The following is a 41,063-nucleotide window of genomic DNA, read 5'->3' on the forward strand; positions in this document are numbered from 1 at the left end:
GACATGACTTCAGCTGACATCCAGGACTACATCCCCGAAGATCAGTGGCCGCCCGTCTCGGCAATGCTGGAAGGCTTCGGCGACCAGACCCTGCCCGCCTCCCCCGCCCTGGCCGGCACCACATTGAGCCTCCTGAACGAGAACGGCGCCGAGGCCGGGTACGTTTTCGACGATGAATCCTCCCTGGCGTGGACACTGAGGCGCGGTGAGGTCTTGACCAGTGGAACGGCGGGCTACAAGGCCATTGAAGCCCGGCCCGGCATCTTCATCATCGACTTCATCCGAGGCGAAGGTCCGGCCGCAGAAAACGTCACCATCATTGCGGACCGCAACACGGGGGCCACAACAACCGGCGTTTCCCGGTTCGCCACTGGGGACGGCAGGACGCGGAGCACCACCGATTTCAGCCAGGCCAACACCGGGGGTTCCCCCATACGACACGAGCGCTCCACAGCACTGGTCGGTAAGCGGATCTACTACCGCTACAGCGACGTGGAAACCTACGAGCACATTTACCTCAACGCGGGCACCTTCACCTGGAACTGCGTCCGCGGCGGCGAGGCAGGGCTGGCCGACACTGACCGCTGCATGACCTGGGAAGTGGCAGATGACCTCTTCATCTTCTTCTGGACCGAAAAGGTGATGTGCGTCGAAGCCGTGCTGCTGGTGGACCTGCGCGAGCAGCGCTCCATCGGCCGGATGTTCGGCTGGGATGATCCCGCGGGAGAACCCGTCATCCTGCCCTTTAACTCCCGGCTCAGCGTCCTGAACACCACTGAATACCCGCAGGACTTTCAGAAGCATTAGTCCCGTTTGCTCGAAGAGGAGTAAAGAATGAAAACGTACGAATCATTGCTTGACGAGGTCACCGCTTTCTCGGGTAAGACCCGCATCATCCTTGACCCTGCTACCGGTGAGATGGTGGGTGAGGCGCCCGTTCATGACTTGGAGTACCTTGAGCAGGCAGTTGCCGGCGCGCAGGCTGCCCAGCCGGCGTGGGCTGCGTCGGGCCACGACGCCCGGTCCGCAGCGCTCCTCAAGGCGGCCGACGCCGTCGAACGCTCCGCCGAAGAGCTCGCCCGACTGCTCTCCCGCGAACAGGGCAAACCCCTCAACGGCCCGAATGCCCGGTTCGAGGTAGGTGCCTGCGCAGCATGGCTGCGCGCCGCGGCCACCATCCGGTTGGCGCCCGAAATGATTGTTGATGACGGAGAGACCCGGGCGGAGCTGCACTATAAGCCCATCGGCGTCGTGGGCGCGATCGGCCCTTGGAACTGGCCCATGATGATCACCATCTGGCAGATCGCCCCCGCCCTGCGGATGGGCAACGCCGTCGTCGTCAAGCCCTCCGGGAACACCCCGCTCTCCGTCCTGGCCCTGGTCAAGGTCCTGAACCAGGAACTCCCCGAAGGCATCCTGACGGTGGTCTCCTGCGGCCGGGAAGTGGGCGCCCGCCTCACCAATCACCCGGCCATCGGCAAAATCATGTTCACAGGATCCACCGCCGCCGGCCGCGCCATCATCAAATCCTCCGCCGACACGGTCAAGCGCCTCACCCTGGAATTGGGCGGGAACGACGCCGGCATCGTCCTGCCCGACGCCGACCCGAAGGCGATCGCCGAAGACCTCTTCTGGGGCGCCTTCATCAACACCGGCCAGACCTGCGCCGCCCTCAAGCGGCTCTACGTCCACGAGGACATCTACGATGCCGTCTGCGAAGAACTCACCAAGGTCGCCGCTGCCATGCCGATGGGCAACGGTCTGAACGAGAGCAACGTGCTGGGACCGCTGCAGAACAAGGCCCAGTACGACGTCGTTGCGAACCTCGTGGAGGCGGCCAGGGCTTCCGGGGCCCGGATCCTGCTCGGCGGCAACCCTGACACCAGCCAGCCGGGCTACTTCTACCCCACTACCCTGGTGGGGGATATTGACAACGACAATCCCCTGGTGACTGAAGAACAGTTCGGCCCCGCCCTGCCCATCATCCGCTACAGCACCATCGACGAAGCGGTGGAAAAAGCCAACGGACTCGACGTCGGACTGGGCGCCTCGGTCTGGTCCTGCGACCGTGACGCCGCCCGCGAAGTCGCAGCACGCCTCCAGGCCGGCACCGTCTGGATCAACAAGCACGGGGCCGTGGACCCGCGAATCCCCTTCGGCGGCGCCAAGCAGTCCGGCTACGGCCTTGAATTCGGCGTCGAAGGCCTCAAGGCACTCGGCGTACCGCAGGTCATCAACGGCTGAGGACTTCCACCGTCCCTAACAACGAGGCCGCTGCTGCTGTTCCTTGCCCGGACGGCAGCGGCGGCCCCTGGCCCTCCGAGTGCCCCGCAGCGAACGCCCATCCCTCGGGCTCATCTCGGAGCGAACATTTCGCAAGCCCTGGGCGTCCAGCGCTAACGAGCGGCGACCTACAGTGGCTGCTCATGCGGAAGTCCGGATCCCGGGCAGAATTTGTGGTATCGGAAAACGTTCCCTAGGGTGCAGAACAATGCTAAGTACGCTTAGTATTTCGGTCATCGGCCGAGGACTGCCAGTTTTGCCCATCCTGAGGAGAAATATTCGTGCCAGAAAAGAGCAGCATCAACATCCCCGGCGTCCCGGCAAGCGAACCTGCCAGCCTGGACGAACCCACAACCCCGCGGGAGCCTCTGCCGCCCAAGCCGGACCAGCGGGGACCTGAGGCGGTCTCCCCCACCGGAAGCCCAACAGGGGCACCGGCCACATCACGCGCACAGTCCGGCCAGTACCTGACCACCGCCCAAGGGCTTCGCCTTCGCGATACCGACCACTCCCTGAAGGCCGGTTCGCGCGGGCCCATCCTGCTGCAGGACCACCACCTGCGGGAAAAGATCACGCACTTTGACCACGAGCGCATTCCGGAGCGCGTAGTCCACGCCCGCGGCGCCGGAGCCCACGGCGTGTTCCGCTCCTACGGCACTGCGGCCAACATCACCCGCGCGGGTTTCCTGGCCAAAGATGTTGAGACTCCGGTCTTCGTCCGCTTTTCCACCGTACTGGGCTCCCGCGGCTCTGCCGATACTGTCCGTGATACCCGCGGGTTCTCGACGAAGTTCTATACCGACGAAGGCACCTACGACCTGGTGGGCAACAACATCCCGGTCTTCTTCGTACAGGATGGCATCAAGTTCCCGGACATCGTGCACGCCGCGAAACCGCATCCGGACCGGGAAATTCCCCAGGCACAGAGCGCCCATGACACATTCTGGGACTTCGTCTCCCTCCACACCGAGGCCCAGGCGCACACGATGTGGAACATGTCCGACCGGGGAATCCCGCGTTCCTACCGGACCATGGAAGGCTTCGGGGTCCATACCTTCCGGTTCGTCAACGCGGAAGGCCGCACCACCCTGGTGAAGTTCCACTGGAAGCCAAAGCAGGGCGTCCACTCGCTGGTATGGGAAGAAGCGCAGATCATCAACGGCATGGATCCGGACTTCCACCGCCGGGACCTGGCCGACGCCATCGAAGCCGGCGCCTACCCGGAGTGGGAGCTCGGGGTCCAGACGTTCCCGGACACCGAAGACCAGATGTTTGAAGGTATCGACCTGCTCGATCCCACCAAGTTCGTACCGGAGGAACTGGCTCCGGTCCAGCCCATTGGCCTCATGACCCTCAACGCCAATCCCACCAACTTCTTCGCCGAAACAGAACAGGTGGCGTTCCACCCCGGCCACCTGGTTCCCGGGATCGACGTCACCAACGATCCACTGCTGCAGGTACGCCTCTTTTCGTACCTGGACACCCAGATCTCCCGCCTGGGCGGCCCCAACTTCGGTCAGATCCCCATCAACCGTCCGCAGGCTCCGGTGAACGACATGCTGCGGGACGGGATGCACCAGCAGGCAGTCCACGGCGGAGTCGCTCCCTACCGGCCCAACTCGCTCGACGGCGGCTGCCCGTTCCTCGCCGGACAGGACATGGGGTCATTTATTGATGTGCCGGAGGAGCTGGCTGCCTCCATCAAGGAGCGCAGGAACCCGGCGTCCTTTGACGACCATTACAGCCAGGTGGGCCTCTTCTTCCGCAGCTTGAGCCCTGTGGAACAGGACCATGTGATCCAGGCTTACACATTCGAGCTGGGCAAATGCTACGAAAAGTCCATCCGGGAACGGCAGCTCGCAGCTCTGGCCAACGTGGACGCCGGACTGTGCGCCGCAGTAGCCAAGGGCCTTGGCCTGCCCGCCCCCGCAGCAACAGAACAGGTTCCGGAGTCCGAGCCCAGCCCTGCCCTGTCACAGGTGGGCAAGACCTGGCCTGTTGCCGGCCGGATCGTAGGGATCCTGGCCGATGAGGGCAGCGACCTTGCTGCCGTGAACGCGGCACGAAAGGCTTTGGACGCGGAGGGCATCGTCCCGCTGGTCATCGCTCCGGCGGCGGGCTTCCTGGGATCAGAGAACGACGGCGGGGTCCCCGTGCAGCGTACCTATCTCACCGCGCGCTCAACAGAGTTTGACGCGGTCATCGTTGCCGCGGCTGCCGCTCCGGCTCCCGACGCCGCACCTGGGCTTGACGCCAAGGCTGGCGCCCCCGGGGGTGCTTTGGATCCGCGGGCAGTGCTGCTGTTGACAGAGGCGTTCAGGCACGCAAAGGCTATAGCCTCGCTGGACAGCAGCGCGGCGGCTTTGAAAGCGGCAGGCATACCGCAGGATGCTCCCGGCATTGTGTCCGGCAAGGAGGTGGAAGCCTTGATAACGGAATTGACGGGCCTGCTGGAAGCCCACCGGGTGTGGGAACGGTTCCCGGCAGCGTCGGCCTAGGAATCTTCCGGCCCATGTGCTTGGGCAGCCGGAGTGACGCCCTCCCCATCGGCTCAGCCGACGGGGAGGGCTTCACCAGCCGAAAGAGTTTGGTGAAAGGTTGGTGACCGGCGGCCGGTGGGGGTCGGCACTCCTGCTGTTTTGTGGTCCTTTGCCGGGATGAAGCCGATTCAGGTCGGCCTGATGGCCGACCCCGCTGCGCCCACGGAGATCGCGCAACAGCTCAGCGACCTCGGGCCGCCGGGCGGCGGGGACCGCGAAGCGTGGGACATCGAGATCGTGAGCGAGCCATTCAGCATGGATTGCGAGGACGTCGACACTGCACTGGCACGGCTTCGGGATCACGCCCGTCAGCATGAATGGGACGTGGTTATCGGGCTGACCGAGCTTCCGTTTCGTGACGAGGATGAGGGCCGCTACCTGCTGGCCGAGACCGACCCGCAGCGACGCGCGGCCGTGCTGTCGCTACCGGCGCTCGGGGGGATCGGCATGCAGCCGCGGGCCCGGCATGCGGTGCGTGCGCTCGTGAGCGGCATGGCCGCGACTGCGCGTGACGCGGACAGCGAGCCGCTCCCCCGTTTCACCAGCCGCTGGCGGCTGCTGGTGGGCATGGTACTTGCGAACCGGCCCTGGCTCCTCGTGCCCGGGCTCAAGTCCGCGCTCGTGGCAGCGCTGACAACGGGCGCGGTCGCCACGATCAACTCCACCGTTTGGCTGCTGGCTGGCTCCCTGTCGTCGTGGCGCCTCATAGTCGCAACCATCGCCTCCATTGCCCTGATTGTTGCCTGGCTCATCATCGATGGCGGACTTGGGACCGCCCCGACGACAATTCCGCCGATGCCAAGGAAAGATCCCGTCTCTACAACACCTCCACGCTGGTGACCCTGACCATCGGAGTGATCCTCTGCTATCTGGCGCTTTATGTTGTGAACCTGGCCTGGGCACTGTTTGTCCTCGATCCCGCCGTGATGGGCGGCTACCTCAACAAACCACTTGGGTATGGCGACCTGTTCACACTGACCTGGTTTGTGGCCTCGGCTGCGACCGTCGGCGGCGCCCTTGGCAGCGGGCTGGAGTCGGAGGAAGCAATCCGCGCGGCCGCGTACTCCAAGCGCGAGGAGGAGCGCCGCAACCGCCTCGCAGCCGGGCGGACCTAGACCCCGTCCGGCGGCAAAACCCCCAACGCTGTACCGCCTCAACATTTTTCAGATGACCCCTCGACACACTTACTAAGGTTGCTTAGCATTAAGGCTCGACAGTTTCTCTTTTGCGTACAGACCGGCCAGGCGGGACCTCCCAGGGCCGCCGGCCGGCCTGAAAACCCTTGGCCTCCCGAGCCCCGAGGTGGACTCAGAGGCCACGATCCTTGTCTCCCCCCTTCCCATGCCAGCTCCAATACGGTAACGGGTGAACTCCGCCCTTTTTCCGCTCCGCCGTCCTGCTGACCGCAGCTTTACAGCGCGCCCGGAAGCTACCACTACTGGGCCCGCTCGGGATGGGATATAAGAAAAGAGCGGAAAAGTGAAGGCAGTAGTTTACAAAGGACCGAACGACGTCAGCGTTGAGGACGTGCCTGACGCCAAAATCGAGCACCCGACGGACGTGCTGGTGCGGATCACGGCTGCGAACATCTGTGGGTCGGACCTGCACATGTATGAGGGCCGCACCAGCTTCGAACCCGGACGCACCTTTGGGCACGAGAACCTGGGCGAGGTGGTTGAGACGGGTCCGGCAGTCAGCAAAGTAAAAGTGGGCGAGCGGGTGGTGCTGCCATTCAACATCGCCTGCGGATTCTGTAAGAACTGTGACCGGGGTTTCACCAATTACTGCCTGACCATGCAACCGGATCCCAAGCTCGCGGGCGCGGCGTACGGGTTCGCGGACATGGGCCCGTACCAGGGCGGACAGGCCGAGTACTTGCGCGTGCCGTATGGGGACTTCAACTGCCTGCGCCTGGGCGAGGACTCCGTGGAGAAAGAGCTCGATTACGTCATGCTCGCGGACATTTTCCCCACCGGCTGGCACGCCACCGAACTGGCCGGGGTGTATCCGGGAGACTCCGTGGTCATTTATGGTGCCGGGCCTGTCGGCCTGATGGCAGCTTACTCGGCCATTATCAAAGGCGCTGGCAAAGTCATGGTGGTGGACCGCCAAAAGGACCGCCTGAAGCTGGCTGAACAGATCGGTGCCATCCCAGTGGATGATTCGGCAGTGGACCCCGTCGAGTTCGTCAAGGACCAGACCATGGGATTCGGGGCCGACCGGGGTTGCGAATGCGTCGGCTACCAGGCACACGACCCGGCCGGAAACGAACATCCCAACCAGACCCTGAACCGGCTCGTAGACTCCGTCCGGTTCGTCGGCGGCCTGGGCGTTGTGGGCGTGTTCCTGCCCCAGGATCCTGGCGCCCCCGACAAACTCGCCAAGCAGGGGCAGGTGGCTTTCGACTACGGAAACTACTGGTTCAAGGGACAGACGATGGGATCGGGCCAGTGCCCGGTCAAGAAATACAACCGGGCCCTGCGCGACCTCATCGCCGGCGGAAAGGCCAGCCCGTCCTTCATCGTCAGCCACGAACTGCCGCTGGATCAGGCCCCCCAGGGCTACAAAAATTTTGACAGCCGCGAAGACGGCTGGACCAAAGTTGTCCTCCACCCGGCCCACGCCTGAGAAAGCCCAGACAGGAGATTTGAGATGTCAGAACAAACTACCTTCCGGAGGCGGTACTGATGAAGTCAATGGTTTATCGAGGCCCGTACAAAGTCCGGGTCGAAGAAAAGGACATTCCCAAGATTGAGCATCCTAATGATGCGATCGTGCGGGTGACGAGGGCTGCTATTTGCGGTTCCGACCTGCACCTTTACCACGGCATGATGCCCGATACCCGGGTGGGAATGACGTTCGGGCACGAGTTCATCGGCGTGGTGCACGAGGTGGGCTCCTCGGTGCAGAACCTGGCCGCCGGGGACCGGGTGATGGTGCCGTTTAACATCTACTGCGGGTCCTGTTACTTCTGTGCCCGCGGGCTGTATTCGAACTGCCACAACGTGAACCCGAACGCGACCGCGGTAGGCGGCATCTACGGCTACTCCCACACCTGCGGAGGTTACGACGGCGGCCAGTCCGAGTTTGTGCGCGTGCCGTTCGCCGACGTGGGTCCCGGCAAGATTCCCGACTGGATGGACGAAGAGGACGCAGTCCTGCTCACCGACGCCCTTCCCACCGGCTACTTCGGCGCCCAACTGGGCGACATCGTTGAAGGTGACACGGTGGTGGTGTTCGGCGCCGGGCCGGTAGGCCTGTTCGCGGCAAAGTCCGCGTGGCTGATGGGCGCCGGCCGGGTGATCGTCATCGACCACCTGGAGTACCGGCTCGAGAAGGCCCGCACCTTCGCGCACGCCGAAACGTACAACTTCGCCGAGTACGACGACATCGTGGTGCACCTGAAGAAAGAAACCGACTACCTGGGCGCCGACGTCGTCATTGACGCGGTGGGCGCCGAGGCGGACGGCAACTTCCTCCAACACGTGACGGCGTCGAAGCTGAAGCTGCAGGGCGGCTCCCCCATCGCCCTGAACTGGGCCATCGACTCGGTCCGCAAGGGCGGCACCGTGTCCGTGGTGGGCGCCTACGGCCCGATCTTCAGCGCCGTGAAGTTCGGCGACGCCATGAACAAGGGCCTGACGCTGCGAATGAACCAGTGCCCGGTGAAACGGCAATGGCCAAGGTTGTTCGAACACATCCGGAACGGATACCTCAAGCCCAGCGACATCGTCACCCACCGCATCCCGCTGGAACACATCGCCGAGGGATACCACATCTTCTCCGCGAAACTTGATAACTGCATCAAGCCCCTCGTCGTTCCCACGGCCGCCTAACCCGGCCTGAAAGGAAACAGCATCATGGCTCAGATACCTGCCGCGTACATCGCCGACAAGCCGGTCCTGAAGGAGTCCGTGGAAGAGCTGCGGGCCCGCATCCCGGGATGGGGTGCGGATCTCGACCCGGCCGACAGGCCCTCCTACCCCCGCGAACAACCCGGGATTGAAACCGGCGCGCACTGGGACTTCCCCCAACGGCAACCCGAGAAATGGCCCCGGGAACGGTCCGTCGAACACGCATTCCTTCCCCCCGTTTTCGGCACCTCGACCCCACCCAAGGGCGTCTCCGGCGCCATCCGAAAATACGCCTACAAATACAGCGAAGGCCGGGCAGCGCACTGGCTCCTGCTTATCGCCGCAGACCGCGTGGACGCCACGGAACATCACGTGAAGTCCCTGGCGACCCTGCGCCCGGACAACCCCGTCACCGAAACCGGCGTGCTCAGCGAGTTCCGCCGGGGCGGTCTAAGCTCACGCTTCGGACAAAAGCGGGCCGACACCAACCACCAGTGGATCGACCCGATCATCGTGGCCGGCCCTTGGGTGCTGGCGGCTGTAGGGCTCGCGGCGGCCTATAAGAGCTTGCGAACGGAGCGCACAGAGCCTGACACTCGTTCCGCCACGCAGACGGAAAGCCGGCTTTAACAGCACCAACGTGCGCCGCAACTCCTGCCGCGGTGCCCCATCCAAAGTGGGCACCGCGGCTGGAGTCCCTTTGGCCGGGCATAGCCCTGCAGACCTGCACGGATCAAGGGCGCCGACTCGGGTCAAGGGCACAGAGATTCAGGAGCAGCCCGAACACGTCGCCAACGGCACCATCGCTACGAAACGCAGGCCCGGACCCACGCAATGGCAAGTAGTAGTCAGCGCATACGACAAACAATCAGATCTCCCGGTTCTCCGTGGATACAACGCAATCCGTAGGTCCTGTGATATCTCGTGATCTTGAAATCCGCTCCGACCGAAACAGCGGACCCTCCGCCAGTCACGGTCAATCTAATCTGGAGGGCAGCTTCTGCAATGTCACACATTGACCGCAAGGCTCTGGTTTCGGCCATCATCGGTCTCGTAATCGCACTCGTTCCGGCGCTGCTCGGTGCTCCCGAACTCGCGCCCTTGATCGGATGGGCTGTCGCCGGCTGCGTCTTCCTGACCTGGGCGTGGACCAAGGCGTGGCCCGCTGGTCCGGAGGCAACGGGCGAACTCGCCCGCCATGAAGGCCGATCTCGAAGACTCGTCGACACCCTCATCATCAGCGCGACGTTCGTCAGTCTCGTCGCGGTCGTCTTTGCATTGATCCGCAGCCAGCAGAAGGACCCCATCGGCGTGGCCGCGGCGCTCCTGGCAGCTCTCGGCGTGGTGCTCGCATGGGCTCTCGTCAACACTGTCTTCGCGTTCAAGTACGCCCGGATGTACTACCACGACGACAACCACCGCTTCCGCTTCAACCAAGACGAGGACCCCTCCTACAGCGACTTCGCCTACGCAGCATTCTCAATCGGCATGTCCTACAACGCGAGCAATGTGAACGAGTCATCCACTCCCTCCCGCAGGATCGCCCTGGGGCACGCCCTGCTCTCCTACTTCTACGCAACCTTCGTCGTCGCAGTGGCGATCAACCTCGTCGTCAGCCTCGGCCAGTCCAGTTGAACTACACTCAAACCTGACGTCGGGCCGTCTGGCCAGGGAGGATTCGCCTGTCGGCGACTTTGGTCTTTTTCTCAGACACTTGCCGCTCTGCAATCGGTGGCATCGCCAGCTTCTGCCCCAAGCGATTTCCATCGAGTCCCGATTCTTCTGTCAGGGTGGCATCTAAGAGCATCATGATCCACTGTCAACAAGACGGAATTTCGGCGCTATTCTGCCACCAACCAAGAGACCGTCGTGTCGAATTTGACGTGTTCGATGAGGGCAGCTACGGCGGGACCACCTCCAGGAAAACTTGACTGGTGCGGCACGTAGCGGATCGTCCCGCGGTTTCTGCTACTTGACCAAATATCCGTCATCGGCATTCCAAGTAGGCGGCAACGAAGCGGCATCATTGGGGCCGCCGGCGTAGCCCGCAGCCTCGATGATCAGCGGGTAGGGCTTACTTTTCCGCTCCCGCTCCGCCCGTTCGGTCAAGCGCCAGGGTTCAGCGACTCCCGCAGTTGTTGCAGCGCGACACCCACGACGGTCTCGGATCGGTGAATCTCCCTTACATTCATTCCGGTAAATTCTTTGACTGCACGGCGCATGCTTTGCACATTGGTGAATCCGCACGACGCCGCAATTTCTGAGTAGGAGATCCTTTTGATATCGGCCGCAAGGAGGAGCTCGAGCGCTTTCCGCGTTCTCAAGGCACGTATGCGCTCCCCCAAACGGAGTTCTTCATTCTCGAAAAAGTAGAACAAAGAGCGACGGGAGAGGCTGAACCTTTCGGCGACCATGGCCACGTCCAGATCCGGGTTGTCATAGCTGGCATCAAGGTATTTTTTTATAGCCCGGCTTAGTGCGGGTCTCTGCGCCTCATCGTCGACTGCCGTTTCGAGCAGGGAAGCCACAAGGGTTGCCATCACGGATTGAAGGATTTCTGCGGTTCCCGGTGCTTCGCGGTCGATGCCCGGCCGCTTCCAGCTCATCAAAGTGGGGATGACGAAAGTGCCCACAATTGGATGTTTTGCGAGGTCAGGCAGACTAAGCAGGGAGTGCAGCGCGGCCTCACTCACATTCAGGCTGCTGCGGTCAATGTTGAGCTGCAAAGCGTGAAATCCTTCGGGGGCATCGAAACTTCCACCACGCGAGGCATCGATGAATCTAACGGAACCTGCTGGTACTGGCTCAGGCGCGCCGTTGTGAGCGAGGGTTAGGCCGGGCGCTTTGCGGAAGTAGGCCAAGCGGAGATCCCTGTTGTCGGGATTAGGCGCCCATAAGCCGCGTGCAGGGGCGTTGTGTATTTCTATAAGGCTGAAGCCCGGCCCGGCAAGATTAATGGCTGTGGGATTGAAGGACACCGGAGTCTTAGGTGTCGACTTCTCCAACCGCATTGGGGTTTCGACGGCACTGCCGTACCACACGCGCCAATGCTCGAATCTTTGTTCAGGATTGAGCCCCTCCGGCACTTTATAGAGTCGCAGGCGGCCGCTGTTCTCGTTATCAGACTGAGGCATGCCATCCTCCTGGACCACCTGATCTCTACGGCGGCCTTGAGAGTCGCCAGGAGATTGCGGTGGCTCATAAGACCGGCCGGAAAAGAGTTCAGCTGTCAGAACCATTTTACCCGCGTCCAGCTCTGGTGTGGCGGTGCTCACAGAAAGACCCAGTCCGCCGTTTTACACCACTTTCTGCAGATCATGGGTATTTTCATGTCCGGCGGAATGCAGCGTGCGCGAGGTCATTGACCCGGTGAGGGGCGAGGGCATATTCGACGGCCAAGATGCTTGCACCAATCACTCCAGCTTCAGGCCCGGTTTCGGACTGGGTGATATTCAGGTGCTGGGTCGCCAATGGTGTTGAGCGTGCATAGACCGTTTCACGTATTCCAGCGATCAGATGTTCTCCGGAATGTGACAGCGATCCGCCCACCACAATGAGCGCCGGGTTGATGAAGCTCACGCACATGTTGAGCATTTCCCCGATGTCGCGTCCGGCCTGTCTGACCGCTTGAATAGCAGCCATATCGCCGGAACGAACGAGCGAGACCACGTCATTTCCGGTGATTGCCTCGAGCCCGTTCCCGCGGAGCTGCGCGGCGATGGCGGGGGTGCCTGCGATGGCCTCCAGGCAGCCACTCTTGCCGCAGCGGCAGAGAATTCCTGCTCCCCTGGAAACGGCGATATGACCGACGTCTCCAGCCACCCCTGCCGCACCCCGCTGCAACATTCCCCCACTTACTACCCCGGAGCCGATACCGGTGGCGACCTTAAGGAAGATCATGTTGTCCTCATCAGGCCAGCGCGCGGCCCGTTCTCCGAGGGCCATGAGGTTGACATCGTTATCGACCAGGACGGGAACGTCAAAGGTCTGCCGCACGTAGGCGGGGACATCGAATCCATCCCAGCCCGGCATTATCGGCGGGCTGGTCGGCTTTCCGGTGGAGTGTTCAACGGGACCGGGCAGCCCGATACCGACAGCGATGATATCCGCTGTTGAACACTCCATCACGTGCAAATGACCCTTCAGCGTCATCAGCAGCCAGTCCAGAACAGCTTCCGGCCCGCACGAAATTTCAAGTTGTTCGGTGGCTTCCACCAAAACCCTTCCCGACAAGTCGGTGAGTGCAACAGTGGCGTGTGTGGCGCCGACATCAGCGGCAGCGGCATACTTTGCCGCCGGGTTGAAGGCTAGCCGCGCCGAAGGACGGCCTCCGGTGGAAGGGGCATCGGATACGGGAACAACCAGTCCGAGTTTTAGGAGCGGCTCCAGGCGGGAATTGATGGCAGCCCGACCCAAGCCGGTTATCCCGGCCAGCTCTGCCCTGGTTCGTGGACGTCCGTCCCGAAGGATATGTAAAAGTTCGCCGGGACCGCCGTTGTCCATGTTTCTCCGTTTCGGGGCTCAATGATGATGTGGACGGTGAGGCTGAGGCCGTGACAACAGGCTCACAGGACCCCGAGAGGGGCCGCATCCCACCCAGTGTCAAGCGGTCCGCTTGTGTCCGTCCACTCATCGACACGCGCAGCATCAAAAAGTGCAACTTTGCCGCGCATTCCAACTCCCTAAGCGTCAAAAGGTGCAGACTTTTGCTGATGCCCTGACTAAAGACAAGTGCTGCATGTCACTGTTTTGGCCATGGAAAACAACCGAACCACGACAACCACCTCCCCATTGCGGGCCGGGTTCGTCGGCGCCGGGTTCATGGCTGAGGTGCACAGCAGGGCCGCTCGTGCTTCAGGGGCGGAGATCGCCGCCGTCGCATCCTCGAGTCCTGCCAGTGCCGCCCGCGCCAAAGACCGCTTGGGGGTCGAACAGGCATACGCATCCGTCCAGGACCTCCTCCGGGACGACACGATCGACGTCATCCACGTCTGCACCCCGAACTCAACGCATCATGCGCTGGCCGAGGCCGCGCTCAAAGCAGGCAAGCACGTTGTCTGTGAGAAGCCCCTGGCGACCAACGTGCAGGATGCCGCCGAACTCGTGGAGCTGGCTGATACGGCCGGAATGGTTGCAACCGTTCCCTTCATCTACCGGTTTCACCCGATGGTCCGGGAAGCCCGGGAACGCATTGCATCCGGCCAAACGGGGCAAATCTTCACCATTCAGGGTTCCTATCTTCAGGATTGGCTTCTGAGCCGGGAGGACGATAACTGGCGGGTGGACGCCGGTCTTGGCGGCCCTTCACGGGCCTTCGCCGACATCGGGTCCCACTTGTGCGACCTCCTCGAATTCGTGAGCGGTGAACGGATATCACGGGTCGGGGCCTTGAGCCGCACAGTTTTCTCCGGCCGGGCAAACAATAGGGACGTCCAGACCGAGGACTTGGTTGCGGCCGTCTTCACCACTGAGGGCGGCACGGTGGGAAACCTCCTGGTCAGCCAGGTTGCGCCTGGACGGAAGAACCGCCTGATGTTCGAGATTTCGGGTGCGGAGAGCACCGTTCAGTTCGACCAGGAAGCCCCGGAGACGTTGTGGCTTGGCAAACGGGCCGGTTCCCAGTTGCTTGTCCGCGACCCGGACGCCCTCAGCCCCGAAGCGGCACGGCTCAGTGTCCTGCCGGCAGGGCATCCGCAGGGTTATCAGGATGCTTTCAATGCATTTGTTGCCGACACCTACGCCACCATCCATGGGGACATCCGCGACGGCTTGCCCACCTTCCGGGACGGCCTCAGGTCAGCCGTCCTCACCGAAAGCATCATCGAATCCAGCAAGGGCGGCGAATGGGTCGACGTCCCATACGTGAAAGAACTAGAAGGAGTGCAGTAATGAAAATCATCCAGGTAGGCCTCGGCGCGTGGGGCGCTTCATGGCTGAACGTTATTCACCAAAGCAAAACCTGGGAGCTGGCCGGCGTTGTCGACGTCAACCCCGAGGCTGTACGGGCCGCAGGTGAACAGTACGGAATCCCCGCTTACGGCACTATCCAGGAAGCGCTGAAGCACAAGGAAACGTTCGACGCTGTCCTGGTCATCGTTCCGCCCGAGTACCATGCAGCCGTGGCCATCCCGGCCCTTGAGGCCGGCGTGCACACACTGATAGAGAAGCCCCTCGCCCACAACCTTGAAGACGGCATCCGCATCATCGAAGCGGCAGAAAAATCCGGCAAACAGGCTATGGTGTCGCAGAACTACCGTTTCAAGCGCGCCGCGCGCACTGTTCAGCGCCTCATCCGCGAAGGGGTCATTGGAGACCTCGAGCACGTCTTCGTCGACTACAAGAAGAACCCGCCGTTCGAAGGGTTCCGGCTCGAAATGGACGAACCCCTCATCGTGGACGCCATGATCCACCACCTTGACCAGCTCCGTGGCATCGTCGGTATTGAACCCACCACTGTCCGGGCGCGCTCCTGGAACACTGGCACTTCCAGGTTCAAGGGCAACGCCTCCGCGGTGGTGCAATTCGACTGCCGCAACGGTGCCCGCGTCGTATACACCGGTTCATGGAGCTCCTACGGCCCGCAAACCAGCTGGGACGGCGACTGGGAAATCCAAGGCAGCAAGGGCGCCATCACCTGGAAGAACAACGAAGTCACCATCAACTTCGCCTCACTGTTCGACACCGTTTTCCTCGCCGGGGCGGTGGAACGCTCCGGCGTCATGCACGTCGACCTGGACCCGTTGCCGGTCGAGGAACGCCTGGGGACCCTCGCCGCGTTCCGCGACGCCATCGAAACGGGGCAAAAGGCTGAGACGGACGTCACCGACAACATCCAGAGCCTGCAGCTCGTCATGGCCACGGCCGACTCCGCCCGCCAGGATGGTGCGGCCATTTCCTTGAAGACCAACGCCGAACTCTTCGGCAACCACTAGCACTTTCCGACCCGAGGAAGTGTCGAATTGACTGGAGATACAACCATGCAGCCACAAACAGCCACCGGCCCCGCCGGTCCGGTTTCCGGGAAGGCTGGCCCCGGAAAATCCCAAGACAACCCGCGTTCACGGCTATCCGTTGTTGGTGACTTCATCGGTGCGCAGGGCCTGCTCGTCGTCGTCGTGCTCTTCGGTGTACTGCTGACGTTCCTCAGCCCGGTATTCCTGACCACTGTTAACCTGGTAAACCTGCTCTACCAGTGCACGATCCTCGGTGTGTTCGCCATCGGCATGACCTTCGTGATCCTTACCGGCGGCATCGACGTCTCGGTGGGCTCAACCGCTGCCCTGTCGTCCGTGCTGTCCATGGGCGTGATCGTGAACATGAACATGCCACCGGCAATCGGACTACTGACCGGCCTCGTGGTTGGCGCCGGAGTCGGATGCCTCAACGGGCTGATGGTCACCAAGCTGGGCATATCCCCGCTCATCGCGACGCTGGCAACACTTTCCGCCGGGTCGGGCATCGCCTTCGCCTACTCCGATGGCGGCAACATCACTCCCGTACCGAAGATGCTCACCGGCCTCGTCAGCGCGAAAATCGCAGGGATCCCCCTGCTCATCCCGGCCGTTCTGGTACTGGCTTTGCTGGCCCACCTGGCCCTGACCCGCACCACCTACGGACGGTCGATCTACGCCGTCGGCGGCAACAAGGAAGCAGCCCTGCTTGCAGGGATCCGCGTCGACCGCGTGACGATGAATGCCTACATCATCGCCGGTCTCTCCGCGGGGATGGCCGGGCTCCTGCTAACCGGCCGGCTGGCCTCCGGAAGCCCCCGCGCCGGCGACGGTATTGAACTAACCGTGATCGCCGCCGTGGTCATCGGCGGAACCAGCCTCTTCGGCGGCCAGGGAAACATCAAGGGCACCTTGCTCGGTGTGCTGTTGATCGCCATGGTCTCCAACGCCGTGAACCTGCTCGGCATCCCCTCGTCCTACGACCGGATTGTCCAAGGCGTCGTCATCTTCGCGGCCGCTGCCCTGGACGTGTACCGCTACAAGTACGTCCAAAAGAACCTGTCACGGAAACGCAAGATCGGGCCGCCGCCGGCGACAGACCCCAAGACGACCGGCACCACAGCCGGCGGCCCCGTCGCAGCTCGCACCGGTACACCGGCCTGACACGTCACCTCACACCCCGGCTCAGCCTGCACAGCTAAGCATCCAACAGAAAGAGTAAGTCAATGAAGACCTCACCCAAACTTGCGGTCCTTGCGGCAATCTCCGCCGCTGCCATCGCCCTCACCGGCTGCGGCGCACCGAGTGCCGCCCAGGGAGGAGATGACGGAAACAAGACAAAGAAAATTGCCGTCCTGCTCTACAGCCAGAGTTTTGAATTCATGGTTGCCCTCGGGCAGGGCGTCAAGGATAAAGCGGAGGAACTCGGAGTGGAGGTCACCGTCCTCGACGCCAAGGGTGACTCCAACACCCAGATCAGCCAGATCCAGGACCAGCTCGCCCAAGGCGTAGACGGCATCGTCCTCAGCCCGAACAACTCTGCAGAACTGGTTCCCGGAGTCCAGATGATCCACGACGCCGGAAAGACCGTCACAACGGTCGACTCAGTGATCCCGGGCGACATCGCCGACGCCGCCGTCGCATTCGACAACGAAAAGGCCGGCAAACTCGGCGCTGAAGCATTGGCCAAACTGATGGGCAACAAGGGAACCGTCCTTGAATACCAAGGAGCCAAGGGCGCCTACCACGCCATTTTGCGCGGCAAGGGCTTCAGCGAGGGCATCAAGCAGTCCCCAGATATCAAGGTCATCGGCCGTGACGCCCAGTGGACCGCAGATAACGCCCTGTCCCTCACCGTCGACAACTTCACCGCCGACTCAAGCATCAACGGCCTGTTCAGCCACAACGATGAAATGGTGCGTGGCATCGTCTCCGGCCTCTCGCAAATCAACAAAGACGCTCCGGTCGGAGCCGCAAACCACATCCCGCTCGTCGGAGTCGACGGCACACCACTGGCCCTGGACCGCATCCGCAAGGGCGTCCAGGACGCCACGATGGACCAGAACCCGTTCGAAATGGGAGCACTGGCCCTTCAGGCCGAGGTTGATCTGCTGGACGGCAAGCAGGTGCCCAGGATGCAGCTGACCGACACCAAGCTCATCACCAAAGAGAACGTCGATGATCCAAAGCTCTGGGGCAACATCTTCAAGGACTAGCGCCCCAGAGCAGTGACGGCCGGGCCGAGGTTAGTCCCTTGGCCCGGCAGCAACAAACCAATTCCAACTCAAGGAGAAACATGTCCCGCTTCAAGTATTCCTACAACGCCATCGTCTACTACCAGGAAGACATCGCCAAAGGCATCGACCGCGTCGCCCGCTACGGCTACGACGCCATCGAACTCGTAGGAGAACCGGCAACGCACAACGTCGAAGAAATCAACCGGCTCACCAAGGACGCAGGCATTGACGTCAGCTCCATCTGCAGCATTTGGTTCGGCGAGGAACGCGACCTGATCAACCCCAGCGCCGCCAACCGGCAGAAGGCCCTGGACTATGGCAAGTCGGTAGCCGACTTCGCCGCCGCCGTCGGAGCTCCGACCATCATCGTCGGCCCGTCCCCGGTGGGTAAGACCGAGGCCCTGGCCAGCGACGAACAGGAATGGGAATGGGCTGTGGAGAACGTCCGCACCCTCGGCGAATATGCAGCCAATGTTGGCGTCAACATCACTCTCGAAGCGTGGAACCGCTACGAGACGCATTTCCTGAACCGGCTCGACCGCGCCGTTGAACTTCTGGACGCTACCGGCCTGAAGAACGGGGGCGTGCATGGTGACCTCTTCCACATGAACATCGAAGAAGACAGCATTCATGGCGCCTTCGCCCGTGCCGGCAGCAAGGTCAACCACGTCCACCTGGCCGATTCAACCCGTGCAGCCCCTGGCGTAGGACACACCGACTTCCGTCCCACCCTGCAGACGTTGAAGGACATCAACTTCGACGGCTACCTGACCTTCGAGCTCCTGCCCGCCGCGTCGAACCCCTTCGCCATGATGGCACGCAACGGCCACCTGGAATTCCTGGATTCCTATACCGAAAAGGCTATTAACGAAATGAAGAAGCTGGAACAGGAGCTGTGGCCCAATGAGTAAATACGAGTTCGGCGTCAGCACTTTCATCCTCGTCTCCCCGTTCACCGACAACGACGTCGATCAGTTCGATGTCGCCAAGGAGATGGGCTACGACCTGATCGAGGTTTGCATTGAAGACCCCGCAGTGGTCAGCGCGGAAGCACTGAAGAAGGCCTCAGAACGAACCGGACTGCCTGTGTCAATCTGCGGTGCGTTTGGACCGGACCGGGACGTCTCGCACGAGGACCCGCAGAAGCGGCGGCAGGGCATCGAATACCTGAAACTGTGTGTCGACATCGCCCAGGCCGTCGGGTCACCCCACGTGGCCGGCCCGATGTACTCCGCCACTGGCAAAGCCCGGTTACTTCCCCAGGAGGAACGCCAGCAGCAGCGCCAGTGGGCGGCAGACAGCCTGCGTGAAGTGGCCGACTACGCCTCCGAACGCGGCGTCACTCTGGCCATAGAACCGCTCAACCGGTTCGAAACCGACCTTGTGAACACCGTCGAACAGGGTCTGGAACTGTGCGGGCTGATCGGCCGGGACAACGTGGGCCTGATGCTCGACACGTTCCACATGAACATCGAAGAGAAGAACATCGGCGCGGCCATCACTGCCGCGGGTGACAAAGTCTTCCACTTCCAGGTGTCAGAAAACGACCGCGGAACGCCCGGCAGCGGTCACGTGCCATGGTCCGAGACCTTCGACGCACTGAAAACGATCAACTACCAAGGTTCCATTGTGGTCGAATCATTCCTTCCCACGGTCGAGGAAATCGCCAAGGCCGTTTCGCTCTGGCGGCCGGTGGCGCCATCCATGGACGCTCTGGCCCGTGACGGACTCACCTTCCTGAGGAGGGAACTGGCATGACCGAGAAGCCCGGACGCGCTCCAGCAATCGTTGAAGCACGCAATCTCGTAAAACTGTTTCCGGGCGTAGTCGCCCTCTCCGGCATGAACTTTGAGCTTCATGCCGGAGAGGTGCACTGCGTCTGCGGCGAAAACGGAGCAGGAAAATCAACGCTGATCAAGACACTCAGCGGGTTCTACACTCCGGACGAAGGCGGGGTGTACGTGGACGGCGAGCTCATGCCCTCCAGCACGGTGGCATCCAAGGCGGCCGGCATCGCCACCATCTACCAGGAGCACAATCTGGTCCCGGACCTGTCCGTGGCCGAGAACGTTCTTCTAGGAAACTGGGGTGGACACAACGGCATCCTCTCCCGCCGGGAGATCCGCAAGCGCGCACGCAAGGCCCTGGACCAGGTTGCACCCCACCTCAACCTCGACACCCCTGCCATGGCGCTCTCAACGGTGGACGGCCAGATGGTCGAAATCGCGCGCGCCATAGCCCAGGACGCGAGGGTCATCATCATGGATGAACCCACCACGGCCCTGACCGAGCAGGACGTTGAAAAACTGTACAAACTCGTCGACGAGCTGCGGAGCAAGGGCCTGGCGATCATGTACGTCTCGCACAAACTGGAGGAAGTCTTCACACTGGCCGACCGGATCACCGTCATCCGCGAAGGCAAAACGGTGGCCTCCTCCGTCACCGCGGATGAACTTGACGCCCGTTCCGTGGTGCAGCTGATGGTAGGCAAGGACGTCGACCTCTATGAGCACATTCCCCGCGAACGCGGTGACCTTGTTCTCGAGGCGCGGGGCCTAAGCCTTGCCGGTGCCTTTGAGGACGTTGACCTCCAGCTGCACGCAGGAGAGATCGTTGGACTCGCAGGGCTCGTCGGTGCGGGCCGGACCGAGGTCGCCCGTTGTATCTACGGGGCCGACAAAGCCGACGCCGGAACCGTTCAGGTAAACGGCCGGAAACTTAATCTTCATGGCGCCTCAGCCGGCATCGCCGCCGGTATTGCCCTCGTCCCGGAGGAGCGGAAGCTGCAGGCCATCATTCCAATGCTGTCCATCCGCGAAAACACCACCCTGACGCTCCTGAAGCAGGTCAGCAAGTGGGGCATCTTGCAGCGGGGCCATGAAAAGAAGATGGTTAACGGCTATATCAAGGAACTCGATGTCAGGACCCCGTCCGCCGAAACCCCGATACAGTCACTTTCCGGCGGCAACCAGCAAAAGGTCATCATCGCCCGCTGCCTGGCAAGCAATCCCAAGGTCCTCATCCTGGACGAGCCGACAAAGGGCATCGACATCGGTGCTAAAGCCGAAATCCACCGTTTGATCGAACAGCTGGCCCGTCGAGGCGTGGCCGTGCTCGTGATCTCCAGCGAGCTCCCTGAGCTGCTCGAGCTCTCCGACAGAGTGATGGTCATGCGGGCCGGCCGAGTGGTGGCCGAACTGGACAAAGCCCAGGCAACCAAAGAAAACGTCATCGCTTACGCCGCTGCGTAGGCAATCCCACCAGAACGGAAACAATTATGACCTACCAAGAGCCCCGGTCGTTCACCTTGTTCACCGGCCAGTGGGCCGACCTGCCCTTCGAGGAAGTCGCGCGCCTGGCGTCCGGCTGGGGCTACGACGGCCTGGAGATCGCCGTCTCCGGCGACCACCTGGACGCCTGGCGCTGGGACGAACCCGGCTACGTCGACTCCAAACTCGCCATGTTGGAGAAGTACAACCTGAAGGTCTGGGCCATCTCCAACCACCTCAAGGGCCAGGCCGTCTGCGATGACCCCATCGACTTCCGCCACGAAGCCATCGTCGGGTCCAAAGTCTGGGGCGACGGCGACCCCGAAGGCGTCCGCCAACGCGCCGCCGAGGAAATGAAACACACCGCCCGGCTCGCCAAGGCACTGGGCGTGGACACCGTCGTCGGGTTCACCGGCTCCTCCATCTGGCAATACGTCGCCATGTTCCCGCCCGTCCCCGACAAGGTCATCGACGCCGGCTACCAGGACTTCGCCGACCGCTGGAACCCCATCCTGGACGTCTTTGACGAATGCGGCGTCCGCTTCGCCCACGAAGTCCACCCGAGTGAGATCGCCTACGACTACTGGACCACCGTCCGCACCCTCGAAGCGATCAACCACCGCCCCGCCTTCGGCCTGAACTGGGACCCGTCCCACATGATGTGGCAGGGCATCGACCCCGTCTCCTTCATCTGGGACTTCAAGGACCGGATCTACCACGTGGACTGCAAGGACACCAAGATTCGCCAGACCGGCCGCAACACCGTCCTGGGCTCCCACCTGGCCTGGGGCGACCCGCGCCGCGGCTGGGATTTCGTCTCCGCCAGCCGCGGCGACGTCCCCTGGGAAGCATCCTTCCGCGCCCTGTCCGCGATCGGCTATAACGGCCCCATCTCCGTCGAATGGGAAGACGCCGGCATGGACCGCCTCCACGGCGCCCCCGAAGCCCTCGCAGCACTCAAAAAGTTCGACTTCCCGCCGTCGAACACCTCCTTCGACGCCGCCTTCAAGCAGTAAGGATTGGTGATTCAACGCCAGTGCTGTCTTCAAGCCCCCGCTTGAGGACAGCACTGGCGTCTATCGTGATTACCCAAGCCGCACGTCAAAGCGCCGCCGGTACTCCGTGGGCGTTGTGGAAAAGGCGTCGGCGAAGTTTTGACGCAGGGTGACCGCGTTGCCAAAGCCGCAGTCGGTGGAGACCTGGTCTATCGACAGGTCTGTTGTCTCCAGCAGCCGCCGGGCTGCGTCGAGGCGGCGGGCGCGGATCCAGGCCGCCGGCGTGGTCCCGGTAGCTGCCCGGAAGGCGCGGACGAAGGTGCGGCGGCTCAGGTGGGCCTGGGCCGCCAACCGGTCAATGGTCAGCGGTTCGCCCAGGCGGGCCAGCGCCCATTCGAGCAGGCGCGAGATCGGATCATCTGTGGAGCGCTCCGGCACGGGGTGCTCGATGTATTGCGCCTGTCCGCCCTCCCGGTGCGGGGCGATGACCAGGCTGCGTGCCACCTGGTTCGCGGCTTCCGCTCCCAGCTTGGCGCGCACGAGGTGCAGGCAGGCGTCCAGGGCTGAGGCGGTTCCGGCGGAAGTCAGGACGTCGCCGTGATCGATATAGAGCACAGACCGGTCGAGCGGGACGTTGGGGTGCCGAACGGCCAGCGAGTCGAATGCCTGCCAGTGCGTGACGGCCCGGCGGCCCGCGAGTAAGCCGGCGTCGGCTACGGGGATCGCACCTAGGCACAACCCCAAGATCGGGGCCCCGCGCCCGTGTGCCCCCTGGAGCACCTGCCGCAGCGAATCACTGGGGACGCGCCCGTCGTCGAACCATGAAGGCACCACCACCACGTCCGCTTCTTCCGCGGCCTCCGGCCCTCTCACCTCCCCCAGCCGGTAGCCCTCAGCGGTGGTGATTCCGCCTGCCTGCTCAGAAAAGAGGACAGTCTTCCACGCGGCAAGGCCCTGGCGGGCCACCTCGTCAAAAACCATCTGTGGAACGGCCAGGTGGAACATTGTCGCCCCATCGAAGGCGTATACCGCGATCCGCAAAATGCCCCTTTCCCTACCTTGGCCCAAATCCATCGTACATTTGCCTTCGTGCCACTGTTTCCGCGCATGGGCAGCGGCAAGACTGGAAACGTCGCCAAAAGGCAGTGAAGAGAAACCCAAGGGAGAAACAAGAACATGACCAGCCCCCGCCGCGCCCTCATCCTCATCGACGTGCAGCAGCAGTACTTCAGCGGCCCCCTCGAGATCCAGTACCCGCCGCACCAGGAGTCCCTGCCCACCATTGCAAAGGCCATCGACGCCGCCACCGCCGCGGGCATTCCCGTTGCCGTCATCCAGCACTCGGCAGGCGAAGGCGCGCCAGTCTTTGCGCCCGGCACGCCCGGCTTCGAGCTGCACCCCGAGATTGAACGCCGCAAAACCGCCGAATGGAAGTCACTGGTCAAGCAGTACGGCTCCGTCTACGCCGGCACGGACCTCGCTGAATGGCTGCGGCAGCACGACGTCGACACTGTCACCTTGGCCGGCTACATGGCCAACAACTGCGTGCTCGCCTCCGCCGTGGAGGCAGAGTTCCTTGGCTTCAGCACCGAGGTCCTCTCAGACGCCACCGGCGCCATCAACCTGGCGAATGAGGCAGGCTTCGCCGACGCGAAGACTGTGCACACCACGCTCCTTGCGCTGCTGAACTCGAACTGGGCAGCGGTAGCCGACACCGTCACCTGGACCAACGCACTGAAGACCGGGCAGGCCCTCTCCAGGAGTGACCTTGGCAGCTCCGCCATGGCGGGTTCGGAACTCGTCCCCCAAGCCTAGACCGCAGCCCCGGGCCTCCCCGCCTGCTTGCGGCGCGGGGCCCGGGAACATCCCCAGCAACCGCGCCGTTGCAAACACGGGGACCAAGCCTCACCGGATTTCAAGGACTGTTTACATGAAGTGGATTCTTCTCGCCGGCGCGATCCTGAGTGAGGTGACGGCGTCGCTCTCCTTGAAAGCGGCCCTGGACAACCCCGTGTTCTTCGTTGTTGTGGTTGCGGGCTACGCCGCATCCTTTGGCTTCCTCGCAGCAGTCCTCCGGAAGGGCCTTGGCCTCGGCGTCGCCTACGGCATCTGGGCTGCGCTGGGAGTGACACTCACGGTGCTGCTGGCCGCCCTGATCTTTGGCGAGGCGCTGACCCCGGTGATGATGATCGGCGTCGCGATGGTCATTGGCGGAGTGCTGTGCGTTGAACTCGGGTCGCATAAGGAGCCGGCAGAAGAACGGGAACAAGAAATGGTGAACTCATGATGTGGCTGCTGCTGGCAGGGGCCATCCTCACCGAGGTGACCGCCACCCTCTTCCTGCGCGTCGCTTCCACCGGCAAGCGGCGCTGGTACCTGCCGGTCGCCGGTGGGTACGTCCTGGCATTCACGCTCCTCACCCTGACCCTGGACCAGGGCATGAGCCTCGGAGTGGCCTACGGCATCTGGGCAGCCGCCGGCGTCGCGCTGACGGCCCTGGCGAGCCGTGTCTTCTTCAAGGAGACGATCACCCCCGTGATGATGCTGGGGCTGGGCCTGATCATCGGCGGCGTCCTGCTCATCGAGCTCGGCGCGACACACTAAGGCCCGGTGAGCCCTGACGACGGCGGTGGGCACCAACGCAACGACGCCGCCGCCCGCACGGGCGGGCAACGGCGTCGTACGTTTGTTCTCAGGCTTTGTGCGCCTCAAGGTCCTCAAGGGACTTGCCCCTGGTGTCCGAGGACAGGAAGGTGGCCAGCGCGGCGGCCAGGGAGATACCGAAGGTGATCATGCCGATCACCATCGGGACGTTGGTGGAACCCGGAGGTGCCACTGCGGTGAAGATGCTCGGGAAGAACGAGGCGATCATCAGGCCGACGTTCTGGGATACGGCAAAGCCGGTGACCCGGATCCGCATGGGGAACTGTTCCTGGAAGAAGGTGGCGAACGTGGCGTTCCACATCTGGAAGAAGATGCCCTGCACGATCAGGACGCAGGCAAAGACGAGGAACAGGCTCCGCTGGTCGATGGCCCACAGGTAGCCCCACGTCAGGAGGCCGCCGCCCAGGCCGCCGGCAATCATCAGCGTTTTACGGCCGATTTTGTCGGACAGGGCGCCGAAGACGGGGATGGTGATGACGGCAGCGATGTTGGCCACGAGCGTTACCCAGAGGAACTCGCTGCTGGAGAATCCAATGCCGTAGCCCTTCTGTGTGGCGTACGAGACGCCGAAGATCAGCGTGGCCATGCCCACCACGTTGGTGAAGGTCATGATGATGCAGCGGATCAGGACGCGCGGGTGGGTCCGCATCAGGTCAACCAGCGGGAAGCGGCGCTTTGCCTGGCCCACGTCGGACTGCGCGAGGTAGGCCGGCGGTTCCTGGACCCGGCGGCGGATGATGTATCCGGCCAGGATCACGAAGGCGCTGAGCAGGAACGGGATTCGCCAGCCCCACGTCTCGAACTGGTCCTTGGGGAGGAGCGCGGACAGGGGAAGCAGCACAGCGGTGGCCAGGATGGAGCCCACCTGGGTGCCCTGCAGGCTGAAGCTCGCGAAGAAGCCGCGCCGGGCGTCCGGGGAATGCTCAACGATCATTGCGCTGGCACCGCCCAATTCACCGGCGACGGCGAAGCCCTGGATGAGGCGGAGGATCACCAGCAGGGCGGGCGCGAGGAGGCCCACCTGGCCATAGGTAGGCAGGAGTCCCACGGCGAAGGTGGCGAACCCCATGAGCAGCATCGCGAAAACGAGGACGTTCTTGCGGCCGTGCTTGTCACCTATGGCGCCCAGGACGATCGCGCCCACCGGACGGGAAACATATCCGACGGCGTACGTCGCCAGCGAGGCGATGATCGCCACGGTGGGGTTTCCCGAGGGGAAGAAGATGGCTGGGAAGACCAACGTCGCAGCGAGCGAGTAGAGGGCAAAGTCGTAGTACTCGAGGGCGCCGCCGATCCAGCCGCTCATCGCGGCCTTCTTCGGATCCCTGCCTTGATGGCCGGCGTCGAGCTTTCGGGGGGTGTCCGCGGCGGGAATGGTGGTCATGCGCTGGTTTCCTTCGGCGTCTTTGGCAAAGAACCGGAAGTCTTTCCGGCTGGGGCTTTTCTCGTGACTGCTGGCGGGGTGGCACGGGACAGGCAGTTTCTTATCTGTCAGGGCTTCTTGAATCGTTTCATAAATTCTATCGAGTGATGGGCACCACGTCAAAGCCCCCTTCTGCGGCCCGTGCCGCCGCCACGTCAAGGGCACTACCGCGGTTCCCGCAAGGAGAAAATCCGCGGGTTCTCGAATGGCTTAAGGGGCTCTCGCCCGGGCCCCCTCTCATGGTCAAATGGGAAGGTTGAACCGGCTGCCCGAGTCCGCTCCACGGCCTCGGCCATAGGGAAGGAAGCACATGACCGATCCACAGGACCATCCTCCGGTCCCCACCCCGGGAAGCGCGCAAGGCCTGGACAGCAAGGTCGAGGGCGGGTGCCCGGTGGACCACGGCAGCGTCACCTCGCACGGTAGCGAGAGTGAAAACCCGGCCATTGACTCCCCCGAGCCCAAGGGGCACCGGCCGAGGACGGTCGCGGACTGGTGGCCCAACCAGCTGGACCTCTCCGTGCTGCACTCCAACCACCCGGCGGGCAACCCGCTGGGCCCGTCGTTCAATTACCGCGAGGAGTTCCAAAAGCTCGACGTCGAGGCCCTCAAGCAGGACATCACCGAGGTCCTCACCACGTCCCAGGACTGGTGGCCCGCGGACTTCGGCCACTACGGCGGCCTGATGATCCGGTTGAGCTGGCACGCTGCAGGCACCTACCGCGTCCACGATGGCCGTGGCGGTGCAGGCGACGGCAGCCAGCGCTTTGCCCCGCTGAACAGCTGGCCGGACAACGCCAACCTGGACAAGGCCCGGCGGCTGCTGTGGCCGGTCAAGCAGAAGTACGGCCAGAAGCTCTCCTGGGCCGACCTTCTGGTCCTCGCGGGCAACGTGGCCCTCGAGTCCATGGGCTTCAAGACCTTTGGTTTCGCCTTCGGCCGGGAGGACGTCTGGGAGCCCGAGGAGATTTTCTGGGGGCCTGAGGACACCTGGCTCGGCGACGAACGCTACATCGGCGAAGGCCAGATGGCTGAAGAAGTGGGCTCCACCGAGATGGGCCTGATCTACGTCAACCCCGAGGGCCCGATGGGCAACCCGGATCCGAAACTGGCGGCGGCGTTTATCCGCGAGACCTTCAAGCGCATGGCGATGAACGATGAGGAGACCTTCGCGCTGATCGCCGGCGGCCACACGTTTGGCAAGACCCACGGCGCCGGTGACGCCGATGCCCACGTTGGCCCCGAGCCGGAAGGCGCGGACCTCGAAGCCCAGGGGCTGGGCTGGCTCAGCACCTACGGCAGCGGCAAGGGCGGCGACACCATCACCTCCGGCCTTGAAGTCACCTGGACGGACCGGCCCACCCAGTGGAGCAGCCGCTTCCTGGAAATCCTGTTCGAGTACGAGTGGGAGCTCGTGAAGAGCCCGGCCGGCGCGCACCAGTGGGTTGCCAAGGATGCCCCGGAGATCATCCCGGATGCGCACGACCCCGCGAAAAAGCACCGGCCCACCATGCTGACCACGGACCTGTCGCTGCGCTTCGACCCGGTCTACGAGGAGATCGGCCGGCGCTTCCTGCAGAACCCGGACGACTTCCAGCTCGCCTTTGCTAAGGCCTGGTACAAGCTGCTGCACCGCGACATGGGACCGGTGGGCCCGCACATGCTCGGACCCTGGGTTCCTGAAGCCCAACTGTGGCAGGATCCCATCCCCACTGTGAACCACGAGTTGATCGGCGAACAGGACATCGCCTCGCTCAAGGCAAAGCTCCTGGACTCGGGTCTGTCCGTCTCTCAACTGGCCAGCACCGCCTGGGCCGCCGCCTCAACTTACCGCAAGACCGACAAGCGAGGCGGGGCGAATGGTGCCCGCATCCGTCTGGAGCCCCAGAGCGGGTGGGAGGTGAACGAGCCCGAGCAGCTTTCGACGGCGTTGCAGGCCATCGAGAGAGTGCAGGAGGAGTTCAACTCGTCCCAAACCAACGGACAGGTGTCGCTCGCGGACTTGATCGTCCTCGGCGGCTGTGCCGCTGTGGAGAAAGCCGCGAGCGACGCCGGGTTCCCCGTCACTGTGCCGTTCCGTCCAGGCCGCACCGATGCAGCCCAGGACCAGACCGACGTCGAGTCCTTCCAGTACCTGAAGCCGCGCGCGGACGGGTTCCGCAACTACGTGAGGCCCGGCGAGAAGCTCCAGCCGGAGACGCTCCTGCTGGACAAGGCGTACCTGCTGGACCTCTCCGCGCCGGAAATGACGGCGCTCATCGGCGGCATGCGTGCCCTGGGCACCAACACCGGTGGTTCCAAGCACGGCGTCCTCACGGACAGGCCGCAGGTCCTGACGAACGACTTCTTCGTCAACCTCCTGTCCCCCGGCACCAAGTGGAAGGCATCCGAGTCGGAGGAGAACGTCTACGAGATCACCGATGTTGCCACCGGCGAACTGAAGTGGACGGCAACCCCGGTGGACCTGGTCTTCGGTTCCAACTCCCAGCTTCGGGCACTGTCCGAGGTCTACGCCAGCGACGACGCCGGGGAGAAGTTCGTCAACGACTTCGTGGCGGCGTGGGTCAAGGTCATGGAGCTGGACCGCTTCGACCTGAAGTAAGTCCTTTGTAGTACGGACGCGTCCGGGCGGGCTGCACTTTTGCAGCCCGCCCGGACTCAGTTCTGCTCCATCAAAGTCAACGCACCCTCGCGCGGTTCGAGGAAGCGGATTAGCCTGACGTTTATGAGGCAGTCTGCCGCTCGCGCAAGGGACTGGATCGGCACCATCCTGTTCCTGTTCCTTGCGCCGGGCATCGTGGCGGGCGTCATCCCGTGGCTCATTTCCGGCTGGCGGCCGCATGACTGGGGAGGCGCAGCCTGGGTGGTGCCGGTTGCCTGGATCGCAATAATCCTCGGAGTGGCTTTCCTCCTGCATGCCTTCGCGCTGTTTGCCCTGCACCGAGGGACGCCCGCGCCGGTCGCTCCAACTGAGACACTTGTGGTCACCGGCGCCTACCGGCATGTGCGAAACCCGATGTATCTCGCGGTGCTCGCCATCATCCTCGGCCAGGCGCTGCTGTTCGGCAGCTGGTGGCTGGTGCTCTACGCAGCGATTGCCCTCACTGCAGTGGTCACGTTTGTGCTGGGCTACGAGGAGCCCACCCTCACTGAGACATACGGCGAGCAGTACCTTGACTACAAGCGCAACGTGCCGGGATGGTGGCCGCGGCTCACGCCGTGGCGGAGGTGACAGCAGCCAAACAGTTCGCCTGCTCCGCCTGCACCCATCGTCCTTGCTCAGGACGCCTTTGGTGAGGTTTCCAGGACCAACGAAGCGAGTTCCTTGGCCAACCGGACCGCGTCCGTGTGCGCATCGAGCTGCGAATTCGCCACCGCGCCGTCGTAGAGCAGGCCGAGGCGGGCCGAAACGCCGGCAGCATCAGCAAAACCGGCTTCCTGGGACAGCGCCAGGAGCATGTTGCTGAGCCAGTCACGGAAAGTACGCAGGGCTTTGGCCTCAACACTGCCCGGCAGCGCTTCAGCATTCGCATTGGCAAACGCGCAGCCTTTGTAGCCGGGCTCGCTGACGGCCTCCTGCAGAGCGTCAAACATGGCGAGCAGCTTCTCGACCGGATCTTCCAGGCCTTGCTGGTACCGTGCGATCCGGTCACGCCGGCGCTGGTCACGGCTGGCGAGATAGGCGGCCACGAGCTCGTCCTTGCCGGAGAAGTTGTAGAAGAGTGAGCCCTTCGCGACCCCGGCCTCTTCGATAACCCGGTCGATCCCGACAGTGTGGACACCCTCGGCATAGAACAATTTGTCCGCCGCTTCGAGGAGGCGCTGACGGGCCGGGACTCGGGTGGAAGTCATAAAAAGAGTTTATCAGACAGATCTGTCTAAATTGGCTTGACTTGCTTATACCGATCTGTCTAACTGGTTCTTGTTAGACCATTCTGTCTAAGGAGACCCATCTTGCCCCGTCTGCTCTCACCCCGTTTATCGTTCGCGGGACTGGCCGCAGTTTTTGCTGCGTTCTTTTTCGCCGCCGGTGCCCCAACACCGCTCCTCTCACTTCGCCAGCAAGAATGGGGATTCTCTGCCGGAACCCTGACCATCGCCTTCTCGATTTATGCGTTAGGGCTGCTGGCTTCCCTCCTGGTGGGCGGTTCACTCTCGGACCACATCGGCCGCCGGCCGGTGATGCTTGCCGCCCTGTACGGAGAACTGGCTTCCATGCTGGTGTTCCTGTTTGCCCCAAGCATCACCTGGCTGATCCTGGCCCGCGCCCTTCAGGGCCTGGCCACCGGGCTGGCCACCAGCGCCTTCAACGCGGCCATCGTTGAGCAAGCACCCGCCCACCTGAAGAAATTCGCCGGCGCCCTGGCGGGAGCCTCGGTGGCTGGAGGCCTGGGCATCGGTGCGCTGCTGGCTGGAGTTGCGGTCCAGTTCAACCCGGACGCCAACACACTCATTTTCGCGGCCCTCAGCGGAGTCATGGTGCTAGCCATTGCTTTTGTTGGCCGCACCGGTGAAACAACTGCAAAACGGCCGGGCGCACTCCGGTCACTCACCCCGCGCCTTGAACTCCCCGCCGGTATCCGGGGCGAGTTCTATGCCGGTATTCCGGTGCACATCGCCGGCTGGATGTTCCCGGCGCTCTTCCTGGGGCTTTCCCCCGCGGTGCTCCGGCTCTACTTCGCCGTGGAGGGCGGCCTGGCAGCTGGGTTCACCTCATTCCTCGGCCCGTTCGCGGCGGCGGTTTCAAGTTTCATGTTTGCCCGGCACCCTGCACGGCGCAGCACCCTCCTGGGCGTGATCCTCATCCTCGCCGGCATAGTCCTGGTCCTTCTCGGAATCAACGAAACCTGGCTGCCCGCCGTCTGGGTTGGTGCGGCGCTGGGCGGTATCGGCTTTGGTGGTTCGTTCGGCGGCCAGCTTCGGCTGATCGCCCCGCACATCCAGCCGCACCAGCGCGCCGGCGTCTTCTCCGGTATCTACGCCGCCGCGTACCTTGCCTTCAGCGTCCCGTTGATCATCGCCGGCCAGCTCGTGCCCCTCCTCGGACTGGTTCCCACCCTGCAGTCCTACGCCGCAGTCATCATGGCTTTCGCAGCCCTGGGCATCGTCATCCAGGCCGCACGGATGCGGCAGGACAGGGTGGCCAAACCAGTCCCCGCCGGTTCTGCAGTCTGACCTGAAGTTCCTGCTGTCGTTGACACCGCCAACCCTGCGAATTTAGGCTCCTGCCATCGTGGCCCAAAGGAGAAGGAGCCGAGCTGTGAACCAGGACAACGGGCGGTTGCGGGACCGGCTTGGCCGCCTTGGCTTCGGGGGTACCGGGGTGGGCAACCTGTACCGCGCCATCTCGGATGAGCAAGCGGCTGAAACTTTGGAGGCGGCGTGGGATGCCGGGATCCGCTACTTCGATACAGCACCGCATTACGGGCTGGGCCTGTCCGAACGGCGAATGGGCGAGGCCCTGGCGGAGAAACCACGGGGGGGAATTCGTCCTCTCCACCAAGGTGGGCAGGATCCTGGTGCCGTCGCCTGCAACCGAAGATGCCCGGGATCCGGAGGGCTTCGATGTGCCCGCTGTTCTGAGGCGCGAGTGGGATCCTTCAGAGGCCGGGGTGAGGCGCAGCATCGAAGACTCGCTGGAACGGCTGGGCCTGGACTACATCGACATCGCCTACCTGCATGATCCCGACGTGTACAGCATGGAGGACGCCGTGAAGTCAGCGCTGCCTGCCCTGGAGAATGTCCGGGCCGAGGGTCTCGTCCGCGCCATCGGCGTCGGCACCAACACTGCCGGCGCTGCCCTCCAGTGCGTGGAAGCGGCAGACCTGGACTTCCTGATGCTGGCCGGCAGGTTCACGATGCTGGAGCAGCCCGGTTCGGACGGCCGTCCAGGCGGGGGCCTGCTGGACCGCTGCCTGGAGCTGGGCACCGGGGTGGTCAGCGTCGGCGTCTACAACTCCGGGATCCTCGCCAAGCCCGAATTGCCTTCCGATGCGCACTACAACTACTCCCAGGCCAGCGAAGAGATCCTGGAACGCGCCAGACAACTGGCTCGAGTCTGCAACGACCACGGCGTGGAACTTCCCACCGCGGCCATCCAGTTCCCCTTCCGCCACCCCGCCGTCGTCAACGTCACCGTGGGAGCCAGCAAGCCGGAACAGATCAGCCAGAGCGCCGAGCGCGTGGCCGCAGAGGTTCCCGAGGAGTTGTGGCAAGACCTGCAAGACCGCGGGCTGATCCCGTCCTGACCAGCACCGACAGAAGCTGGCCGCACGCCTGAACAAGAAGATTCTTGTTGAATCCCTCCAAAATGGCGGCCTGTGGGGAGAACTAGCGTCTGCTGTGAGGCATTTCCACGGCAAGCGCAAAGGACCCATCCATGACGATTCAGGCGAACGTGCCCACCAGCCCGACCTCCGCGAACGCCGGCAACGGGCACCAAAGCAAGGGCTACCAAATCCTGCAAACCGCCCGCCGGCAGGTTCTGGAGGAGGGCATCGGACTGACCCAGGCCCAGCTCGAAGAGATCCTCCGCCTCCCGGATGAAGCACTTCCGGCCGCGCTCGAGCTGGCGCACCAGGTCCGGCTCCGCCACTGCGGCGAGGACGTGGAGGTGGAAGGAATCATCTCCATCAAGACCGGCGGCTGCCCTGAGGACTGCCACTTCTGCAGCCAGTCCGGCCTCTTCGACTCGCCCGTCCGCGGCGTCTGGCTGGATATCCCGGAACTGGTCAAAGCCGCCAAGGAAACCGCCGCCACCGGAGCTACCGAGTTCTGCATCGTCGCCGCGGTCCGCGGCCCGGACATCAAGCTGATGAACCAGATCAAGTTCGCCATCGACCGCATTAATGAAGAAGTGGACATCAACATCGCCTGCTCACTGGGCATGCTCACGCAGCGCCAGGTGGACCAGCTGGCGGGTTGGGGCGTCCACCGCTACAACCACAACCTCGAAACAGCGCGCAGCTACTTCCCCAAAGTCGTGACCACCCACACGTACGAGGAACGGCTGGAAACCTGCGCCATGGTCAAGGACGCCGGTATGGAACTGTGCTGCGGCGCCCTGATCGGCATGGGCGAAAGCCTGGAGCAGCGGGCCGAACTGGCCGCCCAGCTCGCCGCCCTGGAACCGCACGAAGTCCCGCTCAACTTCCTCAACCCCCGCCCCGGGACCCCGCTGGAAAACCAGGGCATCATGGACGGCAAGGATGCCCTCCGCGCCATCGCCGCCTTCCGCCTGGCCATGCCCCGCACCGTGCTCCGGTACGCCGGGGGCCGTGAACTCACTTTGGGTGACCTCGGCACGCGCGACGGCCTGCTCGGTGGAATCAACGCCGTCATCGTGGGCAACTACCTCACCACACTGGGCCGTCCCGCCACCGCAGACTTGGACCTGCTCGTGGACCTCAACATGCCCATCAAGGAACTCCAGAAGACTCTATGAATCCCCACCGCTCCCTAACCTCCCAGGTCCCCGCCGGCTCCCAGCCTTCGCAAGCTCAGGCGGGGTCCCTCGCCGCCGTGGTCCCTTGGCCCGGAAACTTTTGCGGGCACTGCGGCGAGGCTTACGACGGCGGCGACGGCCCGCCGTCGGACGTTCACCAACGCTGCGGCGAGCGTCTGGCGATGGAGCCGCCCCGCTACTGCGGCTTGTGCCGGCGGCGCATGAAAGTCCAGGTGACACCGCTGGGCTGGACGGCCGAATGCTCCCGGCACGGAATGTTTGCCTCCTAGGGAGCAGCCCGAAACGTAGGATCTTGTGATGGCCCAACTTGTCGCTCCCAACATAAAACTCCACTCGTCCTGGCTCGAAGCAGCCGCAGAGTTCGCTGGCACCCGGCAGGACGGGTCGGGCACGGACGGCTGGGACCCGGATCAACTCAAGGATGCCGGTGGATTCCGCCGCTTCGTGGACGCCCTTGTCAGCGATGCATTGCCCGAAAGCCCCAGGAAGCCCGGCATGGTGCCCTGCACCTATCTGTGGATTGTGGACGGCGGCACGTTCCTCGGCTCCCTGGCCATCAGGCATGAACTGACCGAGTACCTCCTGAACGAGGGCGGGCACATCGGCTACAGCGTCAGGCCATCGGCCAGGCGGCGAGGCCACGCCGCACGGGCGTTGGCTGACGCCATCCCCCTGGCCGGCGGGCTGGGAATCCCCCGGGTGCTCGTGACCTGCAGCGAGGACAACGCCGGCTCCCGGGCCACCATCGAAAAGAACGGCGGAACCTACGAGGACAGCCGCAACGGCAAGCGCCGCTACTGGATCGGAACCGGGTCCTAAAAAAGCACTCCTTGTCTAATACCCGCCCGCGCTTCTAAAATTAGAGAACCTACTTTTAGAAGGAGTCCACGATGCAGTGGCGGGGTCGGGTTATGTGGTTCCGGCATTCGGCGCTGACGCGCCCAGGCCGGGTGAGCTGACATGGACTGGCAGGGCTGGGCGCTGTTCGGGCTGGTGGCAACCTCCGTGCTGACCGCCGTCATGATTGCCGCCCAGATGGCCGGGCTCACCCGCCTCGACCTGCCGCTGGTCCTCGGGACGCTGGTCACCCCAGATCCGGACAAAGCACGGGTGGCAGGCTTCTTCATCCACCTCGCCGCGGGGCAGGCATTTGCCCTGGGCTACGCCGCCGTTTTCGCGCTCCTGCACCAGGCAACCTGGTGGCTCGGGGCCCTGCTGGGACTCCTCCACGTCGGCGTTGCGCTGACGGTCATCCTGCCCCTGCTGCCCGGGATCCATCCAAGGATGGCCTCCACCAGGGCAGGACTCACCACCACCGCCGCACTGGAACCACCGGGCCTGCTGGCCCTGAATTACGGCATCCAGACGCCGGCCGTTGCCGTGGTGGCCCACGTCATCTACGGCGCCGTGCTGGGGCTCCTCCTGGGGGCACGATGACCCTGGACCACCTGGGCCCCGCCCCGCTGCCATGCGAGCGGCCCACCGAAGCCGCGGCCCAGGCAAGGCCCACACCCATCGCGGACTACGGGCTCCTCGGCGACACACGGACAGCAGCGCTTGTCTCCGTTGACGGATCGGTGGACTGGCTTTGTGCTCCCGCGTTCGACGGCGAGCCCCTCTTTGGTGCCTTGCTGGGAGGACTGGAGGCGGGCCGCTTCCTGGCGGGTCCGGCCGGGCCTGCGGCAGTGATTTCGCGAAGCTACCGCCACAACACGGCAACCCTGCAAACGGTCCGGGCCACGGGCAACGGGCGGCTGACCCTCACTGAAGCCATGATCGCGGAAGTGGCGGGCCAGTTGTTGCCCACCACCATTCTGGTCCGGCGGCTGGCCGCGGAAGGATCTCCCGTCCGGGCCTCTGTGCTGTTTGACCCGCGGCTTGGCGAGCAGCACCGACAACCGCGCGTCCGCCAAGGCCGGGACATCGTCTGCGAGTGGGGTCCGCTGGCTGTTTCACTGGCCACAAGCCCCCGCCTCGATGTTGTGCCTGGGCGGCTACTGACCTTTGAGATTACCCCGGAAGAACCGCTGACCCTCGTCCTTGCCGTGGCCTATGGGGAACCGTTGATCCACGTTGACCCAGGCACCGCGTGGGGGCTCGTGGGCCGGGATGAAGCATGCTGGCGGACTTGGGCGGAGGAGATCGACACGGCCATTCCGTTCCATGCCGAGGTGGTGCGGAGCCTGCTCACGCTCCGCCTGCTGACCTACTCCCCTTCCGGGGCTCCGGTGGCGGCTCCCACCACCTCGCTGCCCGAGGACCCCGGCGGCATCCGTAACTGGGACTACAGGTACGCCTGGCCCCGTGACGCAAGCATCGGCGTCGGCGCCTTCCTGCGGGCGGGCAAAACGCGCGAGGCCGAGGACTTCCTCGGCTGGCTCCTGCACGCGAGCCGGTTGCAGCGGCCGCATCTGCCTGCGCTCCTGACGTTGACCGGAGGACGTGTCCCGAAAGAGCGGAACCTGTCCCGCTGGCCGGGCTACGCCCAAAGCAGTCCGGTGCGGACTGGAAACCTGGCGGCCACCCAGCACCAGCTCGACGGTTACGGCTGGGTGCTGGACGCCGCCTGGGCCTTTGTGGAGCGGGGACGCAGGCTGAACTCGGAGACCTGGCGCGCGATGCGCGGTTTCGCGGATCTGGTTGCCGCCACCTGGGAAGCGCCCGACGCCGGGATCTGGGAAGTCCGCGGCGACGCCGCCCAGCACGTCCACTCCAAAGTCATGGCCTGGCTTGCGCTGGACCGTGCCCTCCGCATCGCGGCGACGCACCATGTGGGCAAGCGGCGGCGGCTCCGCTGGGAAACCGCACGAAGCGGCATTGCCGCACAGGTACGGGCGCGGGGCTACGACCCCGCCAGGAACTCTTACATGCGCACGTATGGTTCTGACGACCTGGACGCTGCCCTGCTGGTGCTGCCGCTCACGGGCCTGGAAGAACCCGGTTCACCCCGCCTGGCGGGAACAGTCGAGGCCATTCGCACGGAACTGTCCGCCGGATTCCCGCTGCTCTACCGTTATCCGCCCGGACAGGACGGCCTTCCGGGAACGGAGGGGGCATTCCTGCCCTGCTCGTTCTGGCTGGTCCAAGCGCTGGCGAACACCGGTCAGCGCAAAGACGCCGTTGCCCTGTTCGAGGCCGTGCTGGAGAAGGCCTCGCCGCTGGGGCTTCTCAGCGAGGAGATGGATCCGGCCTCGGGCAGCTTCCTGGGCAATTTTCCGCAGGCGCTCACCCACTCCGCCCTGGTCCAGGCCGCGCTGGCCCTCCGCGATACTGTGCCCGACCCCCGGCCGCCAACCGATGACGAAACACAGAGTGAAAAGGAGCAATGATGGAAAACCTCACAGCCCACCAGCGGTCCAAGTACCCTAAAAGCCCCTTGGCCGGCCCCTATGGACACCCGCTCCACCCCACACTGGTGACCATCCCCATCGGCGCCTGGACAGCGAGCCTCGTGTTCGACGTCGTGGCGCTGTTCGGCAGCGACGACAAGCCCTTCCTTATCGGGGCCCAGTGGCTGGTGGGGATCGGTATCGTCGGCGCACTGGCCGCCGCCGTCTTTGGTCTCATGGATTTTGCGACCCTTGCCGGCGGAACACCCGCACACCGGACAGCCCTCATCCACATGTCCCTCAATCTCACCGCCGTGGCACTGTTTGCGGTGAGCTTCTTCCTTCGGCTGGGGTCCGCCAAGGAGGACTTCGCGCTCGTTCCGTTCATCCTCAGCGTGGTGGGCTATCTGGTCGTCGGCGCCTCGGGCTACCTTGGCGGGAAGCTTGCCTACCACTACGGCGTCAGGGTCGCCGACGAAAAGACGCAGGGCGAAGGGTTCGTGTAGACGCGCACCCAACGCCGTCGCCGGAAAATGACGAAAGCCCCCGCGCGAGTTGAACTCCAGCGCGGGGACTTCCTTTGCTTCCGTGTTGGGGGAAATAACGTGGAAACAGAGAGAAATCTACCGGCTGGTAACCATGTCAGCCGGTGATTTTGGCCTGGCTGCGCGATTCTTGATGGAACCTTGAGCCAGGCTGCTGCCGTGGCCCACGTCTGCGGGAGCGCGATCAGACGGGCAGCGCCAGCAGACGAACAGTTCAGTCGGACTCCGGCCTGTCCGTCGCGTCCGGGTCCTCCTCGGGTTCGAAGGTGTTCGGCTCTCCATCGGCACCGATTCCCACGCCGTCCACACCGCCAGGGATGCCGCCGTCGTTCTTCCCTTGGGAACCCTCGGCGCCGCCCTGCGGCTCGTCCTCAGGAAGGGAGTCGGGTGAGTTGATCGTCATTGTTCCTCCTTCAATGGCCGGGCCTCCACGCTAACAGTCCTGAGGCAGAAAGGCTCCGGCACGAGACAAGAAATTGTGTGCGCCACTAGCCCCCGACGTTCGGTACATGGCAATTGCCGACGGCGGGACGCAGCACAGTGTCGCGTCCCGCCGTCGCGCTTCATCCTCCGAGGTGGTGCACGGTGAAGGCGGTCAGGAACCCCACCGACGCCGTCAGCCCGGTGAGGTTGTGGTGCTGCTCGAAGGCCTCCGGGATCATGGTGTCCGCGAGCATCGCCAGGATTCCTCCTGCGGCCACGGCGGTAATGAGCGCAACAACTTCGCCGGGTGCGTCCTCCAGTGCTGCATAGCCAATCAGCGAGGAAACGCCGCACAGCAGCGCGATCCCGCCCCACATACCGAAGACATATCCGGCGCTCCTGCCGGCCTTCTTCATGCCGGCCGTCCCGGAAAGCCCCTCGGGAACGTTGGAGATAAACACCGCTGCCATCATGGCCGGGCTCACCACTCCCCCGGCCAGCATGCCCACGCCGAGCACCACGGATTCCGGGACACCGTCCAGCAATGCGCCCACAGCTATGGCCGTGCCGCTGCCGGGATCCTCGGATTCGGAGGGCTGCTGGTCCCCGGAGCGCTTGCGGTGTTTCGCCCCAGCCCTGGCCAGCAGCATGTTGGCGCCCACATACACCACGGCCCCTGCCAGGAACCCCACCACGGTGGGCCATAGTCCGCCGCCCTGTACAGCCTCGTCCACCAGCTCGAAGGCCAGGGCAGAGATCAGTACGCCGGCGCCGAAGGACATGATGGAGGACACCAGCTTGGTCGGCAGGTTCCACCGCCAGGACAACGCGGCTCCCAGGACCAGGGCCGCACCGGCAACAGTTCCCCACAGCAGCGCCTGAACCCATACCGGCACGTGTTCCCGCTTCCCGGCCCACTCGCGTGGAGCCTGTCTCACTCAGCCGCCGGCACCGGAGCCGGCACGCCTCAAAAGGCCCAGCGTAGTACAGGCCGGAAACCGGAACAGGAAGGCGGGCCGGGAGGTGCACTTGGCCTCGCGTTCCTGCACGCCGGCCACCCGCCGTCGTAGGGAGGACGCCACCACCTTGCGCAACATTGCCGGCGCTTCATTGACACACCCCGCGACTGATGCCATGCTCGTTACATGGACCTGTTGGACAGCTGGACAGCTAGACAAGAACCGGTGGTACGCGTTGGTGCGGCCGAGGCGGTTTTTGCTTCCCTCCGCGGTGCCATCGAAGCAGGCAAGATTCCGGTAGGCACCCGCTTGGACTCCGAAGCCTCGCTGGCCAAACAGTACGGTGTCAGCCGCACCATGGTCCGCGAAGCACTACGTTCCTGCACCGCCCTCGGACTGACCGCCACCCACACCGGCAAAGGCACCTTCGTCATCGCTGACAAAGTGGCGCAGGACCTCAAGCTCGGAAAGTACTCCGCAAGTGCCCTTGTGGAGGCACGCCCCCATGTGGAGGTTCCCGCCGCCGGGCTTGCCGCCCAGCGGCGCACCAGCGAGGACCTCGAAGCGCTGCGGGAAATACTGCGCGAAATGTCTGAAGCGAAAGACCTGCAGCAGTGGGTCCAGCTGAATACTGAATTCCATGTGACCATCGCCCGCTCCAGCGGAAACGGCGTCTTCGAGTCCTTCCTCTCGGATATTTGTGAGGCCATGGCCAACCAGTCCAACACCCTCAACCTTGTGGCCGACCGGCGCAAGGAATCGGGTGAAGAGCATGCACGCATCTTCGAGGCCATCGAACGCGGTTCGGCCGAGGACGCATCGCAGGCCATGACCATGCATCTGCACGGGGTGGAGTGTGCCCTGGGCACCGTCATCCCGGGCGGCGGGAAATCCGGGGCGGGCCTTACCGGCTAACTGCGCCCCGCCAACTCTCCCATCCGACCAAAACCACCAGCTACTTCGCGTGCCGCCATCCGGTGTGGCTTCCGCGCGCCTTCACTCCGTACTACATCCATGCCTCCGGCCAGCCCCGGCGGCACCCCAAGACTTAGAGGACACCTTGACCACTCCGCACTCCCCCGCCAGCACCATCCCGGACCTCGCACCCGCACCTGTCCGGTCTGAGCATGATTTGCTGGGGGACCGGGATGTCCCGGCCGGCGCGTACTGGGGTGTGCACACGCTCCGGGCCGTGGAGAACTTTCCCATCACGGGGCAGAAGTTGTCCTCGAACATGCACCTGGTCCGCGGCCTGGCAGCGGTAAAGCTCGCCGCGGCCCGCACCAACCGCGAACTCGGCCTCCTGGACGCCGAACGCGCCGACGCCATCGAACAAGCCTGCCAGGACGTCCTGGATGGTCAGCTTGCCGACCAGTTCGTGGTGGACGTCATCCAGGGCGGCGCCGGAACGTCCTCGAACATGAACGCCAACGAAGTCATCGCCAACCGCGCCCTGGAAATCCTGGGCCACCCCAAGGGCGACTACGCCCGGCTGCACCCCAATGACCACGTCAACCTCTCCCAGTCCACCAACGACGTCTACCCCACCGCGGTGAAGCTCGGCACCATCTTCGCCGCCCGCGAACTGCTCGACGCGCTGGCCGGACTCGAAGAATCCTGCGCCGCCAAAGCCCTCGAATTCCGCACCATCGTCAAAATGGGCCGCACCCAGCTCCAGGACGCCGTGCCCATGACCCTGGGCCAGGAATTCGGCACCTACGCCATCACCATCGGCGAAGACCGGCTCCGCCTCGCCGAAGCCGAACTGCTCATCCACGAAATCAACCTCGGCGCCACCGCTATCGGCACCGGCCTGAACGCCCCCGCCGGCTACGCCGACACCGCCTGCCGGCACCTGGCCCAGATCACCGGCCTGCCCCTGGTCACCGCCCCGGACCTGATCGAAGCCACCCAGGACGTCGGCGCCTTCGTCCACCTCTCCGGCGTCCTCAAACGCGTCGCCGTGAAACTCTCCAAAATCTGCAACGACCTGCGCCTGCTCTCCTCCGGCCCCCGCGCCGGATTCGGCGAAATCAACCTCCCCGCCGTCCAATCCGGCTCCTCCATCATGCCCGGCAAAATCAACCCGGTCATCCCCGAAGTCGTCTCCCAGGTCGCCTACGAAGT

The 41,063-nt window shown here is 63.9% G+C and carries 39 protein-coding genes and 1 pseudogene; 32 read left to right on the plus strand and 8 right to left on the minus strand.

Translation table 11 applies throughout. The features are described 5' to 3' along the window. The 9 genes from FNL14_RS13340 to FNL14_RS13375 form a co-directional block, all read left to right on the plus strand. A partial coding sequence (locus FNL14_RS13340) for a MoaF C-terminal domain-containing protein (RefSeq protein WP_255470828.1) occupies positions 1–807 on the plus strand: 807 nt, incomplete at its 5' end. 27 nt (positions 808–834) lie between these two features. Further along, positions 835–2,244, plus strand: a complete 1,410-nt coding sequence (locus FNL14_RS13345) for an aldehyde dehydrogenase family protein (RefSeq protein ID WP_142060757.1) — start codon at positions 835–837, stop codon at positions 2,242–2,244. Positions 2,245–2,564: 320 nt separating this feature from the next. After that, the gene (locus FNL14_RS13350) at positions 2,565–4,781 is read left to right on the plus strand and encodes a catalase (protein ID WP_142060758.1); all 2,217 of its coding nucleotides are present in this window, start codon (positions 2,565–2,567) and stop codon (positions 4,779–4,781) included. A gap of 159 nt (positions 4,782–4,940) precedes the next feature. Beyond that, complete coding sequence (locus FNL14_RS13355) at positions 4,941–5,663, plus strand: hypothetical protein (protein WP_255470829.1); 723 nt, start codon at positions 4,941–4,943, stop codon at positions 5,661–5,663. Then, positions 5,660–5,938, plus strand: a complete 279-nt coding sequence (locus FNL14_RS23645; RefSeq protein ID WP_255470830.1) for a hypothetical protein — start codon at positions 5,660–5,662, stop codon at positions 5,936–5,938. The genes FNL14_RS13355 and FNL14_RS23645 overlap by 4 nt, the downstream gene beginning before the upstream one ends. Positions 5,939–6,302: 364 nt before the next feature. Continuing rightward, the gene (locus tag FNL14_RS13360; protein WP_142060760.1) at positions 6,303–7,451 is read left to right on the plus strand and encodes a glutathione-independent formaldehyde dehydrogenase; all 1,149 of its coding nucleotides are present in this window, start codon (positions 6,303–6,305) and stop codon (positions 7,449–7,451) included. A gap of 59 nt (positions 7,452–7,510) precedes the next feature. Further along, complete coding sequence (locus FNL14_RS13365; protein ID WP_142060762.1) at positions 7,511–8,659, plus strand: zinc-dependent alcohol dehydrogenase; 1,149 nt, start codon at positions 7,511–7,513, stop codon at positions 8,657–8,659. A gap of 24 nt (positions 8,660–8,683) precedes the next feature. Next, positions 8,684–9,307 carry a hypothetical protein gene (locus FNL14_RS13370; RefSeq protein WP_142060764.1) on the plus strand — a complete coding sequence of 208 codons (624 nt, stop codon included), beginning with the start codon at positions 8,684–8,686 and terminating at the stop codon, positions 9,305–9,307. A 375-nt stretch (positions 9,308–9,682) separates the two neighbouring features. Then, entirely contained in the window at positions 9,683–10,312 is a 630-nt protein-coding gene (locus FNL14_RS13375; RefSeq protein ID WP_091423857.1) for a DUF1345 domain-containing protein, read from the plus strand. Positions 10,313–10,782: 470 nt separating this feature from the next. On the opposite strand, the gene FNL14_RS13380 is transcribed toward FNL14_RS13375, so the two are convergent. Both FNL14_RS13380 and FNL14_RS13385 read right to left on the minus strand, forming a co-directional pair. Beyond that, on the minus strand, positions 10,783–11,952 hold the full coding sequence (locus FNL14_RS13380) for a helix-turn-helix domain-containing protein (protein WP_255470831.1): 1,170 nt from the start codon (positions 11,950–11,952) through the stop codon (positions 10,783–10,785). A gap of 52 nt (positions 11,953–12,004) precedes the next feature. Further along, a complete protein-coding gene (locus tag FNL14_RS13385) occupies positions 12,005–13,180 on the minus strand; it encodes an ROK family transcriptional regulator (RefSeq protein WP_142060766.1) in 1,176 nt (391 codons plus the stop codon). Between the two features lie 252 nt (positions 13,181–13,432). Here FNL14_RS13385 and FNL14_RS13390 point away from each other — a divergent pair, with 252 nt between their 5' ends. The 8 genes from FNL14_RS13390 to FNL14_RS13425 all read left to right on the plus strand — a co-directional run bounded on the left by FNL14_RS13390 (position 13,433) and on the right by FNL14_RS13425 (position 22,149). Then, the gene (locus FNL14_RS13390) at positions 13,433–14,566 is read left to right on the plus strand and encodes a Gfo/Idh/MocA family protein (RefSeq protein ID WP_142060768.1); all 1,134 of its coding nucleotides are present in this window, start codon (positions 13,433–13,435) and stop codon (positions 14,564–14,566) included. Then, positions 14,566–15,609, plus strand: a complete 1,044-nt coding sequence (locus FNL14_RS13395; protein WP_142060770.1) for a Gfo/Idh/MocA family protein — start codon at positions 14,566–14,568, stop codon at positions 15,607–15,609. Before FNL14_RS13390 ends, FNL14_RS13395 begins: the two co-directional genes overlap by 1 nt. 45 nt (positions 15,610–15,654) lie before the next feature. After that, a complete protein-coding gene (locus tag FNL14_RS13400) occupies positions 15,655–16,791 on the plus strand; it encodes an ABC transporter permease (RefSeq protein WP_091423873.1) in 1,137 nt (378 codons plus the stop codon). Between the two features lie 62 nt (positions 16,792–16,853). Next, on the plus strand, positions 16,854–17,843 hold the full coding sequence (locus tag FNL14_RS13405; protein WP_142060772.1) for a sugar ABC transporter substrate-binding protein: 990 nt from the start codon (positions 16,854–16,856) through the stop codon (positions 17,841–17,843). Positions 17,844–17,923: 80 nt separating this feature from the next. Further along, a complete protein-coding gene (locus tag FNL14_RS13410; RefSeq protein WP_142060774.1) occupies positions 17,924–18,775 on the plus strand; it encodes a sugar phosphate isomerase/epimerase family protein in 852 nt (283 codons plus the stop codon). Continuing rightward, entirely contained in the window at positions 18,768–19,622 is an 855-nt protein-coding gene (locus tag FNL14_RS13415; RefSeq protein ID WP_142060776.1) for a sugar phosphate isomerase/epimerase family protein, read from the plus strand. The genes FNL14_RS13410 and FNL14_RS13415 overlap by 8 nt, the downstream gene beginning before the upstream one ends. Continuing rightward, positions 19,619–21,115, plus strand: a complete 1,497-nt coding sequence (locus FNL14_RS13420) for a sugar ABC transporter ATP-binding protein (RefSeq protein ID WP_142060778.1) — start codon at positions 19,619–19,621, stop codon at positions 21,113–21,115. The genes FNL14_RS13415 and FNL14_RS13420 overlap by 4 nt, the downstream gene beginning before the upstream one ends. Positions 21,116–21,141: 26 nt before the next feature. Continuing rightward, the gene (locus tag FNL14_RS13425; protein ID WP_142060780.1) at positions 21,142–22,149 is read left to right on the plus strand and encodes a sugar phosphate isomerase/epimerase; all 1,008 of its coding nucleotides are present in this window, start codon (positions 21,142–21,144) and stop codon (positions 22,147–22,149) included. A 69-nt stretch (positions 22,150–22,218) separates the two neighbouring features. On the opposite strand, the gene FNL14_RS13430 is transcribed toward FNL14_RS13425, so the two are convergent. Continuing rightward, the gene (locus tag FNL14_RS13430; protein WP_142060783.1) at positions 22,219–23,169 is read right to left on the minus strand and encodes a GlxA family transcriptional regulator; all 951 of its coding nucleotides are present in this window, start codon (positions 23,167–23,169) and stop codon (positions 22,219–22,221) included. Positions 23,170–23,304: 135 nt separating this feature from the next. Here FNL14_RS13430 and FNL14_RS13435 point away from each other — a divergent pair, with 135 nt between their 5' ends. The 3 genes from FNL14_RS13435 to FNL14_RS13445 all read left to right on the plus strand — a co-directional run bounded on the left by FNL14_RS13435 (position 23,305) and on the right by FNL14_RS13445 (position 24,732). Continuing rightward, a complete protein-coding gene (locus FNL14_RS13435) occupies positions 23,305–23,943 on the plus strand; it encodes an isochorismatase family protein (protein WP_142060785.1) in 639 nt (212 codons plus the stop codon). Positions 23,944–24,058: 115 nt separating this feature from the next. Then, on the plus strand, positions 24,059–24,415 hold the full coding sequence (locus FNL14_RS13440) for a multidrug efflux SMR transporter (RefSeq protein ID WP_142060787.1): 357 nt from the start codon (positions 24,059–24,061) through the stop codon (positions 24,413–24,415). Further along, positions 24,412–24,732, plus strand: a complete 321-nt coding sequence (locus tag FNL14_RS13445) for a multidrug efflux SMR transporter (protein ID WP_142060789.1) — start codon at positions 24,412–24,414, stop codon at positions 24,730–24,732. Before FNL14_RS13440 ends, FNL14_RS13445 begins: the two co-directional genes overlap by 4 nt. A gap of 88 nt (positions 24,733–24,820) precedes the next feature. On the opposite strand, the gene FNL14_RS13450 is transcribed toward FNL14_RS13445, so the two are convergent. Further along, complete coding sequence (locus FNL14_RS13450) at positions 24,821–26,176, minus strand: MFS transporter (protein WP_142060790.1); 1,356 nt, start codon at positions 26,174–26,176, stop codon at positions 24,821–24,823. Between the two features lie 349 nt (positions 26,177–26,525). Here FNL14_RS13450 and katG point away from each other — a divergent pair, with 349 nt between their 5' ends. Both katG and FNL14_RS13460 read left to right on the plus strand, forming a co-directional pair. Further along, on the plus strand, positions 26,526–28,817 hold the full coding sequence (katG, locus tag FNL14_RS13455) for a catalase/peroxidase HPI (RefSeq protein WP_142060792.1): 2,292 nt from the start codon (positions 26,526–26,528) through the stop codon (positions 28,815–28,817). 123 nt (positions 28,818–28,940) lie between these two features. Then, positions 28,941–29,447 (plus strand): isoprenylcysteine carboxylmethyltransferase family protein, encoded by a 507-nt coding sequence (locus FNL14_RS13460; RefSeq protein WP_091424362.1) that lies wholly within the window; start codon positions 28,941–28,943, stop codon positions 29,445–29,447. 47 nt (positions 29,448–29,494) lie between these two features. On the opposite strand, the gene FNL14_RS13465 is transcribed toward FNL14_RS13460, so the two are convergent. Next, positions 29,495–30,067 carry a TetR/AcrR family transcriptional regulator gene (locus FNL14_RS13465; protein ID WP_142060794.1) on the minus strand — a complete coding sequence of 191 codons (573 nt, stop codon included), beginning with the start codon at positions 30,065–30,067 and terminating at the stop codon, positions 29,495–29,497. Positions 30,068–30,169: 102 nt separating this feature from the next. Here FNL14_RS13465 and FNL14_RS13470 point away from each other — a divergent pair, with 102 nt between their 5' ends. The 8 genes and pseudogenes from FNL14_RS13470 (at position 30,170) to FNL14_RS13505 (ending at position 37,515) form a co-directional block, all read left to right on the plus strand. Further along, positions 30,170–31,390, plus strand: coding sequence for an MFS transporter (locus tag FNL14_RS13470; RefSeq protein ID WP_255470832.1), 1,221 nt, complete (start codon positions 30,170–30,172; stop codon positions 31,388–31,390). A 148-nt stretch (positions 31,391–31,538) separates the two neighbouring features. Continuing rightward, positions 31,539–31,628, plus strand: a pseudogene (locus FNL14_RS23825) (hypothetical protein); the annotation flags it as partial. 106 nt (positions 31,629–31,734) lie between these two features. Then, positions 31,735–32,463: an aldo/keto reductase gene (locus tag FNL14_RS13475; RefSeq protein ID WP_370455859.1), complete on the plus strand. Its 729-nt coding sequence runs from the start codon at positions 31,735–31,737 to the stop codon at positions 32,461–32,463. A gap of 131 nt (positions 32,464–32,594) precedes the next feature. Next, positions 32,595–33,659, plus strand: coding sequence for a biotin synthase BioB (gene bioB, locus FNL14_RS13480; protein WP_142060796.1), 1,065 nt, complete (start codon positions 32,595–32,597; stop codon positions 33,657–33,659). Between the two features lie 318 nt (positions 33,660–33,977). Then, positions 33,978–34,499 carry a GNAT family N-acetyltransferase gene (locus FNL14_RS13490; RefSeq protein ID WP_142060798.1) on the plus strand — a complete coding sequence of 174 codons (522 nt, stop codon included), beginning with the start codon at positions 33,978–33,980 and terminating at the stop codon, positions 34,497–34,499. 141 nt (positions 34,500–34,640) lie between these two features. Beyond that, a complete protein-coding gene (locus FNL14_RS13495) occupies positions 34,641–35,117 on the plus strand; it encodes a hypothetical protein (protein ID WP_142060800.1) in 477 nt (158 codons plus the stop codon). Next, a complete protein-coding gene (locus FNL14_RS13500; protein WP_142060802.1) occupies positions 35,114–37,009 on the plus strand; it encodes a glycoside hydrolase family 15 protein in 1,896 nt (631 codons plus the stop codon). The genes FNL14_RS13495 and FNL14_RS13500 overlap by 4 nt, the downstream gene beginning before the upstream one ends. Then, entirely contained in the window at positions 37,009–37,515 is a 507-nt protein-coding gene (locus tag FNL14_RS13505; RefSeq protein ID WP_142060818.1) for a DUF2231 domain-containing protein, read from the plus strand. Before FNL14_RS13500 ends, FNL14_RS13505 begins: the two co-directional genes overlap by 1 nt. Positions 37,516–37,768: 253 nt before the next feature. Here the strand turns inward: FNL14_RS13505 and FNL14_RS13510 are convergent, their stop codons facing one another. From FNL14_RS13510 to FNL14_RS13520, 3 genes are all read right to left on the minus strand, one after another. Next, positions 37,769–37,957 carry a hypothetical protein gene (locus FNL14_RS13510; protein WP_142060804.1) on the minus strand — a complete coding sequence of 63 codons (189 nt, stop codon included), beginning with the start codon at positions 37,955–37,957 and terminating at the stop codon, positions 37,769–37,771. Between the two features lie 160 nt (positions 37,958–38,117). Further along, complete coding sequence (locus tag FNL14_RS13515) at positions 38,118–38,873, minus strand: ZIP family metal transporter (RefSeq protein ID WP_142060806.1); 756 nt, start codon at positions 38,871–38,873, stop codon at positions 38,118–38,120. A 42-nt stretch (positions 38,874–38,915) separates the two neighbouring features. Continuing rightward, the gene (locus FNL14_RS13520) at positions 38,916–39,113 is read right to left on the minus strand and encodes a hypothetical protein (protein ID WP_142060808.1); all 198 of its coding nucleotides are present in this window, start codon (positions 39,111–39,113) and stop codon (positions 38,916–38,918) included. Positions 39,114–39,122: 9 nt separating this feature from the next. Here FNL14_RS13520 and FNL14_RS13525 point away from each other — a divergent pair, with 9 nt between their 5' ends. Further along, positions 39,123–39,851, plus strand: a complete 729-nt coding sequence (locus FNL14_RS13525; RefSeq protein WP_142060810.1) for a FadR/GntR family transcriptional regulator — start codon at positions 39,123–39,125, stop codon at positions 39,849–39,851. Between the two features lie 145 nt (positions 39,852–39,996). Beyond that, positions 39,997–41,063, plus strand: a 1,067-nt coding sequence (locus tag FNL14_RS13530; RefSeq protein WP_255470833.1) for an aspartate ammonia-lyase, incomplete at its 3' end; no start/stop codon positions are given.

It is taken from the genome of Pseudarthrobacter sp. B4EP4b, from assembly GCF_006680095.1.
GTDB lineage: Bacteria > Actinomycetota > Actinomycetes > Actinomycetales > Micrococcaceae > Arthrobacter.

Bases quoted from the DNA above. Each gene is read 5' to 3' on its own strand.
- FNL14_RS13345 (WP_142060757.1), top strand. From the start codon at position 835: ATGAAAACGTACGAATCATTGCTTGACGAGGTCACCGCTTTCTCGGGT.
- FNL14_RS13355 (WP_255470829.1), top strand. From the start codon at position 4,941: ATGAAGCCGATTCAGGTCGGCCTGATGGCCGACCCCGCTGCGCCCACG.
- FNL14_RS13365 (WP_142060762.1), top strand. From the start codon at position 7,511: ATGAAGTCAATGGTTTATCGAGGCCCGTACAAAGTCCGGGTCGAAGAA.
- FNL14_RS13370 (WP_142060764.1), top strand. From the start codon at position 8,684: ATGGCTCAGATACCTGCCGCGTACATCGCCGACAAGCCGGTCCTGAAG.
- FNL14_RS13375 (WP_091423857.1), top strand. From the start codon at position 9,683: ATGTCACACATTGACCGCAAGGCTCTGGTTTCGGCCATCATCGGTCTC.
- FNL14_RS13385 (WP_142060766.1), bottom strand. From the start codon at position 13,180: ATGGACAACGGCGGTCCCGGCGAACTTTTACATATCCTTCGGGACGGA.
- FNL14_RS13390 (WP_142060768.1), top strand. From the start codon at position 13,433: ATGGAAAACAACCGAACCACGACAACCACCTCCCCATTGCGGGCCGGG.
- FNL14_RS13395 (WP_142060770.1), top strand. From the start codon at position 14,566: ATGAAAATCATCCAGGTAGGCCTCGGCGCGTGGGGCGCTTCATGGCTG.
- FNL14_RS13400 (WP_091423873.1), top strand. From the start codon at position 15,655: ATGCAGCCACAAACAGCCACCGGCCCCGCCGGTCCGGTTTCCGGGAAG.
- FNL14_RS13405 (WP_142060772.1), top strand. From the start codon at position 16,854: ATGAAGACCTCACCCAAACTTGCGGTCCTTGCGGCAATCTCCGCCGCT.
- FNL14_RS13410 (WP_142060774.1), top strand. From the start codon at position 17,924: ATGTCCCGCTTCAAGTATTCCTACAACGCCATCGTCTACTACCAGGAA.
- FNL14_RS13415 (WP_142060776.1), top strand. From the start codon at position 18,768: ATGAGTAAATACGAGTTCGGCGTCAGCACTTTCATCCTCGTCTCCCCG.
- FNL14_RS13420 (WP_142060778.1), top strand. From the start codon at position 19,619: ATGACCGAGAAGCCCGGACGCGCTCCAGCAATCGTTGAAGCACGCAAT.
- FNL14_RS13425 (WP_142060780.1), top strand. From the start codon at position 21,142: ATGACCTACCAAGAGCCCCGGTCGTTCACCTTGTTCACCGGCCAGTGG.
- FNL14_RS13435 (WP_142060785.1), top strand. From the start codon at position 23,305: ATGACCAGCCCCCGCCGCGCCCTCATCCTCATCGACGTGCAGCAGCAG.
- FNL14_RS13440 (WP_142060787.1), top strand. From the start codon at position 24,059: ATGAAGTGGATTCTTCTCGCCGGCGCGATCCTGAGTGAGGTGACGGCG.
- FNL14_RS13445 (WP_142060789.1), top strand. From the start codon at position 24,412: ATGATGTGGCTGCTGCTGGCAGGGGCCATCCTCACCGAGGTGACCGCC.
- FNL14_RS13450 (WP_142060790.1), bottom strand. From the start codon at position 26,176: ATGACCACCATTCCCGCCGCGGACACCCCCCGAAAGCTCGACGCCGGC.
- katG (WP_142060792.1), top strand. From the start codon at position 26,526: ATGACCGATCCACAGGACCATCCTCCGGTCCCCACCCCGGGAAGCGCG.
- FNL14_RS13460 (WP_091424362.1), top strand. From the start codon at position 28,941: ATGAGGCAGTCTGCCGCTCGCGCAAGGGACTGGATCGGCACCATCCTG.
- FNL14_RS13465 (WP_142060794.1), bottom strand. From the start codon at position 30,067: ATGACTTCCACCCGAGTCCCGGCCCGTCAGCGCCTCCTCGAAGCGGCG.
- bioB (WP_142060796.1), top strand. From the start codon at position 32,595: ATGACGATTCAGGCGAACGTGCCCACCAGCCCGACCTCCGCGAACGCC.
- FNL14_RS13490 (WP_142060798.1), top strand. From the start codon at position 33,978: ATGGCCCAACTTGTCGCTCCCAACATAAAACTCCACTCGTCCTGGCTC.
- FNL14_RS13495 (WP_142060800.1), top strand. From the start codon at position 34,641: ATGGACTGGCAGGGCTGGGCGCTGTTCGGGCTGGTGGCAACCTCCGTG.
- FNL14_RS13500 (WP_142060802.1), top strand. From the start codon at position 35,114: ATGACCCTGGACCACCTGGGCCCCGCCCCGCTGCCATGCGAGCGGCCC.
- FNL14_RS13505 (WP_142060818.1), top strand. From the start codon at position 37,009: ATGGAAAACCTCACAGCCCACCAGCGGTCCAAGTACCCTAAAAGCCCC.
- FNL14_RS13510 (WP_142060804.1), bottom strand. From the start codon at position 37,957: ATGACGATCAACTCACCCGACTCCCTTCCTGAGGACGAGCCGCAGGGC.
- FNL14_RS13520 (WP_142060808.1), bottom strand. From the start codon at position 39,113: ATGGCATCAGTCGCGGGGTGTGTCAATGAAGCGCCGGCAATGTTGCGC.
- FNL14_RS13525 (WP_142060810.1), top strand. From the start codon at position 39,123: ATGGACCTGTTGGACAGCTGGACAGCTAGACAAGAACCGGTGGTACGC.